The 57,671-nt window shown below is 46.1% G+C and carries 44 protein-coding genes and 4 pseudogenes (1 of these 48 running past the window's edge); 17 read left to right on the forward strand and 31 right to left on the reverse strand.

Annotated elements, in window-relative coordinates; genetic code table 11:
* Window positions 1–257, reverse strand: a pseudogene (locus SHEWPOL2_RS04320) (molecular chaperone); the annotation flags it as partial.
* A 319-nt stretch (window positions 258–576) separates the two neighbouring features.
* On the opposite strand from SHEWPOL2_RS04320, the gene ppk1 reads away from it, so the two are divergent.
* Window positions 577–2,739 (forward strand): polyphosphate kinase 1, encoded by a 2,163-nt coding sequence (ppk1, locus tag SHEWPOL2_RS04325; protein ID WP_037418115.1) that lies wholly within the window; start codon window positions 577–579, stop codon window positions 2,737–2,739.
* Window positions 2,740–2,781: 42 nt separating this feature from the next.
* The gene (gene ppx, locus SHEWPOL2_RS04330; RefSeq protein WP_037426443.1) at window positions 2,782–4,299 is read left to right on the forward strand and encodes an exopolyphosphatase; all 1,518 of its coding nucleotides are present in this window, start codon (window positions 2,782–2,784) and stop codon (window positions 4,297–4,299) included.
* A 103-nt stretch (window positions 4,300–4,402) separates the two neighbouring features.
* On the opposite strand, the gene SHEWPOL2_RS04335 is transcribed toward ppx, so the two are convergent.
* Entirely contained in the window at window positions 4,403–5,272 is an 870-nt protein-coding gene (locus SHEWPOL2_RS04335; RefSeq protein ID WP_037426445.1) for an ion transporter, read from the reverse strand.
* A 156-nt stretch (window positions 5,273–5,428) separates the two neighbouring features.
* On the opposite strand from SHEWPOL2_RS04335, the gene SHEWPOL2_RS04340 reads away from it, so the two are divergent.
* The 3 genes from SHEWPOL2_RS04340 to SHEWPOL2_RS04350 all read left to right on the forward strand — a co-directional run bounded on the left by SHEWPOL2_RS04340 (window position 5,429) and on the right by SHEWPOL2_RS04350 (window position 7,118).
* Window positions 5,429–5,944 carry a L,D-transpeptidase family protein gene (locus SHEWPOL2_RS04340; RefSeq protein WP_050991306.1) on the forward strand — a complete coding sequence of 172 codons (516 nt, stop codon included), beginning with the start codon at window positions 5,429–5,431 and terminating at the stop codon, window positions 5,942–5,944.
* Window positions 5,945–6,010: 66 nt separating this feature from the next.
* The gene (locus SHEWPOL2_RS04345) at window positions 6,011–6,625 is read left to right on the forward strand and encodes a VOC family protein (RefSeq protein WP_037426451.1); all 615 of its coding nucleotides are present in this window, start codon (window positions 6,011–6,013) and stop codon (window positions 6,623–6,625) included.
* Between the two features lie 232 nt (window positions 6,626–6,857).
* Entirely contained in the window at window positions 6,858–7,118 is a 261-nt protein-coding gene (locus SHEWPOL2_RS04350) for a DUF5062 family protein (protein WP_011626406.1), read from the forward strand.
* Between the two features lie 70 nt (window positions 7,119–7,188).
* Here the strand turns inward: SHEWPOL2_RS04350 and SHEWPOL2_RS04355 are convergent, their stop codons facing one another.
* On the reverse strand, window positions 7,189–8,109 hold the full coding sequence (locus SHEWPOL2_RS04355) for a M23 family metallopeptidase (RefSeq protein ID WP_083848298.1): 921 nt from the start codon (window positions 8,107–8,109) through the stop codon (window positions 7,189–7,191).
* Between the two features lie 65 nt (window positions 8,110–8,174).
* Window positions 8,175–9,050, reverse strand: a complete 876-nt coding sequence (locus SHEWPOL2_RS04360; RefSeq protein ID WP_037426454.1) for a 6-carboxytetrahydropterin synthase — start codon at window positions 9,048–9,050, stop codon at window positions 8,175–8,177.
* A 503-nt stretch (window positions 9,051–9,553) separates the two neighbouring features.
* Here SHEWPOL2_RS04360 and ccpA point away from each other — a divergent pair.
* Window positions 9,554–10,555: a diheme cytochrome c5 peroxidase CcpA gene (ccpA, locus tag SHEWPOL2_RS04365; RefSeq protein WP_037418098.1), complete on the forward strand. Its 1,002-nt coding sequence runs from the start codon at window positions 9,554–9,556 to the stop codon at window positions 10,553–10,555.
* 124 nt (window positions 10,556–10,679) lie between these two features.
* Here ccpA and yejK read toward each other — a convergent pair whose 3' ends face one another.
* Window positions 10,680–11,708: a nucleoid-associated protein YejK gene (gene yejK / locus SHEWPOL2_RS04370; RefSeq protein WP_037418093.1), complete on the reverse strand. Its 1,029-nt coding sequence runs from the start codon at window positions 11,706–11,708 to the stop codon at window positions 10,680–10,682.
* A 77-nt stretch (window positions 11,709–11,785) separates the two neighbouring features.
* Between yejK and SHEWPOL2_RS04375 the strand changes: the two genes are divergently transcribed.
* The 3 genes from SHEWPOL2_RS04375 (at window position 11,786) to SHEWPOL2_RS04385 (ending at window position 14,993) form a co-directional block, all read left to right on the forward strand.
* Complete coding sequence (locus tag SHEWPOL2_RS04375) at window positions 11,786–12,004, forward strand: YejL family protein (RefSeq protein ID WP_011622981.1); 219 nt, start codon at window positions 11,786–11,788, stop codon at window positions 12,002–12,004.
* Window positions 12,005–12,070: 66 nt separating this feature from the next.
* Window positions 12,071–13,861, forward strand: coding sequence for a DUF3413 domain-containing protein (locus SHEWPOL2_RS04380; RefSeq protein WP_037426457.1), 1,791 nt, complete (start codon window positions 12,071–12,073; stop codon window positions 13,859–13,861).
* Between the two features lie 199 nt (window positions 13,862–14,060).
* Complete coding sequence (locus SHEWPOL2_RS04385) at window positions 14,061–14,993, forward strand: GGDEF domain-containing protein (RefSeq protein WP_037426460.1); 933 nt, start codon at window positions 14,061–14,063, stop codon at window positions 14,991–14,993.
* Window positions 14,994–15,647: 654 nt separating this feature from the next.
* Here SHEWPOL2_RS04385 and rhlP read toward each other — a convergent pair.
* The 14 genes and pseudogenes from rhlP to SHEWPOL2_RS04460 form a co-directional block, all read right to left on the reverse strand.
* Window positions 15,648–16,495, reverse strand: a pseudogene (gene rhlP, locus SHEWPOL2_RS04395) (rhombotarget lipoprotein).
* Between the two features lie 214 nt (window positions 16,496–16,709).
* Window positions 16,710–17,243, reverse strand: coding sequence for a cell division protein ZapC (locus SHEWPOL2_RS04400; protein WP_037419319.1), 534 nt, complete (start codon window positions 17,241–17,243; stop codon window positions 16,710–16,712).
* A 200-nt stretch (window positions 17,244–17,443) separates the two neighbouring features.
* Window positions 17,444–18,463, reverse strand: a complete 1,020-nt coding sequence (gene pyrD, locus SHEWPOL2_RS04405; RefSeq protein WP_037419316.1) for a quinone-dependent dihydroorotate dehydrogenase — start codon at window positions 18,461–18,463, stop codon at window positions 17,444–17,446.
* Between the two features lie 62 nt (window positions 18,464–18,525).
* Complete coding sequence (locus SHEWPOL2_RS04410) at window positions 18,526–23,370, reverse strand: NAD-glutamate dehydrogenase (protein WP_037419313.1); 4,845 nt, start codon at window positions 23,368–23,370, stop codon at window positions 18,526–18,528.
* A gap of 265 nt (window positions 23,371–23,635) precedes the next feature.
* Window positions 23,636–25,955 (reverse strand): annotated as a pseudogene (locus SHEWPOL2_RS04415) (MMPL family transporter).
* Between the two features lie 31 nt (window positions 25,956–25,986).
* Entirely contained in the window at window positions 25,987–26,997 is a 1,011-nt protein-coding gene (locus SHEWPOL2_RS04420) for a YCF48-related protein (RefSeq protein WP_037426463.1), read from the reverse strand.
* A 54-nt stretch (window positions 26,998–27,051) separates the two neighbouring features.
* Window positions 27,052–28,416: a DUF1329 domain-containing protein gene (locus SHEWPOL2_RS04425; RefSeq protein ID WP_037426465.1), complete on the reverse strand. Its 1,365-nt coding sequence runs from the start codon at window positions 28,414–28,416 to the stop codon at window positions 27,052–27,054.
* 12 nt (window positions 28,417–28,428) lie between these two features.
* On the reverse strand, window positions 28,429–30,471 hold the full coding sequence (locus tag SHEWPOL2_RS04430) for a DUF1302 domain-containing protein (RefSeq protein ID WP_037426466.1): 2,043 nt from the start codon (window positions 30,469–30,471) through the stop codon (window positions 28,429–28,431).
* 338 nt (window positions 30,472–30,809) lie between these two features.
* Window positions 30,810–31,025: a DUF2835 domain-containing protein gene (locus tag SHEWPOL2_RS04435; protein WP_037419300.1), complete on the reverse strand. Its 216-nt coding sequence runs from the start codon at window positions 31,023–31,025 to the stop codon at window positions 30,810–30,812.
* A gap of 262 nt (window positions 31,026–31,287) precedes the next feature.
* Window positions 31,288–33,849: an aminopeptidase N gene (gene pepN, locus SHEWPOL2_RS04440; protein WP_037426469.1), complete on the reverse strand. Its 2,562-nt coding sequence runs from the start codon at window positions 33,847–33,849 to the stop codon at window positions 31,288–31,290.
* 83 nt (window positions 33,850–33,932) lie between these two features.
* A complete protein-coding gene (gene prc / locus SHEWPOL2_RS04445) occupies window positions 33,933–35,978 on the reverse strand; it encodes a carboxy terminal-processing peptidase (RefSeq protein WP_037426471.1) in 2,046 nt (681 codons plus the stop codon).
* Between the two features lie 28 nt (window positions 35,979–36,006).
* Window positions 36,007–36,648, reverse strand: a complete 642-nt coding sequence (gene proQ, locus SHEWPOL2_RS04450) for an RNA chaperone ProQ (protein WP_086023985.1) — start codon at window positions 36,646–36,648, stop codon at window positions 36,007–36,009.
* Window positions 36,649–36,925: 277 nt separating this feature from the next.
* Window positions 36,926–37,384 carry a GAF domain-containing protein gene (locus SHEWPOL2_RS04455; protein ID WP_037419288.1) on the reverse strand — a complete coding sequence of 153 codons (459 nt, stop codon included), beginning with the start codon at window positions 37,382–37,384 and terminating at the stop codon, window positions 36,926–36,928.
* A 14-nt stretch (window positions 37,385–37,398) separates the two neighbouring features.
* Window positions 37,399–37,698: a YebG family protein gene (locus tag SHEWPOL2_RS04460; protein ID WP_037419285.1), complete on the reverse strand. Its 300-nt coding sequence runs from the start codon at window positions 37,696–37,698 to the stop codon at window positions 37,399–37,401.
* Between the two features lie 205 nt (window positions 37,699–37,903).
* Between SHEWPOL2_RS04460 and SHEWPOL2_RS04465 the strand changes: the two genes are divergently transcribed.
* Genes SHEWPOL2_RS04465 through SHEWPOL2_RS04475 form a run of 3 tightly spaced genes read left to right on the forward strand, consistent with a single transcriptional unit; the run spans window position 37,904 to window position 41,781 of the window.
* Window positions 37,904–38,539 (forward strand): paraquat-inducible protein A, encoded by a 636-nt coding sequence (locus tag SHEWPOL2_RS04465; protein ID WP_037419282.1) that lies wholly within the window; start codon window positions 37,904–37,906, stop codon window positions 38,537–38,539.
* Between the two features lies 1 nt (window position 38,540).
* The gene (locus SHEWPOL2_RS04470; RefSeq protein ID WP_037419279.1) at window positions 38,541–39,158 is read left to right on the forward strand and encodes a paraquat-inducible protein A; all 618 of its coding nucleotides are present in this window, start codon (window positions 38,541–38,543) and stop codon (window positions 39,156–39,158) included.
* Window positions 39,145–41,781 (forward strand): MlaD family protein, encoded by a 2,637-nt coding sequence (locus tag SHEWPOL2_RS04475; protein WP_037426477.1) that lies wholly within the window; start codon window positions 39,145–39,147, stop codon window positions 41,779–41,781. The genes SHEWPOL2_RS04470 and SHEWPOL2_RS04475 overlap by 14 nt, the downstream gene beginning before the upstream one ends.
* A 125-nt stretch (window positions 41,782–41,906) precedes the next feature.
* On the opposite strand, the pseudogene SHEWPOL2_RS04480 reads toward SHEWPOL2_RS04475, so the two are convergent.
* A pseudogene (locus SHEWPOL2_RS04480) lies at window positions 41,907–43,132 on the reverse strand (nucleoside recognition domain-containing protein).
* A gap of 154 nt (window positions 43,133–43,286) precedes the next feature.
* Here SHEWPOL2_RS04480 and rsmF point away from each other — a divergent pair.
* On the forward strand, window positions 43,287–44,735 hold the full coding sequence (rsmF, locus tag SHEWPOL2_RS04485; protein ID WP_037426479.1) for a 16S rRNA (cytosine(1407)-C(5))-methyltransferase RsmF: 1,449 nt from the start codon (window positions 43,287–43,289) through the stop codon (window positions 44,733–44,735).
* 256 nt (window positions 44,736–44,991) lie between these two features.
* Here the strand turns inward: rsmF and SHEWPOL2_RS04490 are convergent, their stop codons facing one another.
* The 9 genes from SHEWPOL2_RS04490 to apbC form a co-directional block, all read right to left on the reverse strand.
* The gene (locus SHEWPOL2_RS04490) at window positions 44,992–45,780 is read right to left on the reverse strand and encodes a TatD family hydrolase (RefSeq protein ID WP_037426481.1); all 789 of its coding nucleotides are present in this window, start codon (window positions 45,778–45,780) and stop codon (window positions 44,992–44,994) included.
* Window positions 45,781–45,908: 128 nt separating this feature from the next.
* Entirely contained in the window at window positions 45,909–46,235 is a 327-nt protein-coding gene (locus SHEWPOL2_RS04495) for a PilZ domain-containing protein (protein WP_037419265.1), read from the reverse strand.
* A gap of 6 nt (window positions 46,236–46,241) precedes the next feature.
* On the reverse strand, window positions 46,242–47,198 hold the full coding sequence (gene holB / locus SHEWPOL2_RS04500) for a DNA polymerase III subunit delta' (protein ID WP_037426483.1): 957 nt from the start codon (window positions 47,196–47,198) through the stop codon (window positions 46,242–46,244).
* Window positions 47,192–47,821: a dTMP kinase gene (gene tmk, locus SHEWPOL2_RS04505; RefSeq protein ID WP_037426486.1), complete on the reverse strand. Its 630-nt coding sequence runs from the start codon at window positions 47,819–47,821 to the stop codon at window positions 47,192–47,194. Before tmk ends, holB begins: the two co-directional genes overlap by 7 nt.
* The gene (gene mltG, locus SHEWPOL2_RS04510) at window positions 47,818–48,828 is read right to left on the reverse strand and encodes an endolytic transglycosylase MltG (RefSeq protein ID WP_037426489.1); all 1,011 of its coding nucleotides are present in this window, start codon (window positions 48,826–48,828) and stop codon (window positions 47,818–47,820) included. Before mltG ends, tmk begins: the two co-directional genes overlap by 4 nt.
* Window positions 48,825–49,634: an aminodeoxychorismate lyase gene (gene pabC, locus SHEWPOL2_RS04515; RefSeq protein ID WP_037426492.1), complete on the reverse strand. Its 810-nt coding sequence runs from the start codon at window positions 49,632–49,634 to the stop codon at window positions 48,825–48,827. Before pabC ends, mltG begins: the two co-directional genes overlap by 4 nt.
* Window positions 49,635–49,639: 5 nt before the next feature.
* On the reverse strand, window positions 49,640–50,221 hold the full coding sequence (gene dcd, locus SHEWPOL2_RS04520) for a dCTP deaminase (RefSeq protein ID WP_037419254.1): 582 nt from the start codon (window positions 50,219–50,221) through the stop codon (window positions 49,640–49,642).
* A gap of 29 nt (window positions 50,222–50,250) precedes the next feature.
* The gene (gene udk / locus SHEWPOL2_RS04525; protein ID WP_011072566.1) at window positions 50,251–50,889 is read right to left on the reverse strand and encodes a uridine kinase; all 639 of its coding nucleotides are present in this window, start codon (window positions 50,887–50,889) and stop codon (window positions 50,251–50,253) included.
* Between the two features lie 11 nt (window positions 50,890–50,900).
* A complete protein-coding gene (gene apbC / locus SHEWPOL2_RS04530) occupies window positions 50,901–52,016 on the reverse strand; it encodes an iron-sulfur cluster carrier protein ApbC (RefSeq protein WP_037419322.1) in 1,116 nt (371 codons plus the stop codon).
* 160 nt (window positions 52,017–52,176) lie between these two features.
* Between apbC and metG the strand changes: the two genes are divergently transcribed.
* Together metG and SHEWPOL2_RS04540 are read left to right on the forward strand one after the other, a co-directional pair.
* Window positions 52,177–54,207: a methionine--tRNA ligase gene (metG, locus tag SHEWPOL2_RS04535; RefSeq protein WP_037426495.1), complete on the forward strand. Its 2,031-nt coding sequence runs from the start codon at window positions 52,177–52,179 to the stop codon at window positions 54,205–54,207.
* Window positions 54,208–54,419: 212 nt separating this feature from the next.
* Complete coding sequence (locus SHEWPOL2_RS04540) at window positions 54,420–55,376, forward strand: AEC family transporter (RefSeq protein ID WP_037426498.1); 957 nt, start codon at window positions 54,420–54,422, stop codon at window positions 55,374–55,376.
* Window positions 55,377–55,470: 94 nt separating this feature from the next.
* On the opposite strand, the gene SHEWPOL2_RS04545 is transcribed toward SHEWPOL2_RS04540, so the two are convergent.
* A complete protein-coding gene (locus SHEWPOL2_RS04545; RefSeq protein ID WP_037426500.1) occupies window positions 55,471–56,223 on the reverse strand; it encodes a Nif3-like dinuclear metal center hexameric protein in 753 nt (250 codons plus the stop codon).
* A gap of 75 nt (window positions 56,224–56,298) precedes the next feature.
* Window positions 56,299–56,769 carry a glycine zipper 2TM domain-containing protein gene (locus SHEWPOL2_RS04550; RefSeq protein ID WP_037419247.1) on the reverse strand — a complete coding sequence of 157 codons (471 nt, stop codon included), beginning with the start codon at window positions 56,767–56,769 and terminating at the stop codon, window positions 56,299–56,301.
* A 54-nt stretch (window positions 56,770–56,823) separates the two neighbouring features.
* Between SHEWPOL2_RS04550 and aat the strand changes: the two genes are divergently transcribed.
* Together aat and SHEWPOL2_RS04560 are read left to right on the forward strand one after the other, a co-directional pair.
* Window positions 56,824–57,534, forward strand: a complete 711-nt coding sequence (gene aat / locus SHEWPOL2_RS04555; protein ID WP_037426502.1) for a leucyl/phenylalanyl-tRNA--protein transferase — start codon at window positions 56,824–56,826, stop codon at window positions 57,532–57,534.
* Window positions 57,524–57,671 carry the 5' end (the start) of an arginyltransferase gene (locus SHEWPOL2_RS04560; protein ID WP_037426504.1) on the forward strand. The gene runs 569 nt beyond the window's last position, so the window shows 148 of its 717 coding nt (coding positions 1–148); the start codon lies at window positions 57,524–57,526; its stop codon lies off the right edge, out of view. The genes aat and SHEWPOL2_RS04560 overlap by 11 nt, the downstream gene beginning before the upstream one ends.

Here is a 57,671-nt window from a genome sequence, read left to right on the forward strand (position 1 = left end):
GTCTCGGCATCGAGATCTAATTCATGACGAACCATACGGGCGCGGCTTAATTGCGCGGCGCGCTTTTGGGCATAATCGGCTTTTAATTCTGTGGGAAGAGCGCGATAAACGGCTTCGGCAATTAACTCTCGGTCCATCGCATATAGCGTTGACGGTAAATAAGTTGAATCGGTGGATATTGGTAAGAGTGATACTTCATCTCCCTGCATGATCCCAACGGCACAGTTGGCACTGCCATAATCAAATCCAACAAACATCCGCTTACCTCTAAGTCATACCACAATAAAAAGCCGAGCACGTTAACACAGTTTGTCTCAATCCCAAAGAAAGCCTAGCGCATATCCTACCCTTTACCTTGTAAACTCATGACTAGCCAGCGTTAAGTTAAAGTCACATTTTTGTCACAATGGTCATCAATCTGACATATTCCGTTCGTATCTTTATAGGCTAATGACTTTCGCCCGAAGGGGAATTTACCTTTAAATCCCTTCATTTGTAGCAGTAAATCTGATTGCACTCCGATGTATGAATGCTATTGTATACTGCGCCATGACGCTTGCTTAAAGGAGCTGTGCAGTGTCCCCGAATACCGATAAACTGTCGATTGATAAAGAACTCTCTTGGTTGTCATTTAATGAGCGAGTGCTGCAAGAGGCCTGCGACCCCAATGTGCCGATTGTTGAGCGCGTGCGCTTTTTGGGTATATTCTCCAATAATATGGATGAGTTTTTCCGGGTGCGGGTCGCAGCAGTCAGGCGCTCTATATTACTGTCTTCCCTGCAGGAAGGGCGTAGTAATAGTCGTCACTTAATGGCAAAAATTCAATCCAAAGTGATGGCACTGCAGGAGCGTTTCGACAGTATCTATGCCGAGCTGATGCGCGAATTAGTTCGCCGTAATATATTGTTAATTAATGAAAAACAATTAAGCGACTTCCATAGTAACTGGCTTAAAAAGCATTTTCGCGATCATTTTAAACGCCATATAGCGCCGCTTATCGTCAATAACAATCGCGACCTCGTAAAACATATCAACGATGATGCAACTTACCTTTGCGTATGCTTATACACTAAGTTGCGCAGACAATATGCTCTCGTAGAGGTACCCACCAAAAATGTCCCGCGTTTTATTGAGTTACCAGCAGAGAAATCTAAAGCCAAAAAATACCTGATCCTGCTGGATAATATTATCCGCCACTGTGTGGATGAGTTGTTTGGACCGTTTTTTGAATACGATGCGATTGAAGTTTATTCGATGAAGCTCACCCGCGATGCGGATTTTGATATTACCGATGAGCTAGAACAAACTCAGCTAGAAAAAATGACCAAGGGTCTGAAAAAGCGCCTGACGGCTGAACCTGTGCGTTTGGTATACGACAAAGAAATGCCCGAACATATGCTTGAAATGCTGAAGGAAAATTTAAATATCAGCTCTACTGAATGTTTGATCCCAGGCGGGCGTTACCACAGTTTCAAAGACTTTATTGGCTTCCCCAACCCCAGCCGTGATTACCTCGAAAACGAGAAACTGCCCGCGCTAAATAGCTCGGGCTTTGGCCGCAGTGCCAACAGTTTCGATGCGATCAAAATGGGCGATATTATGCTTAATTATCCGTACCATAAGTTCTCCCACTTTACGGAAATGGTACGTCAAGCCGCCTACGATCCTGCGGTACGGTTTATTCGCATCAATCTGTACAGGGTAGCGAAAAAATCCCATGTGATGCAGTCACTTATCGATGCAGTCAAAAATGGTAAACAAGTCACTGCGGTAATAGAACTACGGGCTAGATTTGACGAGCAATCCAACATTGAATGGACGCGAGTACTCGCCGAAGCCGGCGTAAAGGTCCACCATGGGATCACCAGCTTAAAAGTACACTCTAAGTTGTGCTTAATTGGCCGTGAAGAGCAAGGCGAAATGAAGCTTTACTGCCATGTCGGCTCAGGCAACTTTAACGAAGGCACGGCACGGGTCTATACCGATTTGTCCCTCTTTACCGCCAATCAGGAAATCGCCCGCGAAGTGGAGCAAGTGTTCGACTTAATTGAACATCCCTACCGCCGTGATAACTTCCAGCATTTGATTGTGTCACCCTATGATGCGCGACAAAAGCTCACCCATTTGATTGATAAAGAGATTGTTAACGCCCAAAGCCATATTAAGGCGGCGATTACTTTAAAATTGAATAACTTACTCGATGAGTCTCTAGTACAAAAGCTCTATGAAGCATCGGCTGCGGGCGTCAAAGTCAAATTATTGATCCGCGGAATTTGCTCGCTGATACCGCAAATTCCGGGGATCAGCGATAACATCGAAGTCTACAGTATTGTCGACCGCTTTTTGGAGCACTCTCGGGTGATGCTATTTCACGCGGGTGGTGAAAATAAGTTGTTTATTTGCTCCGCCGATTGGATGAGCCGCAATATTGATAACCGTGTTGAAGTGAGCGTACCAATCTATGATCCGCGTCTAAAACAAATGGTGATGGATATTTTATCGTTACAATTCAACGATAATACTAAGGCTCGCATTATCAATAAGGAACAGAGTAATCCTTATCGTAATCGCGGTAATAAACGTAAAGTGCGTTCTCAAATTGCCATTTATCAATATCTGATTAATTATGAAAAGCGGTTACAGCAAGAATTAAACGCCCAACGGGAAGCTGCAAAGCTTGAAGCAGAGCAAGCACAAGCACTGACTCTCGATCCCGCATTACAGGCCAAAGCCAGCTAACGCTGGCTTTATTTTAGTCTCGATTGCCTAAGGATAATCCGATTGGTTGCCACACATTCACAGCCGCGACACTTTGTCGCCATCGACATGGGCTCAAACAGTTTTCACTTGGTTATCGCCCGAGAGCAAGACGGCAGTTTGCAGATATTACACAAAGAAAAACAGCAAGTTCAGTTAGCGACAGGCCTCAATGCGCAAAATATTCTCAGTGCTGATGCTATCGAACGCGGCCTAAATTGCCTACGGGACTTTAATCAGCGTTTTTCAAACCTCGACCAAGCACAGGTACGCTTAGTCGCCACCCACACCTTAAGAGTGGCTAAAAACCGTGAGCAGTTTATTGAGGCAGCGCTGCGTATTATGCCCTACCCAGTGGAGGTGATTTCTGGCCATGAAGAAGCGCGGCTCATTTATAACGGCATTGCCCAAAGCCAAGTACTTGGGAAACGTAATATCGTTATCGATATCGGTGGCGGCTCTACCGAAGTAGTGCTCGGGCAAAAAAATACCCCTACCCATTTATCGAGCCTACGCTGTGGCTGCGTGAGTTTTAATGAACGCTTTTTTATCGATGGCCAAATTACTCCAGCGTCGTTTCGCGGTGCGCAAAGCGCTGCCGACAAACAATTTGCTTCACTGTCGAAGGAATATTTCAGTGGCGATTGGGACTTAGTGCTCGGCAGCTCTGGCACCGTAAAAGCTATTTGCGAAGCAATCCAAGAAGAACATGGTGATGAAATCGTCACCCTCGCCCGCCTCAAACAATTAAAGCTGAAACTGATCAAGTGCGGACACATCAGCCAAGTGCACTTTGCCAATGTCGATGATAAACGCACGCCGCTAGTACCTGCTGGCCTTGCTATTTTAATCAGCTTTTTTAGACGTTTACCCATTGAGCAATTGGAGTTTAGTCCAGGCGCCCTGCGCGAAGGCGTGCTCTACGAATTAGCCAAAATCGGCCAATATCAAGACATTCGCCACCGCACCGTTGACAGTATTGCCCAGCTTTACCATGTGGATATGCCCCATGCGGCTAAAGTGCGTGACACCGCCATGGCGCTGTTTGAGCAAGTCGCCGATGAATGGGGATTAAGACCCCATGCACGCTTACTCTCCTACGCTGCGACCCTGCATGAAATTGGGTTACACATTAACTCCAAGGCATTACACAAACACGGTGCTTATATCATTAGTAACAGTGACTTACCGGGTTTTAGTGAAGCGCTGCAACAGGATTTAGCCAGACTAATCGCCAACCACCGTAAGAAACCCAATGAATTGCTACTGGCCGAATTAGAGCCTAGCCACAAACTCACCCTCATTCGTCTCGCCTGTCTACTGCGCTTGGCGGTGTTAGTGCATTTAGGCCGAATTGCCAAAGCCCTAGTGCTTGAGAAAATCCAAGTGGTTCCAGATGGCCTCATGCTAGTGCTCCCTAGCCACAAGCGTAAAATAAGTTTGTTTATGAAAGACTTGCAGCGAGAGCAAAAACAAATGGCAGCCCTAGGGATGCAGCTGCGTTTTGTTTCAAGCCTTGAGCAGCGCCAAGATAAACCGTAAGAAGTAAAAAGTGGCATGCTAAACAGCATCGCCAGTGAATAAAAGCATTTCATCCCTCAGAGACATTGAGAGCTCTAAGGGATGAACTGATAAATGCCTTATGCTATTTATCCCCCTTCCCTTGAGGGATCTCGAGGTTATCAAGCTCACAACCACAGCGATTACAGTAGGTTGCATCTAAATCATGACCCATTTTATGGCATTGATTACAAGTACGCAGATCCCTATGCCGTCCCGCTTCTTGGGAAATTTCTGCGGTTAAAATGCCCGTAGGGATCGCAATAATGGAGTAACCCAGCAACATGGTAAATGCGGCAATCGCTTGGCCTAGTTCGGTTTTCGGCGTGATATCTCCGTACCCTACCGTCGTGATGGTCACAATAGTCCAATATACTGACTTAGGAATAGAGCTAAAGCCATTCTCAGGCCCCTCAACGACATACATCACGGCACTTAATACCATGATGATTAAACTCACCGAAAAGAAAAATAGGAACACTTTACGACTAGATTGCATCATCGCCTTAAGCAGCAAATTACCCTCGCTTAAGTAGCGCAGTAATTTAAGCACCCTAAAAATCCGAAAAAGTCGCAGCACACGAATCACTAAGGTGAAATTTGCTCCAGGAATAAAGAGCGCGAGATAACTGGGCAGTACCGATAATAAATCCACTAACCCATAAAAACTGCGGGCATACAGTACTGGATGGGTCGCGCAATAAAGCCTCAAACCGTATTCAACGGTAAAAATCAGCGTAAACACCCACTCTAACACCCGAATAATGTGTCCATAATCCCGATGAAACGCTTCCACTGTGTCAAGAAACACCAACGCCACACTCAGTACAATACAAATGATCAGACCAAGATCAAAATAGCGGCCTGCGGGTGTATCGGTACCAAAAATAATGATGCGTAACTTACGTTTAAATGGGCTTTCAGTGTCCAGTTTTTCAAGCGAATGGTTTGACATAGGGGAAAACATCCTTGCGGTAAATAGCGTTATCTGCTCCTAATTTCCAAAGTCTGCCATGCAATTGCTACTCGCTCAAAATTATCTACTCACATTGGCAAAAATTTGCGGTATGATGCGCAAAAAAGCGTTAACAGCGTCATTTTAGAGGAAGACATGCGCGTACCACTACTTTCCAAATCCATTACTGTGGCATTAACTCTCGCCGCACTGATTTCTCCCCAAGTGCTCGCCTCATCGAGTATTGGCAAAGTCGATTTAGTGGTAATCACTAAGTCTGAATCCAATATGGCCTTATTAAGGGATGGCAAAGTCCTGAAACAATACCGCATTGCTATGGGTGACTTGCCGACAGGCCATAAGTTGACTGAAGGTGACCAACGTACACCACAGGGCCGTTATATTCTGGACTATAAAAAGTCCGATAGCGCCTATTATAAGTCCATCCATATTTCTTATCCGAATGAAGAAGATAAGTTAAGAGCCAAGGCGCTAGGGATCAGACCCGGTGGCATGATCATGATCCATGGCCAGAACCCACGCTCGCCTCTCCCTCCTGAGCAAGCACAGCAATACAACTGGACCGATGGTTGTATCGCCATTACTAACGCCGAGATGGACGAAGTGTGGAAAGCCGTTGATGAAGGTACACCCATCGAGATTTGGCCCTAAGCCATCACAGAATACGCCCAGTTAAATGGGCGTTTTTATTTGTGTTACCTGCTTTAAGGATTTTTGATGTCAACAGCAAACACAGAAGCTAATGTATTGAGCTTCAAAGCATTAGAACAGACATGGCCTGAATTTGAGGCGAAGATATTGGCGTTTCTAGACCAATTGGGCTTAGCAGATAAAGCATTGCATTGCGATCATGTCGCCCTGAGGGTGAACAGTATCGCCGCTGCAGATGCACTCAAGCAAGCCTTAAGTGCCCGCGGGCGGATCATCTCGGATAATCAAATTAATGGTCGCACAATCCTGATCATTGAACTGGATAAGCCCTTAAGACTCGGCAACTTTAGCATCGACTGTGTCGAACTCCCCTATCCTGGCGATACCGTTTATCCTCAAGAAGGCTGGGAGCATATCGAGCTGGTATTGCCATCCACTGCACAGGACTGCGACAGTCTAAGCCAAGAACTGACTCATTTGAGCCCCTCACTTGTGCAATTACTCCAAGGGCATTCGGCATCCTTAACCGAAGCGCCAATAAAAGTGAAATTTAGCTCACCTAAGGGCGATAAAGAACGCTTAGCTAACCCCACCATCGCCTTTAAACGAGCCGATGTCTGTATCAAAATCCACCCGCACAGCATTAAAGCGGTTATCGCCAGCGAACAGGCGGAGATATAAGATCAATCGAGGCGCAAACCGTTGACATTAGGAATGTGACAGCAATTCCAATGACATATAATGGATTGCATGAAACAGGCAGTTTGCGAAAAAATCAGCAGCAATAACGGTTGAAATAGCCTAGATTCAAGCTATTAACACTTTGGTTAGTCATTAGATTTTCTCGATTTTGTGTTATCGACCACGGGAGTCGCCGATGCGCATTGCCGTGATACCCATAAGGATGCAGCACATGAAGCCACATAAGCACGAGGCACAGCTACTCAAACTCGCCCTCGAAATTGGGATCGGCTACGCCAAAAAACGCGGTTTTGATGACTTTGACAAGGGTGTGTCGCCCAAGGATAAAGTGGAATGTATTTATCGACTTTTAGTGACCGATAATCTGATCCAACCCTTAGCAAAAGATAAAGAAGACGGCCCGAATATGAAGCACAAACTGGTACTGTGGATCATCCGCCATCTGCCGACTGACCATCCTTTATTGCAATAAGCACTCAAACACAAAAACAGGGCACCAATGATTGGGTGCCCTGTGTGGAAATAAGAAATAGACGCGGGAGTTACTTCGCGACTTTTTGCACTTTCTGTGCTTGTTCCGCCGCCAACACAGTGGCCATCGGTGGCACTATGGTTGTCGGATCGAGGCGCATTTGGAACCAATTCAATCGCCAATCTAAATGCGGACCATTCGCTCGTCCTGTCGCCCCAACTTCAGCCACAGCTTGCCCTTGCTTAACGGTTTCGCCCGCATTCACATAGAGTTTGCTTAAGTGTAAAAAACTTGAACTCACGCCATAGCCATGGTCGATAACCATAGTCCCGCCTGAATAAAACATATCGGGAACCGACAGGCTAATCACCCCATCAGCGGGTGCGACCACCACAGTGCCAGTTTTCGCAGCGACATCCACACCAAAATGTGGGTTGCCAGGCACATCGTTATAGATGCGCTGACTGCCATAAACACCGGAGATCCTGCCAGTTAATGGCCAAATAAACGACTGTAAAAACGCGATTTGTTCACTAAAAGTCCCGCGTGCCGCTTTGACCTGCGCCGTATCCTTTGCTGCCCGCTCCTGCGCCACCGGATCGGGCTTCATAATCTTATTACTGATCCCTTTAACATTCTGAATATTGTACTCTCGCTTCTTGATATTTAACGGTTTAACTTCAGTTAAGCCATCGGGATACATCAAACGTAATTCTTGAGTCAGCTGCGCATCCCTATCAAAACCAAAGGCAAAATGACCATCAGGCGTCACTTTAACGGCCTCGCCATTAAGACTTACCTGAGTACCCGCTGGGGCTTTACCACGAATTAATGCACCTTGTTCAAATTTACCGTCAAAACTCACTTGTGCTTGAGTCGATAAGCTAAACAGGGCCAAAAGTGACAATAACGCCGCCTTACAGGTGCGCGATGGCATGTTCGGCAACGTTTTTAACAACTTAGGTAGAGCATTAGGTACAGCGTTTAGCATATTTTCAAAAATCCTTATTCAAACAATAACGCCCTAAAGATTAGGGCGTTAAAAAATCGATAGGGTTAATTCCCTTTGGTCACTATGGCGCCTTTACCCACACCTTCGTAGGCAATCACAGTAAATTGGCTTGAAGGCACTTTCGTGGCTAAAGTGGTTGCCATATAGTCTGCCAGCAATTCGACCGTGGTATCGTGCGGGATCAAATCACAACATTCCTTGGGCATCGCCAGTTGGAAATCCCCCTGAGGCGCTTGATAATGGAAACCATAATGGCTGTCATCGCTGATCCGCGTTTGTGGCGATAGGTTTAACGTCTTCACCGAGACTAAATCCTCTTCGCTACCGAGGTAGATATCGTGCCAACGCTTGGCCCAATACTCATCCCATTTCGGCGCGGACACTCCATTCTCAAACACTTGAACTGGGCTGCGATGACCGTGGGCAATCCGCTGGCAATTACCATCGTGTTTACGCAAACCATGGCTATAGTGATAGTAAGGCGCGTTCAGGATCTCATGCCTTAAAGTGAGGCTAATCCCTTCAACATTATCGGGCAGAGTTTCCCGTAAGGCTTTTTGTAAAAAGGCGTTAACGCTTGGAATATCAATCTGTTCCGATGGAACGAGTGCAAAGGCTTGGGAAGGGCAAGCTAAGTGGATCTCACCGAGCGCGCTTTCAAAATCCATCCACACCCGATCGCCCTGCTGCTGCCAACGCACGCCGCTGCAGGCAGTAGGCACCAATAAACGATGATCGGCCACCGCATCAATCGTGTGCTTAATCGCACGTTTGACCTTGGCAAAATCGAGCACCATATTTTGCTCGTCTAGACCGCCTTCTAATACGACATCAACAATCCAGCTTTCCCCCACCATGCCACGCTTTGGGCACAGGTAAGAAAAATCGATCACGGTTAAATCTTTTACAAACAGTTGCATTGACTCTCCTCGGCAGAAAAACAGTCCGCCTTAATAGGGATTGCGCCACTTAGCGATGGCCGAGCACGCTCACTTGGACAGACACCAAGCTTACCCAAATAATAAGGATTCTAATCAATTCTGCTTCGCCCCGCGACAAATGAATCCTTTCTTAGATACTTTTTATCTTAAGACATGTGTAAACGAACTTAGCCCACCATAGTTTGCTATCGCATGAGTAACAAACACAAAATAACGCAAACCGTTTAATCGGCCATATCGTGACCGACAGATAGTTTCAGCCGCACACTAATAGACACTACAGATTAGCAAGCAAACCCCTAAACGAAACACCGCAAACCCTACAAAGTTAATCGAGTAAAAACAGCGAATTAGCTCACAAAAATCTAATCCACAACAGCGATAGACCCAATCGAAACAAGGCGTTATCCCTAAGCCATTTTAGTCGTTACTATCGCCCTATAAACCATACAACTAACAAGGTTAATAAGGGAGAAAACCAGATGACAAAACTTACCGCTATCGCGATAACCCTCACAGCTATAGTAGCGAGTAGCTATGCCGTTGCCGCCGAACCGATTGAAGTCATTTCCCCAGCAAAAATCACTGAACCCGAAAAGGTGGAGCTGGGTAAAATGCTGTTTTTTGAACCAAGGCTGTCTAAATCAGGTTTTATTTCCTGTAACTCTTGCCACAACCTCTCCACCGGCGGCGTGGATGCCCTGCCCACATCGATTGGTCACCATTGGCAAGAAGGCCCAATAAACTCTCCGACCGTGCTAAATGCTGACTTTATGCTGGCGCAATTCTGGGATGGCCGCGCCAGCGACTTAAAAGAACAAGCCGCGGGCCCAATTGCCAACCCCAAAGAAATGGGCTTTACCCATGAACTCGCCACCGAAACCATTGCCTCAATGCCCGCTTACCGTGCCCGCTTTGCCAAGGTTTACGGCGATGAAAAAGTCGATATTGACCGCTTAACCGATGCCATTGCCGCCTTCGAAAAAACCTTAGTCACGCCAAATAGCCCATTCGATCAATATCTATTAGGTAAACAGGATGCGATAAGCAGCGAAGCCAAAGCGGGTTACCAACTGTTTAAGGACAAAGGCTGCGTCAGCTGCCACAACGGCCCTGCGGTCGGTGGCACTATGTTTATGAAGATGGGCTTAATCAAACCGTTCCACACCAATAACCCCGCCGAAGGACGTAAAGGTGTAACGGGTAAGGATGCGGATAAGTTTGTGTTTAAGGTACCGACACTGCGCAATATCGAGCTCACCTACCCCTACTTCCACGATGGCAGTGTATGGACGCTCGAAGAAGCGGTAAATACCATGGCGGATATTCAGTTAGGGCAAAAGCTTACCGACAAGGAAACCAAGGAAATGGTAGCGTTCTTAAATTCACTGACAGGTGAACAGCCACAGATCACCCTGCCGATCCTCCCCCCATCGAATAAAGAGACTCCGCGCCCAGTACCTTTTGCGACAGGAGCAAAATAAGGATTAAACCTAAGAAGCATTTAGCATAAAACAAAGGCCGAGGATAAACTCCTCGGCCTTTTTGTTTAATGCTTGGTGCTTAAAAGCTGACGCTTAAAGCTTAAGCGATATTATCCCAAGCGGCTTATTCGCCCTTAAGACGTCTATCTAGCTGATCTTTTAAGTTTGCCGGCACGCCTTTAATCAAAATTGTGTCGGAAATCGGATCGTAAATCACTCGCTGACCTAAATGGCCACCATCGAAGCTAATGGTGACTCCGCCACCGGTACCCGAAAACTTCTTCAATTGTCTTAAGGTCGATTTATCGGCGGGAAATTCTTCATCCAGCTCATAACTGCCACCACGGGCAAAGTCATAGAAAGACTCCATACCTTGATCGGCAAGCTCATCCGCTAAATCTTTGATCTCAATATCGGCGCCTTCGTCGAACCGCTCGGAGCAATATTCAAACACTTTATTACGACATTGCTGGCGTTCTTCTTTGGTCAGGTCACTACTGGCGACAAAGTCTTCCACCGCGTTCATCAAGGTTTTGTTTTGCGCCTTGGTATTCACCCCTTCGACACAGCCCATAAAGTCGAGGAAGAAGTCCGCCACTTTACGGCCTGCACGCCCACGGATAAAGGAGATGTACTTGCGAGAATCTTTATCAGCCTGCCATTCGGTGAGATCGATTCGCGCAGCCAACTGGATATTGTTTAAATCCAAATGGTTATTTTGTGACAGCTCCATATCATCCAGTACCGTCATTGACGATTTTGCACTGAGCAGCGCCACAAACAAATAATCACTCGCCATGTTGGTGTAGCAGGACATCAACAGGAATCCGCCTTGGCTAAAATCATATTTTGCCAACTCTTCCTGCAACAACTTACTGGCTTGGCCGGTAAATTCGACAAAACCTAAATCCCCTGCACGGTATTCCTTTAGTGCATTGGCAAACGCCGGATTAGCCTCACCATCATCACCGTGAATACCAAAATAACCGAATCCTTTGCCGGATTTGCTGGTATAAGTCTGATGCAACTCTTCGAGCATCATCTCGACAGCCTGACCGTTCAGCAGAGGTTGAGGACGTAAACGGCAGCGTAATTGACCCTGACTGTCCTGGGAAATCTCGTGAATAATTGCTTGTTCGATGTTAATACTCATAAGCCCTGATAGTGATGCTGGAATAAATCCGCTATTATATGCCGCTAATCCATTCCAAAGTGAAACATTTTTTGATTATGGCAATCCAATCGAAATACTCAAACGCACAAGTTGAATCATTAATCGCCGAAATTTTAGCGGTACTCGAAAAGCACAAAGCTCCTACTGACTTAAGCCTGATGGCGCTAGGCAACTGTGTCACTCACCTGCTCGAGCGCAAAGTGCCAAGCGAATCTCGCCAAGCGGTCGCCGAACAATTTGCGAAAGCGCTCGCACAATCGGTGAAATCCAATTAAGTTAGTCGAGTAACAATGATTAAAACAGCATAAGATACAACGCCTTTTAGGAATAAGCGGATCACTATGGTCGAGCGAAAAAAACAAATGAGCCGCGATCGCGTATCGCGACTTATCAACTGGGGACATTGGTTCGCCTTCTTTAATGGCCTATTGGCTATGATCGTCGGCACACGCTATTTAAGTAGTGTGGGTTATCCCGAAACCTGGTTTGGCTGGGGCTATCTCGCCGTCAGTACCATTGGCCAGTTCAGTTTTCTTGCTTTTATCGCCTACTTGATCTGCCTATTCCCACTGACGTTAATCTTACCTTACTCCAAGATACTCAGAGGCTTAGCGGCCGTTATTGCGACCTTAAGCCTGTGTATTTTATTGTATGACACGATTGTTTATGCCGATTACGGCATGCACTTAAGTCCCTTCGCCTTTGATTTAGCCTGGGCCGATTTGAGCGCCCTACTCCACGGTACGTCTTATATCGTCACGCCCATCGCCATTTTGGTGATTGAGCTAACGGCGGCGAACTTCCTGTGGAAACGGATTGAAAAAATCCAAAAACTCAATCTTGGCAATAAAGTCATAGCCTTTGTTGGAGTATGCTTTGTTAGCAGCCATTTGATCCATATTTGGGCCGATGCCGCTGATATCACCGAAATCACCCGTTTCGATGACACGTATCCGCTGTCGTACCCCGCAACGGCTCGTAGCTTTATGGAAAGCCACGGCATTGACGGTTCATCCCAAATCGATGATGACGCAAATCATGCCACTAATGTGCTCAGCTATCCTATCCAGCCACTGCAATGCCAAGCGGATAATAAACCAAACGTATTAATGCTAACCATCGACAGCTTACGTGCCGATATGGTGGACACCAAGACCATGCCGTTTTTGCATCAATACACCGAGCAGAATCAGAATTTTACTCACCACTACAGTGGCGGCAATCAATTTAAGACGGGCATGTTCTCCCTACTTTATGGTTTACAAGGCAGCTATGGCGATGCACGCATCTTCAATACTACAAGTCCAATCATCACCCGCAGCTTTAAGCAGGAAGGTTATGAACTAGGCTTGTTTATCCCAGAAACCAATCTGAATTTGCGTGCAGCCCAGGCCATGTTTAATGACTTTACCCCCGTCATTGCCAAAGAAACCAATGGCAGTGCCGAGGCGGATATTCTTAGTGTTGGCCACTTTACACAGTGGCAAAGCGTGCAACAACGTCCTTGGTTTGCTCTAGTAAACCTTAAAGCACCCGAGAATTTTGATACACCGGTAGGCTTCCTCGGTATCGAAACTGTCAAAGCCGATGCGAATTTACAACCCGCGCAAAAGGTATTATTTAACCAATATCGCCAATCATTGAATTTTATTGATAAGCAAATTCAATCGATTGTAAGTCAATTACCTAGCGATACCTTAGTGGTGATCACCGGCGTCAACGGCAAAATGTTTACCAGCAATAGTGACGAAGCGCTGCGTAATTTGTCACCAGATAGCGTTAGAGTCCCACTGGTTATCCACTGGCCAAATGTAGGAGCTAGCACGGTTAACTATCGCACTAGCCACTATGGTATCGTTCCCACTTTAATGACCCATGTCTTAGGCTGTACCAATAACCCCACAGACTACAGTGCGGGCCGTAGCCTGTTGCAACCAAGCCAAGAAACCTGGATTTACATCGGTGACAGTCGCATTTTTGCCATTTACCAACAGTCGGAAATCACCGTCATCGACCGCCATGGCAAATACCGCATTTACGATGAAAACTTTGAGCACAGACTGTACAAAAAGATGAGCGCACCTGAGCTTATTCAAGTGATGCGCGAAGGCAGGCGCCTTTACAATCACTAAAAAGTATTTTACCTCAAAGCCCTAAATCACTTAGGGCTTTTTGTTTTAACAATTTCATTGCGAGTAGCGTGTTGCAAAGCCAACAACTTGATCACATTAATCACACCATTACTAAACTAATATCAGACAGTTAGTCCATTAAATGCTAAAATAACTATATGACTCATAAATGATATTTTTATTTGGCTGATTTCATTCCATGACTCTTATTAAAAACGATCAGAATCAAGCCTTTGACGCCATTCATACTATCCTCAACAGCCTAGATGCGCTGGTCTACGTTTCTGATTTACACAACTATGAGCTACTGTATTTAAACGATTATGGAACGGCCATTTGGGGCAAACCCGCCGGTAAAAAGTGCTATCAACTCCTCCAAGCAGGCCAAAATAGTCCCTGTGCTTTTTGCACCAACCACAAACTGATTGGTCCCGAGGGCGACGCCACTGGTGTACATGTATGGGAGTTTCAAAATACACAAAATAAGCGTTGGTACCAGTGTCGAGATCAAGCGATTCGTTGGACCGATGGCCGCCTAGTTCGGATAGAAATCGCCACTGATATCACTGAACGTAAACACATGGAACAGGCATTAATCGAAGCTAAGTTCATCGCAGAACGCCTTGCCAATACCGACGAACTCACAAAACTCTACAATCGCCGCGCCTTTTTCCATTTTGGGCACCCTACAGCACATCATTCAGGCCAAGCGCTAGCGTTTATTATGTTTGATATTGACCATTTTAAGCGCGTCAATGATCAATGGGGACATGCTACAGGCGATGCAGCCCTTATCCATATCGCACAGCTGACGCAAACTAAACTGAGAACAAATGATATTCTTGCTCGTTTAGGTGGCGAAGAATTTGGGCTGATTTTACCCAACACCCAACATGAACAAGCATGGCAAATTGCAGAGTCTATTCGCCATGGATTTGATACACAGCCACTTTACCTTGATGGACACACCATTCATTGCACTGCAAGCTTCGGCATATCATCCTTGATCTTGCCTCAAATCAATCATCCCGATGAAGCACAAGCACTCTTGGAGACTCTATTCAATAATGCCGATCAGGCTATGATGCGAGCGAAACGCACAGGCAGAAATCGAGTCTGTGATGCGGAATAAACCAGCTCAAAGAAAGTTTAGCCATTTAAATTCAGCTTAAGACTCAAGATCGGATAAGCATTTTTAGCCAGTAAGGCAGTTTTTATCGCCATTGAGCCTGCTTTATAGTCCAATAGAATGGTTTCGCGGCTTAACAGTTTATTCCTCAATTCAAGACAAATTTGTCGTCAGGTGTACTGGATAGCCCATATACCCATACATTGTTATGTCGATTTCTGGTAAGGCCAAACATAGGCAAATAGATAAGAATATGTATGGTAGCAGGTGTGGGAATTTTCGGTTGAGCTAACGACCCGAAACACATAATGGGTCAAAAGCTTTTAGCCAGATGAACAGTTCAATGGTCGTTAAGATTGGCATTGTTGCAACTGTGACCGTTGGCGGCATGGATGCCGCCGTCGAGCCCTCAGGGATGCTTCTTGTGAAATAAAATGGCGGCCTGTCACAGGGGAAACAATGACAATTCATCCTACACACCTGACGACAGACTTATCTTACTTGGGGCAAAAGCCTTTAACGGGATTAACCGTGTAATGGTTAGTTAAGATTGCCATCAATAAAGCAGTGCTCTTAACGGCATAAATATCATCCTAACTAACCTTCACTATCTCACCTTCCCTATCTCAGTAAATAGGCCCAAACCAATCAACTCAACTATTCTCGGCATATGGTTATACGGCGAAGTGCAAATATGCCCAGTAGCGAAAGGATTAATAGGGATAAACTGCCACCGCCGCTATAACCTTGTTTATGTTCTATGGTCGCAATATGTTCTTCTTTCACGCGGGTTTTAAAGCGGGCTAATTCGGCGTCTAAATTAGTGATCATATCGTTTACCGCTAGATCAAAGCCTTCGGCGGATTTTTCACGTAACACGTTGGTGACGCTCACCGCGGTTGAAGTGTCGGTAAGTTGGTTGATGCCGGGCGCCCTAAACAGCATTTTTTGGCTACGCATATCAAATACAGCGGTATCGACAAAGGTTTGGATCGCGTTTTCATTGCCGGGCACCATATACATGCCGACTATGGTCCAATACAGCAGTGAAGCCTTATTCTCGCTGCTTTGTAACAGTTGATCGTAAGACACCAGTGCCATCACATCGACATCGTGTAAGCGGGCAACCTGCTGCAAGGTGCTAAAACCTTTGCCATTTTTAAGGTAAGTGCTGGGAATTAATTCGATACGGTCAATAAAGTCGTATTTCACAAAAGACTGTTTCACTTTATCCAGCAAGGCGATTTGTGAGCTGCTATCGAGGGCTTCGGATTGCCAATGGGTGGAAGGTAAAAAGGCGATGCCGACCGTGATGGGAAGACGTAACACGGGAATACTGGGCTGCTGTGCCTCACGCTGTTTATCGTCGGGATAGAGATATTCAACCAGACTGCTGGAAACCACGTTTTTTTCGGTGGTGTTACCGTTAAAAAAGCACTGCAACCACTAAGCAAGATGCTAATCGATGCCAGCGCGCCTACAAGCGCAATGAATTTTGTTTTCATCTGTTTCCCTACCGTATCCTTACTGCACACAGGCCCATGCAACCCGTGCATATTGCCGCTACCTTAGCGAGTCACTGCTGTAAAAACAAGCCGTTAACTTCACATATCGCGCTTTTGTTTGGCTTTTTAGAGGCTTAGAAACAACCAAGCCGCATCGAAATGAGGCTTTGGCTTTGATAACGACATAAATAACATCACAAACTAATCATAATGATTATGCTGCAACCACATGCCGCTGTGCGCGAAGTGGGTGTAAACGATTATGCATTACTTTAATAGTTTCGAACTGCACCATAGTTTTAGCACCGGATAACACACATTCAGGTGATAGCAACATCACTAACGCCGATTGTAAGGTGTTTTCGACGACTAACACTAATGCACGTTGTTTTTGGCATTTAAGCTCAAAGACTTTACCTACATCACTGTAAACGCATACATCGCTGGTATCAAAAAACCAAGATTTAGGCATTTGGGGAGTCAGCATAAAATGGGCCGCTGTCGCATTAAGGGCAATTTGCACTATTGCGGCATCGGTTAGAGATAAGTTTTTTGGCAACTTGTCGAGTAAGCTCATATAGAATTTGGCGTGCGCGATATTAAATTCCATGCTTGATAAGGCATCAGGAATTAATGATTTCGCTTTATAAGCCGTCAGAAATTCTATCTCGGAACCTAACGAAACGCCTAATACACCATACGAATCGTTATATTTCCAGTGCCAATCCTTTTGTGGCAATAATAACATAACGTTTACCTACTATTTGAACACTGCCACATCATAGTAGATATTTTATGCAATATCAAAATAAAAATAATAAAATACAAATTAATTAACAATTACTTAGAAGATCTATTTAGAGATCATAACCGCGATCTGATGATCGTTTTAGATCGCGGTTATGATAAAAGATCTTGTTTTAGATCCTTAGTGAGATGTAAAGATCATTATTTTAAGCGATAAGCTTCAACTATCTCTTTAATTAACTTTGGACCTTGATAAATAAAACCAGAGTAAATCTGAACCATTGTCGCACCGGCATCAAATTTTGCTAAGGCATCTTCAGCACTATTAATCCCGCCCACACCAATAATTGGGAGTTTTCCCTGTAAAGAAGTCGCCAATTGTTTAATCACTTTTGTTGACAGTTCTGTTAAAGGTTTACCGCTTAAACCACCGCTTTCATTAGCATTGGTAAGCCCGCTAACACCGTCACGAGTTAAGGTTGTATTGGTCGCAATTGCACCGTCAAACTGATTTTTAATTAATGCTTGAGCAATATTTTCAATTTCTTCTGTGGTTAAATCGGGAGCAATTTTAAGGGCTATTGGTACATATTTTTTATGCTTCTCTGCTAGCTCAAGTTGCTTGGTTTTTAATGCGCTTAATAATTCATCTAATAGATCGCCATATTGTAACGATCGTAATCCTGGCGTATTGGGTGATGAAATATTCACCGCAATATAGGCGGCATAAGGATAAACTTTATCCATGCAGATCAAATAATCGTCTTTCCCCTGCTCTACTGGCGTGTCTTTATTTTTACCTATATTGACCCCAACCATGATATCGGTTTTCTTTGCGATCAAATTTTTGACCAGATTATCGACACCTTTGTTATTAAAGCCCATGCGATTGATAATCGCCTTGGCGGGTTTTAATCTAAATAAACGGGGTAAATCATTACCGGGTTGTGGTCTTGGAGTAACAGTTCCCACTTCCACATGACCAAATCCCATCGCATGAAAAGCATCGATCGACTCACCATCTTTATCCATACCTGCGGCTAAACCCACAGGATTTGGAAACGTCAGCCCCATAAAACTCACTGGCGCAGGAGCAATATGCTGAGCATAAAAAGCATTCAGAGGGCTATTACCTGTCAGTCTCAGGCTACCAATGGCTAAATTATGCGCTCGCTCAGGATCCATCTGAAACATGACTTTCTGTGCGATTTTATAAAACATGTACTTTCCTCGACCTAAAAAAAGCCCCGGCGATCGCCAGGGCTTCTGATTGTTATAAAAGTTTACTTTTGCCCTTCGCAGTGAAGGATCAGAAGGTTAAGTTCACGTAGGGCGACAGAGAACTTAGCAAACTCATGGCTTTGCGACGTTTTAAAGTCAGCTAGCATATGGAACCATCTTTCCAGTAAGGCTTGATTAGTATCAATCCACTGGGAAATCACGCTCTGTGCGTTACAGGTTGCACTGCACGTTCTTAAAACCACTGACGTCAACGCACGTTGCTGCCAATCCAGCTCTTCCCTAAAGGCTGCACGGGCCAGTGCTTGCCAATGGTTAGTAACTGGTTGCGCACTGATCTGTTCTAGGAACCAGTGCAGCTCAACACGGGCACCGAGTTTGAAATAAGTCTCGGCAACAAGCGCAACTGTCTTCTCTTCTGTCTGCGCAATTTGCGCAATATCAAGTGTAGAGAACAGTGTGCTCATATTAGCAACGGTAGAGGCAACATCCTGAGGCACATTCTCTTTAATCAGAGCATTGATCTCAGCTTGGATACCTGCCGCTTCTTCTTCGACTAAGTATGAATGAACATTCGCTTTGAGTTGTTCAAATACAGGTTTGAAGAAGGCAACAGTTTGCTCAATGCTCCAACTACGATTACGGTGACGCAGGAACCAGCGGCATGCACGACGCATATTACGACGTAACTGGTGCAACATTTCACCTTGAACCACAGCAGGTACAATACCGTTTAAGTCAGTGATTGATTTAGTTAGTTCAGCTAAACCAAAGACTTCGCGAGCCATAGTGTAACAAATCGCCGCATCGGCAACTGAGGCACCTGTCTCATCTTGCATACGTTGAACAAAGTTCAGCCCCATGTCGTTGACCAACTCGTTGGCCAACGATGTAGCAATGATTTCACCGCGCAATGGGTGCGTAACCATTTTATGACTGTACAGTTCCTGAAGTTTTTTCGGGAAGTATGCAATCAACAATTGGCTCAACAATGTATCTTCAGTGATTTCAGGGGTGAGTAACTGCTCTTTCAGCACCATCTTAGCGTAAGCCACCAGCACTGATAGCTCTGGACGCGTTAATGCACGGCCATTAGCTAGACGTTCTGCCAGTTCTTCTTCCGAAGGTAAGAATTCTAACGCACGGTCTAACTTGCCTTCTTTCTCCAGATACTGGATAAAGCGAATTTGCTCTTTTAGTTGTTCTGCACCACGGACTTGAGTCACCGAAATCGTGCGAGTTTGGTCTTTACAGTCTTGTAGAACAATTTGACCCACTTCTTCGGTCATCTCTTCCAGTAAACGGTTACGTTGCTTGAGTGTCAATTCACCCTCAGCCACTAACGCGTTTAACAGAATCTTGATGTTTACTTCGTTGTCAGAACAATCTACACCACCTACGTTATCCACGAAGTCAGTGTTGATACGACCACCGTTGGCCGCGTACTCAATACGACCTAATTGGGTACAACCTAAGTTACCACCCTCGCCCACGATCTTGGCGCGCAGTTCACGACCATTGACGCGCAGTGCATCGTTAGCGCGGTCGCCGACTTCAGCATTGGTTTCGCGGGAAGACTTAACGTAAGTACCGATGCCACCGTTCCAAATCAGATCGACTGGCATTTTCAGCAGCTCTTTCATCAACTCGGTTGGTGTCATCGACGCCTTTTCAGTTTCCAGCATTTGCTTCATTTCAGCAGATAATGGAATCGACTTAGATGAACGCAGGAAGATGCCGCCACCTTTAGAGATCAGTTTGCTGTTGTAGTCTTCCCAGCTTGAACGTGGTAGTGCGAACAAACGGGCACGCTCTTCATAACTGGCGGCAGCATCTGGATTTGGATCGATAAAGATATGCATATGGTTGAATGCGGCCACAAGTTTTGTGTGCTTAGACAACAACATACCGTTACCAAATACGTCACCCGCCATATCGCCGATACCTAAACAGGTAAAGTCGGTAGTTTGGCAATCGATACCCACTTCGCGGAAATGGCGCTTAACAGATTCCCAGCCACCTTTAGCCGTGATACCCATTTTCTTATGGTCGTAACCGTTACTACCACCCGATGCGAACGCATCACCTAACCAGAAATTGTATTCTTGGGAAATAGCGTTAGCGATATCAGAGAAAGTCGCAGTGCCTTTATCCGCAGCCACAACGAGGTATGGATCATCCTCATCATGACGCACCACATCTACTGGATGTACGATTTCACCGTTAACGATGTTGTCAGTAATATCGAGCAGTGCACGAATAAAGATGCGGTAGCACTCTTGGCCTTCAGTGAAGAATGCCTCACGGCCCCCTTCAGTTGGCAGCTGCTTACAAACGAAACCACCTTTTGCCCCCACAGGGACAATAACGGTGTTTTTCACTTGCTGTGCTTTCACTAAGCCAAGCACTTCGGTACGGAAGTCTTCACGACGGTCAGACCAACGCAAACCACCACGAGCCACTTTACCACCGCGTAAATGCACACCTTCAACCCGTGGCGAATAAACGAAAATTTCGAATTTCGGTAGCGGGCGTGGCATTTCAGGGATCATCGAAGGCATAAACTTGAAGGAGATATAGCTCTTCGGTTCACCCTTAGCATCTAATTGATAGAAGTTTGTCCGCAGCGTAGCGTTAATCAGATCGAGGTAACGACGGATAATACGGTCATCATCTAAGCTTGATACTTCGTCTAAACGTAGGTTGATCTGCTCCATAAACTTGCCCAATGTGCGGGTTTTCAGTTTTGGATTGAACTTACGGATAAACATTTTTACCAACAAATCAGCGATTTGTGGATAACGACCGAAGGTTTCTTCAATATAGGCTTGGCTGAATGTCGCATCGATTTGACGCATGTATTTAGCGTAAGCACGCAGTACGGATACTTCACGGCCCGTTAAACCTGACGCCAGAATGATACGGTTAAAACCGTCATCTTCTAATTTCTTTTGCCACACTTGAGACAGTGCCGTTTGGAATCTGTCTTGGCTATCGGCGATATTGTCAGTATTGGCGACTTTGACCGTCATTAAGAAGTCTAAGATCCAGAAGGTTGAACCGTCTGAGGTCGTCACTTCATAAGGGCGCTCGTTGATCACGCGCAGACCAAAGTTTTCCAGCATTGGCAGTACGTCAGAAAGATGGATTGGTTCATCTTTATGGAACAGTTTTAAACGCACTTTGTTGTCGTTCAGCGCAGCTTCCTGCGGTTGATAGAACAACATGCCTAACTTGTGTTCGTCATCTAGCGCTTCAAGCTGTTGCATATCCACAACGGCCGAGCTTGGCAATACATCTTCTTTATAGCTTTGTTCGAAGGCGTTAGCGTAACGCTTCATCAGATGAGTACCGGCTTCTTCACCTAAGGCGTTATTTAGCGCAGTATTTAACTTATCTTCCCAAGAACGTGCCGCTTCAATTAAATTGTTCTCTATGGCAGCCACATCTACATCCATATTATTGTTATCAACTTTGACAATGTAGTGAGTACGGGCCAGGGTTGACTCGGAGAAATATGTCGTAAACTCTACATCTTCTTTGCTGTTGAAATGCTGGGCCAGAATACGCTGGGTATCTTGGCGAAGTTTAGTGTTGTAACGATCTTTAGAAACATACACTAAACAGGATAAGAAACGCCCGAAACCATCTTTACGAACAAAGAGTTTCAGTTTATCCCTGTCTTGCATCTCGAGCACACCGTGCGCTGTGTGTGCTAAATCTTCCACATTGGCTTGAATTAGCTCATCGCGCGGTAAGTTTTCGAGAATGTTCAGTAGGGCCTTATAATCGTGAGAACGTGGCGTTAAACCTGAGCGATCTAATACACGTTGAACTTTTTCGTTCAGCAGCGGGATCTCACGTGGGCTGCGGTTATACACGTTTGAAGCGTATAAACCGATGAATCTGTCTTCACCAACCACATTGCCTTTTTTGTCGAAGCGTTTGATACCGATATAGTCAACATAGGCTGGACGGTGCACACGGCTCTTGGCGCTGCTCTTAGTCAGGATCAACAAACTGTGATCTAAGGCTTCTTTACGCGCACTATCAGAAAAACTTGATAGTAACAAACCTTGCTCTGGTTGAGCCTTATGGTGCTTGTTCATTAAGCCTAAACTCGAGGCCATATTCGGCACCAACTCAACATCCCCTTCAACACGTTTTAAATCGTATTGACGGTAGCCCAGTAAGGTAAAATGATGATTATTAAGATAAGTTAGGAAGTTAATCGCTTCTTCTAACTCTTGCTTCTCACCGGGGAATGGACGCTTAGGCAGGTCTTTAATAGTCTCACTCAGCTTAGCTGACATGGCTTCCCAGTCATTAACTGATGCGGCGACATCGCCAAGCACTGATTGGATTTCACGCTCAAGGGCTTTGATATCCGCGCTACTGTTTTGACGATCGATTTCAATCAGGAAAACCGCCACCTGCTCAGTGCTGTCAGGGCTTTGCTTCAAGTAAGTTACTTTAGTGACTTCTTGCGCTGAACGCTCAATCGCCAGCGGAGTGTGTAACATCATATGGGCCGTAATACCCATGCGATTCAATGCCATACCAACAGAATCAACCAAGAATGGCATATCAGGTTGGATGACTTCAATGATCGAATGGGTCGATTGCCAGCCGTGTTTAGACTGACTTGGGTTGAATACTCTGAGGTGAGTTTCCCCTTTCGGGGTTTTATTCAGTGCATTCCATAAACTGAGAACGGCACCGTACAGATCGCTGTCATTACGCGCATTGAGGTCGTCTTTCGACATGTGGGCATAAAGGCAGGTCGCGAACTGTTCAACTTGCTTGGCTTGTGAATTAGGGACTTTAGCGTGAATTAAACTGACTACATTTTCAAGTAGTACTGAAGGCATTGCATCTTTCAAGGCCATGTTGCTGTTTCCTTAAGCGTCTATGGCAGCGCTTTTTTTCATTATTTGGATGCTTCGGCTTAACAATCTGAGAAAAGCGAGTGTGATCTAGATCGTCGCGCGAAGTTTATTACTAAATCCTCTGTATTTCGAGGAAAATTTTAGTGGTACATCCTCTTGAAATCCAGTCGCCACGCGATTAAAGCACACAAAATGACCAAACAATCGTAAAAACAGACTATCTATGCAAAAGAAAATGGGGAGTTAAACTCCCCATTCATTGATACTACTTAGCTTGTCGCCAAAACACTGCCGACAACGCTGGCAAGATAATTATTGCCCCCAACATATTTACCACAAACATGAAAGTAAGCAGGATCCCCATATCCATTTGGAACTTTAGCGCCGAGAAAAACCAAGTGCTTACCCCAATCGCCAAGGTTAAGCCGGTGAATATCACTGCACTGCCCCGCTCGACTAAGGCTTCATAGTAGGCTTGTTGAACTGGCATCCCATTCGACAACTTGGACGACATGGTCGACAGGATATAGATACCATAGTCGACCCCGATGCCTACACCAAGGGCGATAACGGGTAAGGTACTAACAGCTAAGCCAATATTGAGCTGAGTCATCAACGCTTGCGCCAGTGTTGAGACCACATAAAGTGGAATAATCACCGCTACCGTTGCCTTAAATGACTTAAAGCTGATAAGGCAAAGTACAAATACTGCGCCATACACATAGATCATCATAGGTAATTGGGCTTCAGCAACAGCTTCATTGGTTGCGGCCATCACTCCCACTGGGCCAGAGGCTAGCTTAAATTGCAGCTTATCATTATTCATTTTGGCCGCGACCGCTTTCACCTTGGCAACCACAGTCTCAATGGTTTCTGCTTTATGATCCTGCATAAATAAATACACTGGCATCACCGAGCAATCACCATTTAACAACCCTGACGTCGTAGGAATTTGACCAATCGCCTGCACTAAACTCGCCGTTGTACGCGGCAACACTTCCCATCTTGGATTGCCTTCGTTAAAACCTGCGTTTACCTTTTTCGCCACGGATGCCAAGCTAACGGTTGACTCAACGCCAGGAGTATTACGTACCAACCACTCAAACTCATCAATCTGGGTCAATACATCGTGATAGGTACAAGCTTCTGGAGTAGCTTCAACTATCACAGTCATTACATCCGTGGTGATAGAGAAGTGGTCGGTAATAAAGAAAGTATCTAGGTTATAACGTGAATCTTGGTGCAGAGCAGGCGCGCCGCCTTGTAGATCACCAATTTTCATCTGGTTTGCCTGTTGCAGCCCCAAAAAATACAAGGCTATCGTTGCCACTATCACTACCATCGCATATTTAGGCGTAGCAAATTTTGCTAGGTAGCGCCAAATCGCCTCGGCACGCACTTCATCCGATGATGGCGCAGCACCTTGTGGCGCAACTTTGAGCTCAGTAAAGGAAATCACCAGCGGTAACAGGATAAGGTTAGTGAAAATAATCACACCGACACCTAAGGATGCCGAAATCGCTAGCTCTCTAATAATACCAATATCAATAGAGAGTAACGTAATAAAACCCACTGTATCAGACAGTAATGCTACGCCACCGGGGACGAGTAAGCTACGAAACGCCGAAGCCGAGGCCGCCTTGGTCGTTTGTCCATCCATCACCCGACGTCTTACCGCGTTAATAATCTGTACACCGTGACTAACACCAATCGCAAACACCAGAAATGGCACCAGAATCGACATCGGATCGAGACCGAAACCAATTACCGTTAATAAACCAAGCTGCCAGATCACCGCAGTTAAGCTACAGACGAGAGGGAATATTGTCAGAATAATCGATTTAGAAAACAGATAGACCATTACAGCGGTGATAAAAATGGCAATCACGAAGAACAGCAATACGCCTTTGGCACCATCGGCCACGTCACCCGCCATCTTGGCAAAACCAATGATATGGATTTTCACCTTGTCGGTTTCATACTTACCGCGAAGTTCCTTCTCCAACTGAGCGGCAAAGGCAATGGTATCTAAGGGTTTACCCGTTTGTGGATCAAAGTCCATCAACTGGGCCGACACCATAGCAGCACTGTAATCATTGGCAATCAAACGTCCCACAATGCCTGCTTTTTCGATGTTATCGCGCACCGTATTTAAACCCGCTTCAGTGGTCGTAAAATCGGCGGGGATCACAGGGCCGCCAGCAAAACCATCTTCGACAACCTCAGTAAAACGAGTCGAAGGTGAAAACAAGGATTTCACCTGCGAGCGGTCAACACCTGGAATAAAAAATAGCTGATCATGGACATTTTTAAGGGTATCAAAAAAGTTAGGGTTAAAAATATTGCCGCTGGTGTCTTCCACCGCCACCATAATGCTATTGGCGCCACCAAAATCTTTTTGGTGTTTGAGGTAGGTTTGCATATAGCTATGATTGAGCGGAATATTTTTAATGAATGCCGCATCCATTTTTAATTGGCTTGCCTGGTAGCCCAAAAAAAACGTCAAGCAAAATAAAAATGCTCACCACCCAAGCACGGTTGCGGAATAAAAATGACTCAAATCCGTTGACCAGTTTTTCTAACATCTTATCGGCCCTGTTATTGTTGTTTTATAATTTATGGCTTCAGAGTGAGTAGCCCTTGGCTACCCGATAACCACACATTCCCTTGGTTATCTTTGGCAATTGAAACTAAGTTTTCCCCTTGGCGACGAGTGACAATACTCGAACTATCATCCTTATTTAACTGGATAACCACGCCAGCATTTCCCACTAGATAAAGGCTAGTGTCCGAGCTAACCATGGCGCCGTTGATGGATGATTTAACTGGCATCTCAATCTCATCCCATTGGCCAAGACTCAAATCCGCCTTAAAAACATGCCCCCTAAGCCCCATTACGTAGACTGAATCCTGCAATTGGATAGCATTGAACATAGAGCCATCGTAATCAAACCCTGTGCGGGTAAAGGTTTGGCCTTTATCAGCCGACACCGCCACTAAACCAAGCTCTCCGACTAATAATAAGCGGCCATCATTAAGCTCAATCATCCGATTAAAATGTGGCAATAATGAAGCGCGCTCGGTCAGATAAGCGTCTTGGTCGCTATTTTTTAACTCCGATAAATAGGATACGTCTTCTTCGGCCAGTAACTCTTCATGGAATTCTTCAGCCCAATTTGCGCCACCATCACGGGTGCGATAAAAAAGCCCGTAAGCACCAATCGCTATGCCCTCTTGTTCATTTAAAAACAACACATCAAGGAAAGGCTTTTCAATTTCAGTTGACTGCATTTGTAACGACCACGTTTGGCCGCCATCTTGAGTGTGCAAAATGGTGGCATCGTGACCAACAGCCCAACCGAGTTTTTCATTTAAAAAGAAAACCTTTGTTAACTGAACCGAAGTTGGCGTCGGAACTTGTTGCCATTTGTCATTTAACACTAACACATGACCACGCTCACCCACGGCAACCAAATGCTGTCCAGCGTGTGCAATATCGAGCACTAAAGAAGATGCGGCCAACGGCTGGATTTGTGGAAAACGCTCTGGCACAGCAGAAAACAACGGGGAAGAAAATAAACAACCAACACTTATCGCAGCGACACATTGAAGGATGCGAAACGACATACAAACTTCCTTAAACTAATGAGGGGCGCTTAGCGCCCCTTTTACCGTGGCTGATTAACGAATACCTTCGCGACGCAGCGCATCTGGGGTGAAGTTCGCTTCACTCAGTTTGGCATCGAAATTATACATACCGCTCTGGTTGTCTAAGCCCATAGCTAAGTAACGACGGGACTGCAAATCATGGAACACTTCTAAGGTATCCCACTGGGTAGGCACTTCGTAATAGTTCAAACCATGGGCAACCGCCACACGATAAAGTTCATTACGGTTGTCATACAGATCGGCAATCGATACCTGCCAAGAGTCTTCATCAAGATACATCACGCGGGTTTTATAGATATGGCGCATACCGTCTTTCAGTGTCGCCTTAACTTCCCACACGCGGTGTTTTTCCCAACGGACGAACTCAGGATTGATATGACCGGGTTTTAAAATTTGGTCATATTTCAACTTATCTGAATGCAATTTGTAGTCATTGTAAGGAATATAGATTTCTTTCTTGCCCACAAGCTCCCAGTTGTAGCGCACGGGTGAGCCGTTAAACATGTCGAAATCGTCAGTGGTGCGCAGACCATCGGATACGGTACCCGGTGTATCAAAGGCAACGTTGGGTGCCTTACGCACGCGACGCTGGCCTGTGTTATAGGTCCATGCCTGGCGCGGTAAAGCTTCTTGATCCATGGTTTCTTTAACTAGCAGCGCAGTACCCGCTAAACGTGCAGGTTGAGTCACTACTTGTTTAAAATAAAACAAGGTGTTGCTCGCTTTTAACTGATCTAAAGTAATCTCAGGACGAGAATATTCGAAACGGATTTCCTCGGCAGTTTCCACTAAGGTGAAACTACCATCAGCTGTCGGTGCCGCTTGGCTACGTGAGGTTTCAACATCCACACCACGGAAGCGTTGAATATGGTTCCAAATGGCTTCTAAACCGTTAGCTGGAATAGGGAATGGAATACCTATCGATGCACCCGAAATACCATTACCTTGCGCCACCAATTCGGCACGGGTCGCATTGGCTTTGGTCGCATCGTAGACAAATTGCGGTACGGAAGCACTACGACGAGTCTTGTACACATTCATCTTGTAAGTATCAGGATAAAGCTCAAATAATTTCATCTGACCTGGGGTCAAAAAATCTTTATATTGCGCTTTGTTTGCATTGGTAATGGTAAATTCAATCTTATCTTCAGGAAAAGGATCAGGATGATGCATCCCCTTAGTGTAACCCGCTACAGGCTTAGTAATACCACCATCCCATGCGGGGATAGAACCATCAGCATTTCCAGCCTTTTCAGCACCTAATGGGGTTAATTCGTTACCCAGTTTTGCGGCCTCGACTTCGGATACTTTAGCCATCGCTGCTGGTGCTACAAGTGCCATAATGACCGCACTTGCCAATATCGACAGTTTCTTCATTGTTATAGTCCTTTAGATCGAATACTTGATATTGAATGAAATATAATCACGATCTGCCATCGCGTTGGTTGTACCTACACCACCAAAGAAGTTGTTGTAGGACAGATCGGCCCCCCAACGGTTTTGGTATTCAAAGTTCAGACCCAAAGCGACTGACTTGCGTCCCTCTGTGAAGAGGAACATAGGATCTGGTGTAATACCATCAACATCGTGCGAGAAAATCATCCGTGGAGACATGTTTACACCCGCAAACAAGTTGTTGAACTCAGCTTTAGCTACAAGGCGATATCCCCATGCGAAATCGGTTGGGAATGGGTTAGTTTCAGGGCCGTTATGCAACGCTTGAATAATGCCTGGCATATCAGGATTACCGCCAGAACGCGCCGTTCCCGGACCATTTAAGCGCAATTCATCAAACCCAGGCATATCATGGATCCACACCCCGCCAACTTCAGCTAACATCGTCAGGTTATCTAGGCCCAATGTAGGACCAAATAGGTGAGTGAAAGTGACTTGCGCCTGAGTCGTATCTAAGCGGATAAAGCCGTCAACGGTATCACCAGGCTTTACTCCATCAATTTGTGAAATACCGTCGAAATCGGGGCGAATACCGGCATTTGCTAACTGCTGAGGCATACCTGCGAACAGCAGTTCTACGTCATCAATTTGCAGTGGTTCATCTTGACGGTGGGCAATTTCAGCACCAACTGAAGTATCGCCTAGTGAAGTGTTAAAACTGAAGCCATAAAGCTTGATGTCTTCAGGGTACACAATTTGCGCTTTAGAGAAACTCTTTAAACTGAGCAGTAATTCGCGGTTGATATCACCCGCATTTTGCCCCAGAACCGCTAAGTCAGATAACAGAGCACCGGTGCTAAAATCGGCGGCTGTACCGCTGATCAGCGGACGGCGGCTATGGTAGTTCATAAAATAGAAACCAAACTCGGTATCGCCCAATTCAGGCGCGTAATACCCCAATTTGACACCATATTGGCCATCATTACTTGGCTCTTGTTCATCTTGCACTAAAGTGACTTTAGTAGGATAAGCTAATGCCATCGCGACGAGCTGTTGCGTTGGAATTGTCTGACCACTGGCAATCATCCCAGCTAGACGTTGATATTCCTGCATCACAAAGTCTAAGTTGATATCAGGGTTGGCGTTAAAACCTAACTGTGCGTTTTGATTGTAACCACCAAAGCCTGCAAAATCGTTAGTCGCAAAAATTGAACCAGGTGTTGGCACCCAAATAGGTTCCCAATCATATTGATAGAAAGCTTCTACCGATAAGTTTTCTGTGATCCCAAGAGAAGCCCACACCATGCCCTGAGGTCTAAAGGCTTCTTTCAGTTCAGCACCGGGAGCATTAAGGATGTTCAAATCAACAGGGTTAATCTCACCAATACCATGGGCGATAAGAGTACTTTCCCCCCAAGAAACCACTTGGTTACCTAAACGGATAGAGAGTGGGTTGGCACCGTCATTTAAATCAAAATTCGCATAAACAAAGGCATCTAACAGACGGATGTCCTTACATTGCACTTCTGAAGCACGATTATCCTCACAAGGATCGAATTCTTTGCCTGTTATCGGGTCATTGAAGTCATAGTTACCATCGTTTAATTTACGATCGTAAAAATACATGCCACGAGCAAACAGACCATAGTTCTCATACTTCAGGGACAGCTCATGTAATCCTTTAACGATCTCAGAAGTAGTATCACCCTGAGAATAAAGCAAATTACTTAAATCGTTATTGCTTGAATAGGAACCTGGCTGTGCCCAAATCTCAGCAGATGTGTATTTAGTATTGCCAAACGCAGTATAATTCGACCAATCAAATTGTGGCTGGTTAACTTTACCAATTTGTCCATCCCAATCGCGCTCACCGACACGCCAACTGGCACCCGCAGTCCACGTTGAGTCAAACGTGCCTTGTACCTCCCCCCAATCGAACGCAACCGCATTAACATTCGATATCATCAACAAACTCAATGCCGACGCCACCCCCAAAGCAAGCGCCGACTTGTTAAAACTTTTTTTAACAATTTTCATTTTAGCTCTCCGTACCCTGCTGGATTCTTTGTTCTTGGAATTACAACCAACATCTTGTTAGCTCACAGGTAACATCATTGTTACAGCAATTAATCCCCATGAGCAAGGCACAGTTAGAGAAAATTTTCTAAAGAATTAAGCACGTAGACACATTTATGTCATCGAGTACAAAGATGGGATTTAAATTAGTAAAGCAGAAGATTGGAATACTGAGGCAAAGCAAGATAAAAAATCATAAATTTCATTAACATAATCACAAAGAAATTATCATGTTTTATTAATTGTAATTAGTCGACCGTTTAAAGTAATTACTCTAAGATAAAATCAACAATTTGTTTCTACAACCGCTCCAATGACACAAATTGACCTTTATCGTCGAGCACGAGTTTAAACTGCCCATGAATACCATTTTCAGTTAAAAAACGCCTAAAATGTCGCCCGCTAATCCAAAGGATCCGCCCTTGACGTTCACGCACTTCAACTTTATCGGCCAGCCCTTGATAGTAAGGTAAAAAATCTTGATAGCTAAGGGTTAACTTAAAATACAATTCCATATTGATAAGGGCAGCAAAATGCTGCCCTCCTCCTCTAATTAACCTGAACTCGGGGTAACGAGTGTCGAAAAACCTAAATTTAATAAACTAACTCAATGCTATAAATGATTATTTTGAAACGAAAAATCTATTATCTGCCTGAATGCGCAGATTTGTGCGCATATCAAGGCGCTCTGTCGTATGCCATAGCGAGCGATGGTGAGACAGAGCAACGCAGAGAGGCTCGAAAAGAGCCTATTCAGCGGCTCTGCTTATCTCGAGCTCACGTTAATGACGACTTCGCTAACGCTTTGGACACTTTTTCGAATAAATCCTTAGAGAGTCCAGGTAAGTCTAATAAACGCGTTAAACAGGCCTTAATCTTACGCTGACGTGTTTCATCGAATTTACTGAATTGGATCAGCGGTGTCACCATTCTGGCGGCAACTTGTGGGTTAAGCTGATTTAAGTTGATAAGGCACTCAGTTAAAAACTCATAACCTCTGCCATCGGCGCGGTGGAATTGATAAATATTTCCAGAGGCAAAACTACCAATAAGCGAACGCACCCGATTGGGATTACTCATGCTAAAACTCGCGTGTTGTTGTAATTGACGTAATGTATCAATCACATCATCGCTATCATGAGTCGCCTGTAACATAAACCATTTATCCATCACTAGCGGCGTATCACGCCAGCGCGTCTCAAATTGAGCCATTAACTGGTCACGGCAAGTTAAAGAGCCAACATTGGCTGCCGTTAATGCGCCGAGCGAATCCGTCATATTACAAGCCTTAGCAAACTGCTCTACCACAAAGGTTTCGGCATCATTGCTAACTCGGCTAAGCCAATTTAGACATTGGTTTTTAAGGGCGCGGGCTTTAGTGCAATCCAAATTAACCAATGAGCGATAAAGTGCCGTTAATTCATCTTCGCAGTAAGCAGCAAGCTCTGTGAGCACAAATTCACGCGCGAGCGCTAACGCATCAAGGTCAACAGTATCAGTTTGCTCAATCAAAGCGGAAGCCGATGGAATCGCTAAAATCTCAGCCATTAATGCCTGATCGAGTTTCTCATCGAGTAAAGCCCCTTTAAAACTATCCTTCACTCTTCCATCTAAGGTCATCGTCTGATGTTGCTGTAAATGTTCAACATTTTGCCAAATTGCTTGGCTAACGAGAGTAACGGATGCCTCCCAACGCGCCACTTCACTCGAAGCAAAACGCATCAAATGAACAAGTTGGTCAACTTCGAAGGGATAGTGCAATTTAACTGGCGCAGAGAAATCTTGCAGCAATGACGCCACAGGTTTATGGCGGAGTCCTTCAAAAGTAAATACTTGTTCGGCGTCAGTAAAACTGATCACTTGGTTGACCAGTGATAGTCCCTTATCGTCCAACAGCTCCAGACTAAAAGGAATATGCAGCGGCGAGGTGCAGCCTGTAAGAGTCTGTTTAAGTGTTAACTGATAACGCCCTGATGCAGCATCAAAACTGTCGCTTGCGGTTACTACCGGCGTACCTGCTTGGCTATACCAGAGGCGGAATTGGGTTAAATCGATACCACTGGCATCTTCCATCGCCGCAACAAAATCATCGCAGGTCACAGCTTGGCCATCGTGGCGTTTAAAGTATAACTTCATCCCCGCTTGGAAACGGGCTTCACCAAGCAAAGTGTGCATCATGCGAATAACTTCGGCGCCCTTGTTATACACTGTCACCGTATAAAAGTTATTCATCTCAATCACGGACTCTGGACGAATTGGATGTGCCATTGGGCCTGAGTCTTCAGCGAACTGCTGGTTTTTAATGACTTTAATGGCGTGAATTCGATTTACCGCGCGCGAACCTAAATCCGAACTAAACTCTTGGTCGCGAAAAACTGTTAAGCCTTCTTTGAGACTTAATTGGAACCAATCACGGCAAGTGACACGGTTGCCCGTCCAGTTATGGAAATATTCATGGCCGACTACGGATTCAATACCATGGTAATCCTCATCAGTGGCGGTCAAAGTATCGGCGAGGACATATTTGGTATTAAAGATATTTAAGCCTTTATTTTCCATCGCCCCCATATTGAAAAAGTCGACAGCAACGATCATGTAGATATCTAAATCATATTCAAGGTCAAAACGGGACTCATCCCAAGCCATAGACTTTTTAAGGGATGCCATAGCATGGTGCGCCTTATGCAAATTCCCTTTATCAACAAAAACCTGTAGCACCACTTTACGCTGACTGCGGGTAATAAACTCATCCTGCAACAGATCAAAATCACCTGCCACGAGGGCAAAAAGGTAGGCCGGCTTGGGGAAAGGGTCCTGCCAACGTACATAATGGCGTCCGCCATCGAGATCACCTTTGTCAATCAAGTTGCCGTTACTGAGCAGGAACGGGAACGCCAGCTTGTCGGCTTCAATACGCACAGTATATTTAGCCAATACGTCAGGACGGTCGAGGAAGTAAGTGATACGTCTAAAGCCTTCAGCTTCACACTGGGTGCAATAGGCACCGTCAGACATATAAAGCCCTTCGAGGCTTGAGTTGGCTTCAGGATCCAGTTGGGTGATGATGGTCAGCTCAAACTCATTTAGGGTCGTTTCGATTGTCAACTGCCCTTCACCAACTTGATACGCTACCTGTTGACCATCAATCGCCACGCTGACTAAGGTTAATCCTTCACCATCAAGCACTATAGGATTAGCGTGGGAAGAGCTACGTTTAACCTTGCTTATAGCCTTAACAACGGTATTTTTACCGTTAAGATTAACATCTAAGTCGATGGATTCAATCGTGAACTGGGGAGCTTGGTAGTCTTTAAGGTATTTTGCTTGAACTTGTGTCATTTCGTTCCCTTTAACACTGATTTAAATAAGAAAAACGCGCCATAAGCGCGTTTTAAGGTAAGGTAAACAGACGTAACTTCCGCCTATTTAGTGCCAGCGTTAGCTAGCTTTTTCGCATCCACCATATCTAGAGTGATATAAGCCGTTTCATCTAAAAATGCATCTGGCGCAGCAACATCATCTTTAATATCTTCCATCGATTTAACTGGCGCTAAACCATTGGCTACGCGACGCTCATTGGTTCTATCGAGCACTTTCTTCTCATCAGCTTCACGTGATGCAATACGCTCACTTTCCACTAAGGAGACCGTTTTCTCTTTGTGATGCTTTTTAAAGTCAGCAATATCTTGATTGATATAGTTAAACTCAACACTGTTTTGAATACGGGCAAGGTGCTTTTTCTCTAAACTCGCCACCAGTTCAGGGGTGATATCATTTAGCGTACCGTATTGCGCCATCGGGACTTTGTCCCAAGGCAAAGCATTCTTCTCTTCAGCTTCACCATACTCACCAGGCTCTAACGCACTTGGATACGCAATATTCGGCGTCACACCTTTGAGTTGTGTACTACCACCGTTAATGCGATAAAACTTCTGAATGGTGTATTGCACATGGCCGATAGGCTTCTCGTACATATCGTAGATCCGACCTAGGCTCTTATGCTGTTGCACTGTGCCTTTACCGAAACTGGACTCACCAACAATCAATGCACGATCATAATCCTGCAATGCTGCTGCAAAAATCTCAGAAGCTGATGCGCTGTAACGGTCAACCATCACGGTCAACGGACCTGCGTAGGTAGTCTTGCCATCGTTATCGCGGTGAGCTGACACACGGCCATCGGCGTCACGGATTTGCACCACAGGGCCCATGTCAATAAAGAGTCCGGTCAGTAACACGGCTTCGGTTAATGCACCGCCGCCATTACCACGTAAATCGATAACGACACCTTCGACTTTTGCTTCGTTGAGTTTAACGAGTTCCTTTTCCACATCCTGGGATAAATTCATATAGAATCCAGGAATTTGGATAACTCCGACTTTACGATTGGCGTATTCACCGTCTTTAGGTTCGATGATTTTAGAAGTCGCGGCACGGTCTTCTAAGCGAATCTTGTCACGTACTAAAGTGACGTTAAACGGCTTAGCATTTGAGCCACCTTTCTTCGGTAAAATCTGCAAAACGACTTTACTGCCCTTAGGACCTTTGATGAGCTCAACGACATCGTCTAAACGCCAGCCGATAACATCAACGATCTCGCCACCCTCTTGGCCAACACCAACAATCTTATCTTCTGGTGACAGTTTTTCACTGCCAGCGGCAGGACCACCTGCGATTAAACTCTTAATCACAGTGTAATCATCTTCGAGCTGTAACTGCGCGCCAATACCCTCTAGGCTCAAGTTCATTTCCATTTGGAAACGCTCAGCATTACGGGGGGATAAATAGCTAGTGTGCGGCTCAATGCTGCGAGAAAATGCATTCATCACCGCTTGGAACACATCTTCACTATTGGTCTGAGTCAAACGTTTGATGGCGTTGTTATAACGTTTTTGCAGAATCTCAACAATTTCAGGCCATTTTTTGCCAGTAAGCTTGAGATTCAACGCATCGTATTTCACTCGCTGACGCCAAAGCTCATTGATTTCAGCTTGATCTTTTGGCCAAGCGACATCTTCCCTATCGTACTCGTAGGCATCACCAGGAACGGTAAAATCCATTTCTTTATCGAGCAGAGAAAGCGCGTACACAAAGCCTTCGTAGCGACGTTTTTGAACCAAATCAAACATTTTGTAGGCAGGGTCGAGTTCACCTGAACTCAGCATATCGTCAAACTGATTGATATAAGGCTTAAAACTGTCGACATCGGCTTGGGTCAGCACATTGCGACGGTAATCAAGTTGCTGTAAATAGCGGTCAAAAATCTGCGCAGAAAACGCGTCATCGAGCGCAAATCGATGGTAATGCGAACGAGTGTATAAATCTGTCACTCGTTTACTGGCCACTTTATGCTGCGCTTCCTGCTTGAGAGTGGGTAACTCGCTGATTTGAATCGTAGGAGGCACAGCCCAAGCCGAGAATCCGACAAAAACAGTGGCGATGGATGTAGCCAAAATGAGTTTTCGCATCAACAAGTTACTCCGTTAGATTAAATGATTACAGCAGAATATGTTCTGCTTTCACTTTTATCGTTAAGCCGCTATCAAGCTGAACATGAATGTCTTCTTTGTTAATGTCAGTGATCACGCCGGCTACTGGCGTCATACCTAACTTAACATTGACACGCTGTTTCTTAGCTAAATCGGTCAATTGCGCTTGGACTAAGTTAACAGCAGGTTCAGCCTTAGGAGCCACTTTGGCAGGACGCTCAGTCTTGCGGGCAGGAACAGCTACTTTCTTAGGGGCCTTTTTCGCTGGAGCTTTGCCAGCCGGAGCCACTTTGGCAGCTTGAGCAGCACGCTTAGCTTTGGCTTTTTCTTGGCTTTCTTTCAACATGGCTTGAGCATGATCGATATGTTCTTGCTCTAGCTCGCCACAAGGCTGACCATCAAGATCCACACGCTGGGCACCAGCTTTTACCGATTTGAGGTAACGCCAACTGCTAGTGTAACGTCTTAACGCCACGCGCAGTTGAGTTTTACTGACTTTAGAATCATCAGCCAACCTTTCAGCCAAATCTTGAAACAATCCGATTTTTAATGGCTTAGTTTCACCTTCAGCAATAAAGCACAAAGGAAATGTTTCATACAAATACGCCAAAATTGCGTTGGTGTCGGTCAACTTATCTGTTGATTCCATCATTACTTCCACAGTTAAAAAGGGACATCGAATTCGAGGTGATATAAATCAGCTTCTTACGTGTCGTTTATCTTGGTTAAGCTCACAATTGAGCCAAAGTACAAATTAACATTCTCGCCGAGTTAACTAAAGTTAAAAAATATCAGTTAACCATTTTTTACGGCTAAACCTCTCAGGTTTATTCGGGCAATGCCCAAACAAGCCTTATCAGGGCATGCGCTATTATAAGGCGCACGCCACCGATTGCGACTATGAATTATGCGTTATTGTACGCAAATTAAGCAAATAGGCAGTTTTCGAAGCTTTTTACCAATAATTCCAAGCCCTTTTGGTCTTCTTCGTCAAAGCGGTCAAAAATAGGGCTATCAATATCCAGTACAGCAATCACCTGACCATTAGCGCGAACAGGGATAACAATTTCGGAATTACTGGCCGCATCGCAGGCGATATGTCCATCGAATTGATGCACATCGGCAACCCGTTGAGTTTGATTAGCCAGTGCTGCAGTGCCACACACGCCTTTACCCATCGGAATGCGGGTACAAGCCACTTTACCTTGGAATGGGCCTAATACTAACTGTTCGCCGCGCATAACGTAAAAACCTACCCAGTTTAGTTCGGTTAGGTTGTCATTAAGCAGGGCTGAAAAGTTAGCCATAGCAGCCACTAAATCATCTTCGCCTTCGAGTAACGCTAACGCTTGACGGTTCAGTGATTCATAAAATTGCGGTTTCATATGCTTCCTAAAAATTATTCAGCAGCATCGTCCTTCTTAGACGCTTTTTTGGCTGTGTTTGGTTTTGTTGGCGTACTATTAACTTGAACCACGCCTTTAAGCAAGTTTGTTAGCTCATCTTTATTGTTAGCAAAATAGAATGCGAGCTGTTCGGTTAGACTTTCATCAATCCCAAGTTCCGCTTTCTGAATAAATGGAATGAGGTTATCAGCGATGTCGAGCATCTTATCGTAGGCATCAGCCTCCTTTTTCGATGTGAATGTCATCTTTTCTACCCCTTCTCTTACCACGACAAACTGTGTAATAACTGCCATGACCGCCCTCGCACTGTTTTTATATACAGTAACCAGAATGACATAAAGTGAACTAGTGATGCAAGTGTTCTGATTATTCTGATATTATGACTGCGCTTTATGTTGTGGAGATGGGTCAATCAATTTGATATCTCACCTTATAATTTGTTGTTTTCGGATTATTTGCTCAATCTCAGTGGCTTTGGGGCTAATATAATATTTTTATATGCATGACAATACAGCAGAAAACTCTGTAATCCTCTGTCGTTCCTGCGACTTGGCCATTCGGAAACGAGCCCTCCCAACAGGGGTCAGAGCGTTGTGTCCGCGTTGCAACACCGCACTTTATGACACTCCATACTGTTCAGTAAATGGCATGTTGGCACTGTGCATTACCGCGTTGGTGTTTTATTTTCCTGCTAACTTTTTTCCTGTGCTAGAAATCCATTTTCTGGGCAGTATTCGCACAACAACGGTATTTCAAGGCGCTTTTGCCGTCTTCGAACAAGGTTATTGGGTAGTGGGATTAGCCGTCCTTGCTGCCGCAGTGGTTGGCCCTGGTTTATTGATCCTATCGATTCTTGCGCAAATTTTGATTATAAAATGGGGGCTTGCGAGCCCGTTTTGGCGCCATAGTCTCAAACAATTACTCACATTTCAGGGGTTCCTTTCGCAGCTGACAATGCTTGAGATTTATGTGATTAGCTTCCTCGTCTCATCATTTCAATTGTCTGATTTTTCGGATATTTATTTTGGAATGGGTACCTTTTGCTTCACCATGCTTTTTTTAGTCACCCTGTTTTTACAGCGTGAATATGATATTGAGCATATGTGGGGTCTTCTTATGCAGGAACATCACTGATATGAAGCAGCAAGGAAAGGATTTAGGCCTGTGTTTGTGCCGCGTTTGTAGGCAACTCAATAGCAGTGAGGATAGCCACTGTAGTCGTTGTGAATCAGAATTACAGGTCCGCGATTACAACAGCTTACAAAAAAGTTGGGCGCTGCTTATTACTGCCGCCATTTTATTGGTTCCAGCCAACCTCTATCCCATTACGGTGCTCACCAATCAGGGAAAGGTGCGTCACGATACGATCTTTTCCGGAATTGTTCATTTAGTCCAATCGGACATGTTACCCATCGCCATTATTGTGTTTATTGCCAGTATTTTAGTGCCTTGGGTAAAGATTATCGGCTTAGCCACTTATCTGTGTGCTATCAGTTTCAACCTGCCAATTTCAAAGCAAAAACTTATGGTGGGATTTCATGTTATTGAGTGGATTGGCCGCTGGTCGATGCTCGATTTATTTGTGATCTCGCTGACCGTTGCCCTAGTGAATATGGGGCAATTACTCGATGCAAAGCCTGCACCCGCGGCCACGGCATTTGCATTGGTGATTTTACTGACGCAACTTGCCGCAAAAGTTTTAGACACTCGTTTACTCTGGGATCGACTGGAACCTCAAGATGACACAAATTGAATCGCCAAAAGTTGTGAAGAAAAAGCTCTTTTCGCCGATTTGGCTGCTCCCGATTGTGGCGCTCGCGCTTGGCGCATGGCTGGGTATTAAGAGCATCAAAGAATCGGGCATTGAAATTCAAATCCACTTCCCCAGTGCCACTGGGATCGACGTGGGCAAAACCTTAGTCAAATACCAAGGCTTAACCGTTGGTAAGGTAAAAGATATCGGTATTGATGATGATCTTAAAGGCGTTAACGTGAAGGTGATGATGGACTATCGCGCTAAGCCTTTCTTAAATAAAGAAACCCTCTTCTGGTTAGTTACCCCAAAGGCCAGCATCACAGGCGTTGAAGGTCTGGATGCGCTGTTTTCAGGCAACTATATTGCAATCCAACCAGGCAAAGGCAATGCCGCCACTTTGTTTGAGGCAGAACGCCAACCGCCACCAATGCAAATTGGCTCGGAAGGGGTAATGATTGAACTGACGGCCGATAAACTCGGCTCATTAGATGTGGGCTCGCCAGTGTTCTTCCGTCAAATCCCTGTGGGCAGCGTGGTCAGCTATCGTTTAGACGGCAACGCTAGAGTGATTATCAGCGCCTTTATCCAAGAGCAATATGCACGTTTAGTGAAGAAAAACTCTCACTTTTGGAATGTGTCAGGCGTTAAAGTCGATGCTAGTTTAGCGGGCATTAAAGTCAACACTGAGAGCCTTGCTTCTATCCTTGCGGGTGGCGTGAGTTTCAGTTCCGATGAAAAAGCGCCTGCGGCACAAAATGGCGACAGTTTTGCTCTCTATGATTCCGAAACCAGCGCCCTTGGCGGGATTGAAGTCAGTCTGACCATGAGTGATGGCAATGCTATTGATAAAGGCACTCGTATTGTATATCGCGGCATCACCATTGGTGCAGTTCAAAGCAAGCAACTCACCGCTGCAGGTGTGACTGCGGTGGCAAAATTTGAGCCTGAATACGCTAACCTTTTAACTCGGGACGGCCAGTTTTGGCTTGAGGGCGCCGATATTTCGCTCTCTGGGATCAAAAACCCCGAGCGTTTACTCACAGGAAGCGTGATTAACTTTTTACCCGGCACCCATGCTAATTCGGCACTGCCAAGTAGTTTTGCCTTGCAATCCTCAGCTCCTGATGTGCTACAAGCGAAAAAACTTAAGGCAACAATAACCTCGCCCGAAAACATGGGCTTAACCGCTGGCGCCGAAGTGCGTTACAAGCAATTACCTATCGGTCAGGTGCTCGAGGTGAAATTAACCAAAGATCTGTCGGCCGTTGAATATCTACTCGAGCTGCAACCTGAATTTGCCAGCTTAATCCGCAGTGATAGCTATTTTGTTCCCGAATCAGCGTTGAGCGTCGATGCGTCTCTTGATGGTGTATCGGTCAAAGCACGCGATCTAGCGACATTAACTAAAGGCGCGGTGAGTCTGATCCCTGGTACCAGTAATACCTCGCTGGCGGCAAATGCGCGTTTGCCACTCTTTAGCTCAATGGATGAAGCTAAGCAATTCTTTGTCCGTCAACAGCGTTTATACTTTACTCTCATCAGTGCTGATGGCGCCGATGTTAGTCAAGGATCTCCGATTTACTATAAAAAAATGCAAATTGGTAGCGTGGAGTCGGTCAACTGGCAGGGTAAAACCGAAGACTTTGCGATTAAGATCGCTATTGATAAGCAGTTCCAACCCTTAGTGCAAAAACCTAAAGTCTTTTGGCGTAACAGTGCCGTGGATGTCAGCGCCAGTCTTGCGGGTATTGATGTCGCCGTTGCTCCACTACAAGGCGCGTTAAAGGGCAGCATCAGCTTAGGTTTATTGGACAGTTCAACGACTGAGCCTAATGCGGCACTTAAACTATACGAAAGTAAACAGCTCGCCTTAGCGCAGGCTCAAGCCATCAAACTCACCTTACCCGCCTCGGCAAAATTGGCTGCAAAAGCCGCCATTCGTTACCAAGGTCATCAGGTGGGTGAAGTGACGCAAGTTAAGCTCAATACCGATTTAACTACCCTTACAGCCACCGCCTATCTCTATGGTGACTATGCCGAGCATTTCAGCCGCAGTGATACTGAGTATCATATGGTCGAGGCGCAAATCTCCTTAGCAGGCATTAAAGCCCCTGAAACCTTAATCACCGGGCCTTATATTGGCGTGTTACCGGGTAAGAGCACGCAAAAAGCCACCCACTTCCAAGCCAAACTGGTTGAGAGTAGCTATGCTAACGTGGCCGAAGATGCGCTTAAATTTACCTTAGAAGATAGTAACCTTGGCTCGATGAAAGTTGGCACGCCTATTTTCTTCCGTGGCATTAAAATCGGGCAAATCGATGGTTATAGCCTATCGTCTCCAGGCAACAGTGTACTGATGCAAGCGCACATTGAGCCCCAGTACAGTCACTTAGTGAATCAGAGCAGCCAGTTCTGGGACGCCTCAGGTATCAAGGTCGATGTAGGTATTTTCTCTGGTGCGCAAATTGAAGCCGGTTCGCTCGAAACCCTATTAGCGGGCGGCATTAATGTTGCAACTAAAGAAACAACTCAAGAGAGTAACCGCCTCAGCGAAGGCGCAGTGATTAAACTGCAGCATAAAGCCGAGCGTGAATGGCAAGAATGGGCTCCGGCGCAATAGCCTCCCATGCAATAAATAATCGCGCTATTGATGTAAGCTGAAACGCTAAAGTATTTAAACGCGACATTAACATCAGGCGCATTTGGTCAGTTCCAATGCGCCTGATTTTTATCATATAACGCTGCTTATCCATAGAACCAATAACAGACAGCAATAGCCGCACTGATCCCTGCAAAATCCGCCGTTAGACCACAGGCGAGCGCATGGCGCCCATGACGAATACCCACTGAACCAAAGTAAACCGCCAGCACATAGAAAGTCGTTTCAGTGCTGCCTTGGAAAATCGCCGCCAATCGACCAGCAAAGGAGTCCACTCCGTGGTGTGCCATGGTTTCGAGCATCATCGCCCGCGCGCCCGAACCACTAAAGGGTTTCATCAACGCTGTAGGCATAGCATCGACGAAGCGAGTATCAAACCCGAAAAGACTCACGCAACTCGCAATCAGTTGCAGCAGGTAATCCAACGCGCCCGATGCCCTAAGTAAACCAATCGCCAGCAGCATGGCTAGAAGATACGGGATTAGTTGGATCGATTGGTTAAACCCCGCTTTGGCACCTTCGATAAACTCATCATAAATAGCTACTTTTCGCACGCCCGCCACCAGCACAAAACTGAAGACTAACAGTAGCAATACCCCGTTGCCCAAGGCGGTCGACACTGTGCCAATCGCGTCTGCCGTTAAGGTCATCAAATAAAAACCACTGGCGACTAATGCCGACAGCAGCACAGCGCCATATCCGAGTACCACGGCATTGAGTAGTGAAAGGCGCTGCACAAAGGCGACAATCAGAAGCCCTGCTAATGTCGAGGCAGAGGTTGCGATGAGTATCGGTAAAAAAATGTCTGCCGGTGCCGCCGCTCCCTGCTGAGCACGGTATAAAAACACCGTGACAGGCACTAAGGTCACCGAGGAGGTATTGAGCACTAAAAATGAATTTGTGCGTTAGTGGCAACGGTTTTGACCGGATTAAGACTCTGCAAATCCTGCATTGCCTTTAAACCTAATGGAGTAGCGGCATTATCCAATCCAAAAATGTTGGCCGTTAAGTTCATCGTCATACTGCCAAATGCGGGGTGTCCGTTAGGCACTTCGGGCATTAAGCGGCGCAGCAGCGGCTCAAATACAAAGGCAATCGCCCCAACAACGCCGGCTTTTTCACCAATTCGCATTAATCCCATCCACAGGGACAACACACCCACTAAGCCTAAGGCGATTTCAGCGGCGAGTTTAGCGCTGGCAAACAAGGCCTCAACCGCGTTGGAAAGCACATCGATATGCCCATTAAAAAGCTGCACAGCCATCGCCAACAGCGATGTGAGGAAAAACACTAACCACACCCGATTTAGCACTCTGCCCCTTCCTTATTGTTATTCAAACTGTTTATTCGTGTCGTTTTGTTTATTTAACGCAAATCTGAACCAACGATAGTAGAGGGATAAAATCCCAGCCCCACTAAGGGATTATGATATACTTGCCGCAGTTGATACACAGCCAAATTCCGTTATGGTTCAATTAAATCAAAATTTTATCAGTACAATTGCCCAAGAATTGCCCGCCCATCTGTCAATGGATGACTTTATTGCGGCCTGTTCAAGACCACTTCGTCGCTCAATTCGCGTCAACACCTTAAAGATCAGCAGCGAAGATTTTAAGCGTTTGATGCAGCCCAAAGGATGGACCTTTGAGCCCATCCCCTGGTGTAAGGATGGTTTTTGGATAAGCTACGATGAAGAAGAGCAGCTCGGCAATGCCCTAGAGCATATTCAGGGCTTATTCTATATCCAAGAAGCCAGCTCCATGCTGCCGCCAATCGCACTATTTACCCCCAATGCAGATTGGCAATGTGTGTTGGACTTAGCAGCTGCACCTGGCTCTAAAACCACGCAAATGGCCGCCTTGATGAATAATCAAGGCTTATTGGTTGCCAATGAATATTCTGCAAGTCGCGTCAAAGTACTCCATGCTAATGTGCTGCGCATGGGCGCGAGTCACTGCGCCCTAACCCACTTCGATGGCCGAGTATTTGGTGAGTATCTGTATGAAAGTTTTGATGCGGTATTAATTGATGCGCCTTGTGGCGGTGAAGGCACGGTCCGTAAAGATGCGGACGCGTTAAAATCTTGGTCGCTCGATGAGGTTCTTGCAATTAGCGAAACCCAAAAAGCCTTAATCGAATCCGCATTTTTGGCCTTAAAACCGGGTGGCAGTTTGGTTTATTCAACCTGCACCCTTAATCGGCACGAAAACCAAGGTGTATGTGAATATTTGCAGCAAACCTATGGCAATGCAGTGCAATTTGAGTCCTTAAGCCAATTATTTGATGGTGCTGACAAAGCCACTACGCCAGAAGGCTTTTTGCACGTTTGGCCACAGATTTACGACAGCGAAGGCTTTTTTGTCGCGAAGTTGACTAAAACCCGTTCGGTACCACGCCTACAGCCTGAGCCGAAATTGCAAAAGAATTTCCCCTTTACGGAGGCGAGTGCCAAACAAGCCAAAGCCATTCAAGCCTATTTTACCGATGATCTGGGTATCGAACTGCCCGATGATCTCATTATGGTGCGCGACGATGAGTTTTGGCTATTTCCCCATGAATTTAAAGACTTTATTGGTAAAATGCGCTTTCAGCGGATTGGGGTTAAGCTTGCCGATCACAGTAAACATGGCTTTAAAGTGCGCCATGAGGCGATTATTGCTCTAGCGGGTAAAGCGCTTAAAGCGGGGGCAAAAAACGGCGCTAAAGTCGTAGAAGTGAGCGATGAGCAGGCAAAAGAGTATTTGATGGGACGAGATATTCCCCTCGATACGGCCAGCAAAGCTCAGGGCGAAGTGATTGTCTGTTATGGCGGCGCGCCTTTAGGCATGGCGAAACATTTAGGTAATAAATTAAAAAACAACCTGCCCAGAGACTTAGTGAAAGATAAAGTATTATTGCTACCACCGCAGGCATAATGGTTATAAATAGGTGATTTTTTAGCGAGAAATAACCTAAAAAACGGGGCAGAGAAAGTGTTACTCATACTAAACTCAACTACACTGAGTCTATTGTAAAGTGCTCTGTATGGCACTTTCGTTTGTAGCGCACGGCTCTTCAACGAGCCATTCCCCTAGGCCCAAACAGCTAGAATCGTTTTGGGCCTTTTTTTATGGGCTTGCGTTTTAACGAATATGAGCAAAATTGTGCTCACAAGAGAGGGGCAAACCTAAATCAACGCCCAATCAAGCGCGCCGCATCCTTAAACAAGTTAAAGAAGTTCTCACTGGTATACTGCGCAAGATCTTCGTAACGCTCTCCGCGCAGCTCTGCCACAAACTCGGCCACATCACGCACATAGGCGGGTTGATTTTCCTGTCCACGGTGTGGAATAGGCGCAAGATAAGGCGAATCGGTTTCCACCAATAAACGCTCTTTCGGCACTTTGCGGATCACGGTTCTTAACTCACCGGCATTTTTAAAGGTCACAATGCCTGAAACGGAAATATAAAAACCTAAGTCAATCGCCGCCTTGGCCATTTCCCAGTTTTCCGTAAAGCAATGTAACACGCCACCGACTTTATCAGCCTGCCCCGCTTTTAGCATGTTGATGGTGTCTTCACGGGCATCACGGGTATGCACAATCAGCGGCTTATCAACTTCAACCGCCAAGGCAATTTGTTGCTCAAAACATTGCTGTTGCAGGGCTTTAGTTTCATCGGCATAAAAATAATCTAACCCAGTTTCACCAATGGCCACCACTTTGGGGTCCATTGCAAAACGGCGAATTTGCTCCACATCGAGGCCGTCTTTCACATCCAGCGGATGCACGCCCGAAGATAAAAACACCTGCTCGAAACCCGCAACCTTGTCGCGCATCGACTCAAATCCCTGCTGGCGCACATTGACACAGAGCATATAGTCGACACCGCGCGCCTTAGCGTTGGCGAGGATGAGTTCTAAGGTGGGTTGATCGGGAGCCGCTTTCAGGCGATCGAGATGGCAATGTGAATCGATAAGCACAGCAATGTCCAAGCAGATAAACAAAAAGGAGCACAAGGATACTCAGCGATGGGATCGAGGTCAAATTTCGCTAAGGCTTCACTCAGCACTTAATACTCAGTGTCGACCCTAGCTGACCACTCTATGCATTACATCGTGCAGGTTAAGTCACCAGAGGCGAGTTCACGGGATAACAATTTTTCAATATGGTGTTTATGGCTGTCGGGCTCTGAGACTATCTTGATACCAATCCCAGCAGGACGTCCACCCGATGCTCCCAAAGGATTGATCCACACAACGACGCCACGAAATTCGTTTGAGGTGGTCGCGCCGGGTAAACGATAGGCGATGGTTAAGGTCTCACCGAGGTAATGGGTTTCCCCGGTGGCGACAAACAGCCCTGCCGGTTTGATAAACGGCATATAGGCGCGGTAAAGCTGATGTAAGGTATCAAAATTGACGACAAGATCGACCATGGCATGTTACTTATTTGTTATTTCTTTATATTCTAAGACATAACTTTGACACAAGCCTAAATAATTGACACTCGGCATTGCACTTAAGCTATGACACATTCCCATGATTTTCGCCGCCAAGTTCCCTATTTGCGCTTGCACAAACGCATCTTGGTCGCCGTACTTCAATAAAACTTGTCTCAGGAGTAAGTATAAAACCTTAAGAGCATCAATGATTTGTTGTTCACTTATCGTTAACAAACTAGCACACAGATGGCCCGACGACAAACTTTGCGCCCAATCTTTGCGAAACCTTAACAAGGCTTGATAACGACTGGGTTGCGTACCGTCAGATTGCAAACTTTCGGCCAACTTTAATGGGCCACCGACCACACTCAAGCACCAAGTCACATCCTCTTGGATCTGGCATTGCTGAATTAACCAGTTTTTGATCAACATTTTAGACGGCGTCACAAAGGGAAGCCGCTGACAACGACTACTGATCGTGGCCATTAAACGTGCGGGTGTGTCGGAATGTAATAGTAGTAAGGTGTCTTTACCCGGCTCTTCGAGCGTCTTGAGTAGCGCATTGGCAGAGGCTGAGTTTAAACGCTCGCTATGGTGGATAATGGCTACACGGCGGCCACTTTGCTGGGCAGTCGCACTTAAGCGGCTACAAAGCTCACGAATTTGATCGACTTTGATTTGATGGCCATCGGCCTCGATTTGATAAAAATCAGGATGATTACCCGCATCAAATAACTGGCAGGACTTACAAAAACCGCACCCGCCCGCGGGAGTGGGTTGTGAACACATGGCGGCGCGCGCCATAAACACACTCAAAAGTTCACCGCCATAGGCAGAATCGATACCCACGAGTTGCGCGTGAGGGACTTTTTGAGTTTGCAACTGGGTTAAAAACGCCTGCCTTGGCGCATCGAGCCAAGGCAGGGTTAATACATCAAAACCGCTTTGCACTACCATGCCATCGCCTGTAACACGGCCAGAATATCTTTATGCACTTCGGCCATGGTTTGGCTGGCGTCGATAACGACAATCCGCTCATCTTCGCTGGCAAGCTTGAGGTAAGTTGCGCGCGCCCGTTCAAAAAAGTCGATGGCTTGCTGCTCAATTCTATCAAGTTCGCCCCGCTTTGCTGCACGTTGCAGCCCAAGCTTAGGGTCAAGATCAAGATAGAGGGTTAAATCGGGTTTAAACCCTTTGAGCGTTGCGTTACTTACGGCTTCGACTAAAGGCATTAAGCCACGTCCGCCGCCTTGGTACGCTAAAGATGACAGATTGTGCCGATCCCCTAACACCCATTTGCCTTCAGCCAGCGCGGGTTTGATCACATTGGCGACGAGCTGAGCTCTGGCGGCATAAATCAATAAACATTCAGACTCATCACATAAAGGATCGTTTGGGTCGGCAATTTTCACTAAATCACGAATGCGCTCGGCCAGCGGCGTGCCGCCTGGCTCGCGGGTGCAAACAGGCGCGAGCCCGGTGTGCTTTTCAATAAAATCGCGAATAAGGGCAATCGCACTCGATTTACCGGCGCCTTCCAGTCCTTCAACAACGATGAATTTGGCGGATGCTTGGGTCATTTTTTCTTTCTCTGATAAATATCGACGGCGCGGTTATGTTCTTCCAAAGTGGTCGAGAATACATGGGTACCATCGTTACGCGACACAAAATACAAATAACTGACCTTGGCTGGTTTCGACACTGCCTGTAATGAGGCCTTGCTCGGTGCCGCAATCGGTGTTGGCGGTAAGCCGAAAATCCGATAGGTATTAAACGGTGTCTCTTCGACTAAATCTTTACGGGTGATATTGCCTTTAAATCTGTCTCCCATGCCATAAATCACCGTGGGGTCGGTTTGCAGCTTCATGCCTAGATTCAGTCGATTAATAAAGACGCCGGCGATTTGATCACGCTCAAAGGCTTGACCAGTTTCTTTTTCGACAATCGATGCCAAGATCAGCATTTGGTAAGGTGATTTAAGCGGTAAATCGGGCACACGCTCTGCCCACGCTTTGGCGAGTTCTTGCTCCATCATTTTGTAACTTTGAATCAGCAGTACCTTGGCATCACTGTCAGCAGTGTAATGGTAAGTATCGGGGAAGAATTTACCTTCGGGCAATGCCGAATCGTCCCCCTGCTCCATTAATACGGCACTAAAAACCTCTGGGGTCAGTTGTAAATGGGGCGCACTTGCCAGTTGTTGTTCCCACTCGGCAATGGTTTTGCCTTCGACTAAGGTCAGGCTAAAGGTTTTCACCTTGCCATTGACTAAGTCGTTAAGTAAGTCGGCAAGCGTCTGCGAGGGTGACATTTCGTACAGACCAGTGCGGATCTTCGCCAGCTCTGGGTGCAATCTAAGTAACCATTTGAGTTTCCATTTGTCTTGGATAACGCCATCGGTTTCTAACTGCTGCGCCAACTGGTGCACACTCGTACCACGGGCAATGGTTAATTCTTTGGCTTCAGTTAACGCTAATGGCGTTTGGCTGTAATCAATAATCGTACGGTAACCCCAATAACCCGCCAAACAAGCTAAGGTCAGCAAGGCCAATAAGGTAGAGCTTGCGATCAGAATGAGTTTTTTCATAGTGAGAGTGAAAGTGTGTGTCTAAGATCGGCAGTCAAAGGAGAAGGCTTGAAACTGTGCGAATCGATCGCCAGTACATCCACCACGCCTAAGATGCTGTTAGTGATAAATGCCGAGTCAAACTCCACTAAACGCTCGGCGCCAAAGGGCAAACAATCAATATTCATCTGCTGTGCTAGTAAGGCTAACATCACTTGCTCGCGCATGACACCCGCAACGCCGCAGCGTGCCAAAGATGGGGTAATCACTCGATGGCCTTTAACAAAAAAGATATTCGCCATCGAAGATTCTATCACCTGCCCAGTACAATCCAGCACTAACCAATCATCAAAACCCTGTGATAAGGGCTGGGATTTGATTAACACTTGCTCGAGGCGATTAAGGTGTTTTATCCCCGCCAATAAGGGTTGATGACCTAATTGGACTGCGGAGGTTTTAAGACGAATACCCTGTTGTTGCCACGCAGCATAATGGTCAGGAATGGGATGAACAGAAACGATCTCCGTAACGTTTACCCGCTCAGGTGGGGCATAGCCTCTGCCTCCAACACCGCGTGTGATCATCAATTTAATACAGTGATGCGGGTACTGTGCAGCAAGTGTATTGAGCTGCTCGGCAAGGGCTGAACTCATTTGCCAGTCAAACCCAAGTCTTGCAGCGCCAGCCGTAAGACGGGCTTGATGCTGCTCAAAAAACAAAATACCACACTCGCTACTTCGCATCGTAGCAAAGAGGCCATCACCATAAGCAAGTCCCCTGTCCATAGGAGCAATGCTTGCCTGTGAAACCCCATTAACCCAAATCAAGGGTATTAGTCCTGACTGATACGGCTAGCAACCGCATCCTGTTGATCTTTATACTTGGCATTTTTGCGCTTGTTATACGGACGCGCCACTGGGCCACTTAAACGTTCAAAGTTTAACGCACCAATGGTCATCCGTGGGCGCAGCGCTAAAGGCAACTTACCGCTGTTGTAAAACTCGAGCACGATTTTACCCTGCCAACCCGGATCAATCCGGTGCGCAGTGACGTGCACCATCAAGCCTAAACGCGCCAGAGAGGAGCGGCCATCGAGCCAACCGACGATATCGGCAGGCAGTGTCACACTCTCATAGGTCACGGCGAGCGCCAATTCACCGGGATGCAGGAAGAAGGCTTCGCCGTCGGGGATTTCGATGATTTCGCTCATCACCCGATCGAGCGCCGCCTGCACTTCAATACTCGGACCACTGAGGTCGATAAAAGGCGCAGTATGATCCTTAAAGACGCGAAATTGCCCACCTAAGCGCACATCCACACTGACGCCAGAAATCGCATCTATGCTTGGGCGAGGTTCTATAACGATAGTGCCGTTATCAAGGGCCTGTTCAATTTCGATATCGGTTAAGCGCATCTTGCCTTTTACTCCCTGAGTTTTAGTCGTTATTTTGCCAGTAAATGTTGAATACGAGTCTTCAAAATATCGGTCGCGATACGGTTTTTACCGCCGCGAGGCACGATAATATCAGCGTATTGTTTAGAAGGTTCAATAAATTGCAGGAACATAGGACGCACTGTCTTCTTGTACTGTGAAATCACTGACTCCATCGTACGGCCACGCTCGGCCACATCGCGGGTTAAACGGCGCAGGAAGCAAATATCTAGCGGCGTATCCATAAACACGCTCGCATCCATCAATTCACGTAATTTAGGGTCTGTTAACAGCAGAATGCCCTCTAAAATGATCACTTTTTTCGGGGTCATTTTAACGGTTTCGGCCATACGCGTATGTTCGGTATAGCTATAGCAAGGGATATCAACAGCTTCGCCAGACTTTAGCAACTGCAAGTGTGTGCATAGCAGCTGATGGTCTAACGCCTTGGGATGGTCGTAGTTAGTTAACACACGCTCATCCATGGATAAATGACTCTGATCGCGGTAGTACGCGTCTTCGTTAATTACCCCAATCTGATCTGTGCCTAAATCGCGGCGAAGTTCGTCAAAAATCGTCTTGGCAATTAAACTCTTGCCCGATGCTGACGCGCCAGCAATTGCAATAATGACACACTGCTGAGAATTCATACCCTTAAACCTTACTCGTCATCTGATACGCTAATAGAAACTGTTTTCTGGCTCTGTTTAAGTGCCAATTCGGCGCCCACTTTACGGGCAATTTCCCGATAAAGTGCCGCCACTTCACTGTCAGGCTCGGCCACAACCGTCGGCGCACCCACATCCATGGCTTCACGGATATTGATGTGCAGCGGTAAGGCGCCTAACAGTGGAACTTGATAACGCTCAGCCATTTTACTGCCACCGTGCGTACCAAAGGGGTGTTCTTTATGGCCACACTCTGGACATAAATGGAAACTCATATTCTCAACAATGCCGAGAACGGGGATATTCACTTTCTGGAACATGGTGATGCCTTTCTTGGCATCGGCGAGAGCGATATCCTGCGGCGTTGTCACAATCACCGCGCCGCTGACTGGCACTTTTTGCGACAGGGTTAATTGAATATCACCCGTGCCCGGTGGCATATCGACGACTAAATAGTCTAGCTCTGGCCACTGGGTTTCATTGAGCAGCTGCGCAAGCGCGCCCGCCGCCATAGGGCCACGCCATACTGCGGCTTCATCACCACTTAACATAAACCCAATCGATTGGGCGGCAATGCCATGGGCACTGGCGGCGCTCATGTGTTTACCATCGAGGGAAACGGGCCTGAAGTTGGGGATCCCAAGCATTAATGGGACGGAAGGACCATAAATATCGGCATCTAAAATACCAACCTGTGCGCCCTCAGCGGCCAGTGCTAAAGCAAGGTTGACCGCCGTGGTTGATTTACCCACACCGCCTTTGCCGGACGCGACAGCAATCACTTGCTTCACATTGGCAATCGGTGCGATAGAAGCAATCGCAGAATACACCTTAGGTTGAAAATCGATTTCACACTCAACCTCATCAATGGCATCCAGCACAGCGAGCTTGTTGGTGAGCGCCATCACGGTATCGCGGTATTGAGTCATACAAGGGTATGGGTAGACTAAGCCAAGCTGCAAACGCTTACCTTCAATCGCCAATTTATTCACGCATCCTGCGCTCACTAAACCCTTCGCTAAATACGGGTCGATATATGCATCGAGAATGGCCAGAACTGGCCCGAGAAGATCGTCACTTAAACGATAATCAGTTTGAGTTGAAGACAAAAGAATTACCCCCACCAATAAATTTGCCCAAGTGTACCAGATAATGACAAAAACATTAGCGCAGATTTAACCCAATCGACTCAGGTTTTGATGAAAATCATCCTGTAATCGGTTAGTATCTCTACCATTATTTTTGGCCCACCACGATATTTGAGACAAGATGGCAACTTCACAACGTAAAATTCTCGTGACCAGCGCACTTCCCTACGCGAACGGACCGATTCATTTAGGTCACATGCTGGAATACATCCAGACGGATATCTGGTCGCGTTATCAAAAACTTCGTGGACATGAGTGCCACTATATTTGTGCCGATGATGCCCACGGCACACCGATTATGCTCAAGGCGCAGCAATTAGGTATGGCGCCTGAAGAAATGATTGCTCAAGTCAACAAAGAGCATCAGCAGGATTTCGCCGATTTTAATATCGCCTTCGATAATTATCACAGCACCCACAGTGACGAAAACCGCGTGCTGGCGAGCGATATTTACTTAAAACTGCGCGCTAATGGCTATATCAAAAGCAAGAGCATTTCTCAGCTATTTGACCCTGAGAAGTCGATGTTCCTGCCAGACCGCTTCGTCAAAGGCACCTGCCCTAAGTGTAAATCGCCCGATCAATACGGCGACAACTGTGATGCCTGCGGCGCAACTTACAGCCCAACTGAGCTTATCAATCCAAAATCAGCGGTATCGGGTGCCACGCCAGTGATGAAAGACACTGAGCACTTCTTCTTCGACTTACCCGCCTTCGAAGACATGCTCAAAGAGTGGACTCGCTCCGGCGCACTGCAAACCGAAATGGCCAATAAACTCGACGAATGGTTCGAACAAGGCCTGCAACAGTGGGATATCACCCGTGATGCACCTTACTTTGGTTTTGAGATCCCAGATGCACCGGGCAAATACTTCTACGTTTGGTTAGATGCGCCTATCGGCTACATGGGCTCATTCAAAAACCTGTGTGACAAACGCCCAGAGCTAAGCTTTGACGAATTTTGGGCGAAGGATTCTAAAGCAGAGGTTTACCATTTTATCGGTAAAGATATCGTTTATTTCCACAGTCTGTTCTGGCCTGCGATGCTCCATGGATCAGGCTATCGCCAGCCAAACAGCGTCTATGCCCACGGTTATGTAACGGTGAACGGCGCTAAGATGTCTAAATCTAAAGGCACCTTTATTAAAGCCCGCACCTATTTAGATCACTTAGATCCTGAATATTTACGCTACTACTACGCGGCCAAACTCAGTAGCCGTATCGACGATTTAGATTTAAATCTGGAAGATTTCGCCCAGCGCGTAAATTCAGATCTAGTCGGTAAGCTAGTGAACTTAGCCTCTCGCACCGCAGGTTTTATCACTAAGCGATTCGATGGCAAGCTCGCAAAAATTGCGGATACCACGCTAACTGAGGCGTTTTTAGCCAAACAAGAACAAATCGCTGAGTTTTATGAGACCCGTGAATACGGTAAAGCGATGCGTGAAATCATGGCACTCGCGGACATCGCCAACGGTTTTGTCGCCGATGCAGCGCCTTGGCAGCTAGTGAAGCAAGATGATCAACAGGAAGCCGCGCACCAAGTGTGTTCAAACGCGCTGAACCTGTTCCGCATTTTGGTGACGTACTTAAAACCTGTGTTACCACGCTTAGCGCAAGACGTTGAAGCCTTCTTCCAACAAACCTTAACGTGGGATGGCTTAGGCCAAGATATGGCGGGCCATGAAATTGCGCCATTTAAAGCCATGATGCAACGTGTTGAGTTAGACAAAGTTGAAGCTATGGTGGCCGACTCTAAGGAAAACTTGCAAGCCACGAGCGAGCCAGAAGCACCAAAAGGGCCATTAGCAACCGATCCCATTAGCGATACCATCAACTATGACGATTTCGCTAAAATCGATCTGCGTATTGCGCGTATCGTTAAAGCCGAGCATGTAGCCGAAGCCGACAAACTGTTAAAACTGCAACTTGATATCGGCGGCGAAACCCGTCAGGTATTTGCAGGCATTAAATCAGCCTATTCGCCTGAGGATCTCGAAGGCAAGCTGACTGTGATGGTTGCCAACCTTGCACCACGTAAGATGCGTTTTGGCATGTCAGAAGGCATGGTCTTGGCAGCAGGCCCTGGTGGCAGCGATTTGTGGATTTTAGAACCCCATGAAGGTGCACAGCCTGGTATGCGGGTGAAGTAATCGACACTACGCACCCGTCAAGTTACAGGTAAGTAGACATAAGGCCGCATTTAATGCGGCCTTATTTATTAAACACACATTCCTTTACGCTTTATCAGGGAACGTAAGTTGATGTGGCCTCGACAAGTGACTGACAGTGCGACACTATCGCGGCTATGGCTAAGCCGCACTGATTCAGCGACAACGCACTATGGAATTTTCGAGGAGAAGTTATGGGCAATATCATTGAGCAGCTGTTGTTTTCTGCTTCAATAACCGGTCCCATCTGTTTAATGTTAGCCTTAGGCGTGATGCTTAAACGCACCCAAGTCATTGATGAACACTTTATTGATGTCGCTTCTAAACTGGTTTTTAATGTCACCCTGCCGGCGCTGTTGTTTCTCAGCATCATCAGCTCGCATCACGATCTTGCCGCCAGTGCGCCATTAATCGGTTATGGCTTACTCGCCAACTTACTGTTTTTTATCCTCTCAACCTACACGACAAAACGATTTTTCCCCGAGCCGAAGGATCAAGGCGTCATCATTCAAGGGGGATTTAGGGCCAATACCGCCATTATCGGCTTAGCCTATGTCTCTAATGCCTATGGCGAATCAGGCGTTGCTTTAGCGGCCGTTTATGTGGCGTCCATGACGCTGCTCTACAATATTCAAGCCGTGATTTGCTTGAGTCCTAAGGGTGAGGAATCAAGCCGCCGCGCTTTTGCGGTGATCATTAAAACCATCACCAAAAATCCGCTGATCATTGCCATTATACTCGGCATGTTGTTTTATCTGCTGGCGATCCCCTTACCGAAAATGGTCCTCGATGCTGGGCAATACTTTGCCAATATGACACTCCCATTAGCACTGCTGTGTACAGGCGGTTCATTGGATATTGGCTCGCTCAGACATGAAAAGTATGCCACTTGGTTCTCAACCGCCTTAAAACTTATCTTTGCGCCACTGTTCATCACCCTAGGCGCCTTGATACTTGGCTATCGCGAAGTTGAACTTGCCTTAGTGTTTTTGATGAGCGCCGCGCCCACGGCAGCCGCAAGTTATGTGATGGCGCGGGCCATGGGAGGAAATGCCACGCTTGCGGCCAATATTATCGCCTTAACCACCGTTTGCTCGCTGCTCACCTGCACCTTAGGCATTTTTATCCTGTCGACCCTAGGGCTTATTTAAACTTAGGACTGATTTGAACTTAAGGTTGATTTACATAAGACAAAGGCGAGCATGGCTCGCCTTTCATTTACAAGATGTCGATAAAGCAAGATTGTTAAACAGGGTTAGCGATATCTACAAAATGGTGTACCAAATTAAATTCGCGAGCGAGATGACGCCCCAGCGCCTCAATGCCAAAACGCTCGGTCGCATGGTGACCCGCCGCATAATAGTGAATTCCCTGCTCCACTGCGCTATGGAAAGTACGCTCTGACACTTCGCCACTGATAAACGCATCCACACCAAGACTCGCGGCAACATCGATATAATCCTGCGCACCGCCCGTACACCAAGCTAAATATTGGATTTCATCCGAACTCTCGCCAATATGCAGCGGCGCTCTGCCAAGTACTTCGTCTAAGGTCGCGGCAAATTCACTGGCACTGACGGGCAAATCGAGCTTTCCACGCCACACTAATCCCTGTGCCACATCTTCTACTGCTTCAGCATCGATGATCCCCAGTTTGCGGCCTAAGACCGCATTATTACCTAACATTGGATGGGCATCTAAGGGCAAGTGATAACCAAACAGATTGATATCGTGGGCGAGTAAGGCTTTGATTCGGCGCTGCTTCATGCCTGTGATCACCTCAGGCTCACTCTTCCAGAAAAAACCATGGTGAACCAAAATCGCATCGGCTTTGAGGCGAATCGCTTCATCGATTAACGCTTGGCAAGCAGTCACACCTGTCACTATGGTGCGGATATCTGCTTTACCTTCAACCTGCAAACCATTGGGGGCGTAATCTTTAAAGGCCGATATCCGCAAAAAATCGGCTAAATATTGGGTTAGTTCTGTCCTTGTCATTCCATCACCGTTTAACGTTCTTTATTAATGTTTGGCAGTTAGGCTTAATTTCCTCGCGTTAGGTGCATGGCTTAGTTACATGGCTAAATCAACGCGAACCCCACCTTGCAGGTACACCACACGTACCCTATCCCCCGCATTGAACACCATGCCAGGATCATAATCTTGGATCACCATGACTTGCGTGCCGTCTTCCTGAGTGATCATCAGCTCCACGAGCTTGAGCGATTGCACCGTTGTGCCACTGCCATAACGATTGCCAACTCCAGCACCAATTAAGGCGCCTAATATTGTCGCAATATCTTGGCCAGAGCCACCACCAAATTGATGGCCGATAACACCACCCGCTAATGCGCCACCGAAAGTTTTCCAACCTTGGTTTCGGTCTTCAATTAATTGGGTTTCGGTGATATTACGTACTGAGTTGATATCACCATAGAGGACTTTCTCGACCGGCACCGCCTGATTACGATCGTAACCTGCTTGCACCGGAGAAATCACTAAAGCACAAATAAACATAAAGCTCGCTAGTGTAGGTTTCCACATATCCGAATTTCCGCTAACTTAGTATAAGGGTCTATTACTGAATCATACGCAATTGTGAACTCACTGTCTTTTCTGAATCACGAATTTGAAGCTTTTCCTTCACCCGAACTCGCCCTCACCGATCCAAACGGCTTATTGGCGATAGGTGGTGACCTACGCCCAGAGCGTTTGTTGACCGCCTATTATCACGGCATTTTCCCTTGGTTTAACGCCGAGGATCCTATTTTATGGTGGTCACCCGATCCCCGCGCCATTTTTATTCCAGGCCAAGTGAATATCAGCACCAGTTTACGTAAATATTTAAAAAAACAGCCTTGGCGCTATACCATCAATCATGCCTTTACCGATGTGATGGCAGGTTGTGCTCAACCTCGGCGTAAACAAACTGGCACTTGGATAACCCATGAAATCCAAATGGCCTACCGTGAGCTACACCATAATGGCCATGCCCACTCAATCGAAGTTTGGCACGGTGAGCGATTAATCGGTGGGCTTTATGGTCTCGCCATTGGCCAAGTGTTTTGTGGTGAATCCATGTTCCACCGCGAAACCAATGCGTCAAAGGCGGCCATGGCGGTGTTGCAACAACATTTAATCAAAATGAATTTTAAACTTATTGATGCACAGGTAATGAATCCCCACCTTGAGAGCTTAGGGGCAAAACCCGTTAAACGCGCGAACTTTATACAACTCTTAACCCAGTTTAGGGATAACACGGTTAATCCTGCAGCTTGGATACCAAGTGAGGTCACACTTGAACTCTAACGCGAGTAACACCCCAATCGCCATTGGGATCAGCCAAATTTTCCCCTGCAGTTACCTCGATGGTCAGCAGGAGCAACTGTTAGTCATTCAGGAGGAAACCCTCGACCCAATACTATTTGAGCGGCTACTCGCCATAG

The organism is Shewanella sp. POL2 (genome assembly GCF_000282755.1).
GTDB classification, from domain to species: Bacteria; Pseudomonadota; Gammaproteobacteria; order Enterobacterales; family Shewanellaceae; genus Shewanella; species Shewanella xiamenensis.

What these genes read in the sequence shown, in the direction of transcription:
- SHEWPOL2_RS04335 (WP_037426445.1), bottom strand. Translation starts at nt 5,272, where the DNA reads ATGTCAAACCATTCGCTTGAAAAACTGGACACTGAAAGCCCATTTAAA.
- SHEWPOL2_RS04340 (WP_050991306.1), top strand. Translation starts at nt 5,429, where the DNA reads ATGCGCGTACCACTACTTTCCAAATCCATTACTGTGGCATTAACTCTC.
- SHEWPOL2_RS04345 (WP_037426451.1), top strand. Translation starts at nt 6,011, where the DNA reads ATGTCAACAGCAAACACAGAAGCTAATGTATTGAGCTTCAAAGCATTA.
- SHEWPOL2_RS04350 (WP_011626406.1), top strand. Translation starts at nt 6,858, where the DNA reads ATGAAGCCACATAAGCACGAGGCACAGCTACTCAAACTCGCCCTCGAA.
- SHEWPOL2_RS04355 (WP_083848298.1), bottom strand. Translation starts at nt 8,109, where the DNA reads ATGCTAAACGCTGTACCTAATGCTCTACCTAAGTTGTTAAAAACGTTG.
- SHEWPOL2_RS04360 (WP_037426454.1), bottom strand. Translation starts at nt 9,050, where the DNA reads ATGCAACTGTTTGTAAAAGATTTAACCGTGATCGATTTTTCTTACCTG.
- ccpA (WP_037418098.1), top strand. Translation starts at nt 9,554, where the DNA reads ATGACAAAACTTACCGCTATCGCGATAACCCTCACAGCTATAGTAGCG.
- yejK (WP_037418093.1), bottom strand. Translation starts at nt 11,708, where the DNA reads ATGAGTATTAACATCGAACAAGCAATTATTCACGAGATTTCCCAGGAC.
- SHEWPOL2_RS04375 (WP_011622981.1), top strand. Translation starts at nt 11,786, where the DNA reads ATGGCAATCCAATCGAAATACTCAAACGCACAAGTTGAATCATTAATC.
- SHEWPOL2_RS04380 (WP_037426457.1), top strand. Translation starts at nt 12,071, where the DNA reads ATGGTCGAGCGAAAAAAACAAATGAGCCGCGATCGCGTATCGCGACTT.
- SHEWPOL2_RS04385 (WP_037426460.1), top strand. Translation starts at nt 14,061, where the DNA reads ATGACTCTTATTAAAAACGATCAGAATCAAGCCTTTGACGCCATTCAT.
- SHEWPOL2_RS04400 (WP_037419319.1), bottom strand. Translation starts at nt 17,243, where the DNA reads ATGTTATTATTGCCACAAAAGGATTGGCACTGGAAATATAACGATTCG.
- pyrD (WP_037419316.1), bottom strand. Translation starts at nt 18,463, where the DNA reads ATGTTTTATAAAATCGCACAGAAAGTCATGTTTCAGATGGATCCTGAG.
- SHEWPOL2_RS04410 (WP_037419313.1), bottom strand. Translation starts at nt 23,370, where the DNA reads ATGGCCTTGAAAGATGCAATGCCTTCAGTACTACTTGAAAATGTAGTC.
- SHEWPOL2_RS04420 (WP_037426463.1), bottom strand. Translation starts at nt 26,997, where the DNA reads ATGTCGTTTCGCATCCTTCAATGTGTCGCTGCGATAAGTGTTGGTTGT.
- SHEWPOL2_RS04425 (WP_037426465.1), bottom strand. Translation starts at nt 28,416, where the DNA reads ATGAAGAAACTGTCGATATTGGCAAGTGCGGTCATTATGGCACTTGTA.
- SHEWPOL2_RS04430 (WP_037426466.1), bottom strand. Translation starts at nt 30,471, where the DNA reads ATGAAAATTGTTAAAAAAAGTTTTAACAAGTCGGCGCTTGCTTTGGGG.
- SHEWPOL2_RS04435 (WP_037419300.1), bottom strand. Translation starts at nt 31,025, where the DNA reads ATGGAATTGTATTTTAAGTTAACCCTTAGCTATCAAGATTTTTTACCT.
- pepN (WP_037426469.1), bottom strand. Translation starts at nt 33,849, where the DNA reads ATGACACAAGTTCAAGCAAAATACCTTAAAGACTACCAAGCTCCCCAG.
- prc (WP_037426471.1), bottom strand. Translation starts at nt 35,978, where the DNA reads ATGCGAAAACTCATTTTGGCTACATCCATCGCCACTGTTTTTGTCGGA.
- proQ (WP_086023985.1), bottom strand. Translation starts at nt 36,648, where the DNA reads ATGGAATCAACAGATAAGTTGACCGACACCAACGCAATTTTGGCGTAT.
- SHEWPOL2_RS04455 (WP_037419288.1), bottom strand. Translation starts at nt 37,384, where the DNA reads ATGAAACCGCAATTTTATGAATCACTGAACCGTCAAGCGTTAGCGTTA.
- SHEWPOL2_RS04460 (WP_037419285.1), bottom strand. Translation starts at nt 37,698, where the DNA reads ATGGCAGTTATTACACAGTTTGTCGTGGTAAGAGAAGGGGTAGAAAAG.
- SHEWPOL2_RS04465 (WP_037419282.1), top strand. Translation starts at nt 37,904, where the DNA reads ATGCATGACAATACAGCAGAAAACTCTGTAATCCTCTGTCGTTCCTGC.
- SHEWPOL2_RS04470 (WP_037419279.1), top strand. Translation starts at nt 38,541, where the DNA reads ATGAAGCAGCAAGGAAAGGATTTAGGCCTGTGTTTGTGCCGCGTTTGT.
- SHEWPOL2_RS04475 (WP_037426477.1), top strand. Translation starts at nt 39,145, where the DNA reads ATGACACAAATTGAATCGCCAAAAGTTGTGAAGAAAAAGCTCTTTTCG.
- rsmF (WP_037426479.1), top strand. Translation starts at nt 43,287, where the DNA reads ATGGTTCAATTAAATCAAAATTTTATCAGTACAATTGCCCAAGAATTG.
- SHEWPOL2_RS04495 (WP_037419265.1), bottom strand. Translation starts at nt 46,235, where the DNA reads ATGGTCGATCTTGTCGTCAATTTTGATACCTTACATCAGCTTTACCGC.
- holB (WP_037426483.1), bottom strand. Translation starts at nt 47,198, where the DNA reads ATGGTAGTGCAAAGCGGTTTTGATGTATTAACCCTGCCTTGGCTCGAT.
- tmk (WP_037426486.1), bottom strand. Translation starts at nt 47,821, where the DNA reads ATGACCCAAGCATCCGCCAAATTCATCGTTGTTGAAGGACTGGAAGGC.
- mltG (WP_037426489.1), bottom strand. Translation starts at nt 48,828, where the DNA reads ATGAAAAAACTCATTCTGATCGCAAGCTCTACCTTATTGGCCTTGCTG.
- dcd (WP_037419254.1), bottom strand. Translation starts at nt 50,221, where the DNA reads ATGCGCTTAACCGATATCGAAATTGAACAGGCCCTTGATAACGGCACT.
- udk (WP_011072566.1), bottom strand. Translation starts at nt 50,889, where the DNA reads ATGAATTCTCAGCAGTGTGTCATTATTGCAATTGCTGGCGCGTCAGCA.
- metG (WP_037426495.1), top strand. Translation starts at nt 52,177, where the DNA reads ATGGCAACTTCACAACGTAAAATTCTCGTGACCAGCGCACTTCCCTAC.
- SHEWPOL2_RS04540 (WP_037426498.1), top strand. Translation starts at nt 54,420, where the DNA reads ATGGGCAATATCATTGAGCAGCTGTTGTTTTCTGCTTCAATAACCGGT.
- SHEWPOL2_RS04545 (WP_037426500.1), bottom strand. Translation starts at nt 56,223, where the DNA reads ATGACAAGGACAGAACTAACCCAATATTTAGCCGATTTTTTGCGGATA.
- SHEWPOL2_RS04550 (WP_037419247.1), bottom strand. Translation starts at nt 56,769, where the DNA reads ATGTGGAAACCTACACTAGCGAGCTTTATGTTTATTTGTGCTTTAGTG.